52 protein-coding genes and 2 tRNA genes (1 of these 54 running past the window's edge) are annotated in these 49,317 nt (G+C 48.3%); 18 read left to right on the top strand and 36 right to left on the bottom strand.

Annotated features, from left to right (window positions below; all coding sequences use genetic code 11):
• Positions 1 to 92: 92 nt before the first annotated feature.
• Positions 93 to 169: transfer RNA gene (locus tag Q0698_RS09810), tRNA-Asp, on the top strand.
• 235 nt (positions 170 to 404) lie between these two features.
• Here the strand turns inward: Q0698_RS09810 and Q0698_RS09805 are convergent.
• The 9 genes from Q0698_RS09805 to Q0698_RS09765 form a co-directional block, all read right to left on the bottom strand.
• Complete coding sequence (locus tag Q0698_RS09805; protein WP_298636274.1) at positions 405 to 923, bottom strand: DsbE family thiol:disulfide interchange protein; 519 nt, start codon at positions 921 to 923, stop codon at positions 405 to 407.
• Positions 920 to 2,851: a heme lyase CcmF/NrfE family subunit gene (locus tag Q0698_RS09800; RefSeq protein WP_298636273.1), complete on the bottom strand. Its 1,932-nt coding sequence runs from the start codon at positions 2,849 to 2,851 to the stop codon at positions 920 to 922. Before Q0698_RS09800 ends, Q0698_RS09805 begins: the two co-directional genes overlap by 4 nt.
• Entirely contained in the window at positions 2,851 to 3,291 is a 441-nt protein-coding gene (gene ccmE / locus Q0698_RS09795; protein ID WP_298636271.1) for a cytochrome c maturation protein CcmE, read from the bottom strand. Before ccmE ends, Q0698_RS09800 begins: the two co-directional genes overlap by 1 nt.
• The gene (ccmD, locus tag Q0698_RS09790) at positions 3,275 to 3,478 is read right to left on the bottom strand and encodes a heme exporter protein CcmD (RefSeq protein WP_298636269.1); all 204 of its coding nucleotides are present in this window, start codon (positions 3,476 to 3,478) and stop codon (positions 3,275 to 3,277) included. Before ccmD ends, ccmE begins: the two co-directional genes overlap by 17 nt.
• Position 3,479: 1 nt before the next feature.
• Positions 3,480 to 4,229 (bottom strand): heme ABC transporter permease, encoded by a 750-nt coding sequence (locus Q0698_RS09785; RefSeq protein WP_298636267.1) that lies wholly within the window; start codon positions 4,227 to 4,229, stop codon positions 3,480 to 3,482.
• A complete protein-coding gene (gene ccmB / locus Q0698_RS09780) occupies positions 4,222 to 4,890 on the bottom strand; it encodes a heme exporter protein CcmB (protein WP_298636265.1) in 669 nt (222 codons plus the stop codon). Before ccmB ends, Q0698_RS09785 begins: the two co-directional genes overlap by 8 nt.
• Positions 4,881 to 5,519 (bottom strand): cytochrome c biogenesis heme-transporting ATPase CcmA, encoded by a 639-nt coding sequence (ccmA, locus tag Q0698_RS09775; protein WP_298636263.1) that lies wholly within the window; start codon positions 5,517 to 5,519, stop codon positions 4,881 to 4,883. Before ccmA ends, ccmB begins: the two co-directional genes overlap by 10 nt.
• 103 nt (positions 5,520 to 5,622) lie before the next feature.
• On the bottom strand, positions 5,623 to 5,820 hold the full coding sequence (locus tag Q0698_RS09770; RefSeq protein ID WP_298636261.1) for a hypothetical protein: 198 nt from the start codon (positions 5,818 to 5,820) through the stop codon (positions 5,623 to 5,625).
• Between the two features lie 145 nt (positions 5,821 to 5,965).
• Positions 5,966 to 6,133, bottom strand: coding sequence for a PA3496 family putative envelope integrity protein (locus Q0698_RS09765; RefSeq protein ID WP_298636259.1), 168 nt, complete (start codon positions 6,131 to 6,133; stop codon positions 5,966 to 5,968).
• A gap of 216 nt (positions 6,134 to 6,349) precedes the next feature.
• Between Q0698_RS09765 and Q0698_RS09760 the strand changes: the two genes are divergently transcribed.
• Both Q0698_RS09760 and Q0698_RS09755 read left to right on the top strand, forming a co-directional pair.
• Positions 6,350 to 7,489: an MFS transporter gene (locus tag Q0698_RS09760; protein ID WP_298636257.1), complete on the top strand. Its 1,140-nt coding sequence runs from the start codon at positions 6,350 to 6,352 to the stop codon at positions 7,487 to 7,489.
• A 66-nt stretch (positions 7,490 to 7,555) separates the two neighbouring features.
• Positions 7,556 to 7,632 (top strand) — tRNA-Arg (locus Q0698_RS09755).
• Positions 7,633 to 7,693: 61 nt separating this feature from the next.
• On the opposite strand, the gene Q0698_RS09750 is transcribed toward Q0698_RS09755, so the two are convergent.
• Genes Q0698_RS09750 through Q0698_RS09740 form a run of 3 tightly spaced genes read right to left on the bottom strand, consistent with a single transcriptional unit; the run spans position 7,694 to position 9,890 of the window.
• The gene (locus Q0698_RS09750) at positions 7,694 to 8,074 is read right to left on the bottom strand and encodes a hypothetical protein (protein WP_298636255.1); all 381 of its coding nucleotides are present in this window, start codon (positions 8,072 to 8,074) and stop codon (positions 7,694 to 7,696) included.
• A 2-nt stretch (positions 8,075 to 8,076) separates the two neighbouring features.
• The gene (locus tag Q0698_RS09745) at positions 8,077 to 9,729 is read right to left on the bottom strand and encodes a S41 family peptidase (RefSeq protein WP_298636253.1); all 1,653 of its coding nucleotides are present in this window, start codon (positions 9,727 to 9,729) and stop codon (positions 8,077 to 8,079) included.
• Positions 9,730 to 9,764: 35 nt separating this feature from the next.
• Positions 9,765 to 9,890 carry a hypothetical protein gene (locus Q0698_RS09740; RefSeq protein WP_298636251.1) on the bottom strand — a complete coding sequence of 42 codons (126 nt, stop codon included), beginning with the start codon at positions 9,888 to 9,890 and terminating at the stop codon, positions 9,765 to 9,767.
• Between the two features lie 226 nt (positions 9,891 to 10,116).
• On the opposite strand from Q0698_RS09740, the gene rlmF reads away from it, so the two are divergent.
• The 3 genes from rlmF to Q0698_RS09725 all read left to right on the top strand — a co-directional run bounded on the left by rlmF (position 10,117) and on the right by Q0698_RS09725 (position 13,776).
• The gene (gene rlmF / locus Q0698_RS09735) at positions 10,117 to 11,019 is read left to right on the top strand and encodes a 23S rRNA (adenine(1618)-N(6))-methyltransferase RlmF (protein ID WP_298636248.1); all 903 of its coding nucleotides are present in this window, start codon (positions 10,117 to 10,119) and stop codon (positions 11,017 to 11,019) included.
• A 415-nt stretch (positions 11,020 to 11,434) separates the two neighbouring features.
• Entirely contained in the window at positions 11,435 to 13,198 is a 1,764-nt protein-coding gene (locus tag Q0698_RS09730; RefSeq protein WP_298636246.1) for a S8 family peptidase, read from the top strand.
• A gap of 125 nt (positions 13,199 to 13,323) precedes the next feature.
• A complete protein-coding gene (locus tag Q0698_RS09725) occupies positions 13,324 to 13,776 on the top strand; it encodes a group II truncated hemoglobin (protein ID WP_298636244.1) in 453 nt (150 codons plus the stop codon).
• Here the strand turns inward: Q0698_RS09725 and Q0698_RS09720 are convergent.
• Genes Q0698_RS09720 through Q0698_RS09710 form a run of 3 tightly spaced genes read right to left on the bottom strand, consistent with a single transcriptional unit; the run spans position 13,773 to position 15,271 of the window.
• A complete protein-coding gene (locus Q0698_RS09720) occupies positions 13,773 to 14,186 on the bottom strand; it encodes a hypothetical protein (RefSeq protein WP_298636242.1) in 414 nt (137 codons plus the stop codon). The two genes, Q0698_RS09725 and Q0698_RS09720, sit on opposite strands and share 4 nt — an antisense overlap.
• A 43-nt stretch (positions 14,187 to 14,229) precedes the next feature.
• Complete coding sequence (locus Q0698_RS09715) at positions 14,230 to 14,712, bottom strand: carboxypeptidase-like regulatory domain-containing protein (protein WP_298636239.1); 483 nt, start codon at positions 14,710 to 14,712, stop codon at positions 14,230 to 14,232.
• 55 nt (positions 14,713 to 14,767) lie between these two features.
• Positions 14,768 to 15,271, bottom strand: coding sequence for a hypothetical protein (locus tag Q0698_RS09710; RefSeq protein WP_298636237.1), 504 nt, complete (start codon positions 15,269 to 15,271; stop codon positions 14,768 to 14,770).
• A 175-nt stretch (positions 15,272 to 15,446) separates the two neighbouring features.
• On the opposite strand from Q0698_RS09710, the gene Q0698_RS09705 reads away from it, so the two are divergent.
• The 5 genes from Q0698_RS09705 (at position 15,447) to prpF (ending at position 22,012) form a co-directional block, all read left to right on the top strand.
• Positions 15,447 to 16,109 (top strand): GntR family transcriptional regulator, encoded by a 663-nt coding sequence (locus Q0698_RS09705; RefSeq protein ID WP_298636235.1) that lies wholly within the window; start codon positions 15,447 to 15,449, stop codon positions 16,107 to 16,109.
• 49 nt (positions 16,110 to 16,158) lie between these two features.
• Positions 16,159 to 17,037: a methylisocitrate lyase gene (gene prpB, locus Q0698_RS09700; RefSeq protein WP_298636233.1), complete on the top strand. Its 879-nt coding sequence runs from the start codon at positions 16,159 to 16,161 to the stop codon at positions 17,035 to 17,037.
• A 12-nt stretch (positions 17,038 to 17,049) separates the two neighbouring features.
• On the top strand, positions 17,050 to 18,174 hold the full coding sequence (gene prpC, locus Q0698_RS09695) for a 2-methylcitrate synthase (protein WP_298636232.1): 1,125 nt from the start codon (positions 17,050 to 17,052) through the stop codon (positions 18,172 to 18,174).
• A 61-nt stretch (positions 18,175 to 18,235) separates the two neighbouring features.
• Positions 18,236 to 20,827 (top strand): Fe/S-dependent 2-methylisocitrate dehydratase AcnD, encoded by a 2,592-nt coding sequence (acnD, locus tag Q0698_RS09690; RefSeq protein ID WP_298636230.1) that lies wholly within the window; start codon positions 18,236 to 18,238, stop codon positions 20,825 to 20,827.
• Positions 20,828 to 20,836: 9 nt separating this feature from the next.
• Positions 20,837 to 22,012: a 2-methylaconitate cis-trans isomerase PrpF gene (gene prpF, locus Q0698_RS09685; protein WP_298636227.1), complete on the top strand. Its 1,176-nt coding sequence runs from the start codon at positions 20,837 to 20,839 to the stop codon at positions 22,010 to 22,012.
• 133 nt (positions 22,013 to 22,145) lie between these two features.
• Here the strand turns inward: prpF and Q0698_RS09680 are convergent, their stop codons facing one another.
• Complete coding sequence (locus Q0698_RS09680; RefSeq protein ID WP_298636225.1) at positions 22,146 to 22,490, bottom strand: DUF1294 domain-containing protein; 345 nt, start codon at positions 22,488 to 22,490, stop codon at positions 22,146 to 22,148.
• 164 nt (positions 22,491 to 22,654) lie between these two features.
• On the opposite strand from Q0698_RS09680, the gene Q0698_RS09675 reads away from it, so the two are divergent.
• Positions 22,655 to 23,422 (top strand): DUF5020 family protein, encoded by a 768-nt coding sequence (locus tag Q0698_RS09675; protein ID WP_298636221.1) that lies wholly within the window; start codon positions 22,655 to 22,657, stop codon positions 23,420 to 23,422.
• Positions 23,423 to 23,588: 166 nt separating this feature from the next.
• On the opposite strand, the gene Q0698_RS09670 is transcribed toward Q0698_RS09675, so the two are convergent.
• The 14 genes from Q0698_RS09670 to Q0698_RS09605 are packed head-to-tail and all read right to left on the bottom strand — an operon-like array spanning position 23,589 to position 36,519.
• Positions 23,589 to 24,281: a general secretion pathway protein GspB gene (locus Q0698_RS09670; protein ID WP_298636219.1), complete on the bottom strand. Its 693-nt coding sequence runs from the start codon at positions 24,279 to 24,281 to the stop codon at positions 23,589 to 23,591.
• Between the two features lies 1 nt (position 24,282).
• Positions 24,283 to 25,773 carry an AAA family ATPase gene (locus Q0698_RS09665; protein WP_298636217.1) on the bottom strand — a complete coding sequence of 497 codons (1,491 nt, stop codon included), beginning with the start codon at positions 25,771 to 25,773 and terminating at the stop codon, positions 24,283 to 24,285.
• Between the two features lie 2 nt (positions 25,774 to 25,775).
• Entirely contained in the window at positions 25,776 to 26,516 is a 741-nt protein-coding gene (gspN, locus tag Q0698_RS09660) for a type II secretion system protein N (protein ID WP_298636214.1), read from the bottom strand.
• Positions 26,513 to 26,971, bottom strand: coding sequence for a type II secretion system protein GspM (gene gspM, locus Q0698_RS09655; RefSeq protein WP_298636212.1), 459 nt, complete (start codon positions 26,969 to 26,971; stop codon positions 26,513 to 26,515). Before gspM ends, gspN begins: the two co-directional genes overlap by 4 nt.
• A gap of 2 nt (positions 26,972 to 26,973) precedes the next feature.
• Positions 26,974 to 28,101, bottom strand: coding sequence for a type II secretion system protein GspL (gspL, locus tag Q0698_RS09650; protein ID WP_298636210.1), 1,128 nt, complete (start codon positions 28,099 to 28,101; stop codon positions 26,974 to 26,976).
• Positions 28,101 to 29,096 (bottom strand): type II secretion system minor pseudopilin GspK, encoded by a 996-nt coding sequence (gene gspK / locus Q0698_RS09645; protein WP_298636209.1) that lies wholly within the window; start codon positions 29,094 to 29,096, stop codon positions 28,101 to 28,103. The genes gspL and gspK overlap by 1 nt, the downstream gene beginning before the upstream one ends.
• Positions 29,080 to 29,712 carry a type II secretion system minor pseudopilin GspJ gene (gspJ, locus tag Q0698_RS09640; protein WP_298636207.1) on the bottom strand — a complete coding sequence of 211 codons (633 nt, stop codon included), beginning with the start codon at positions 29,710 to 29,712 and terminating at the stop codon, positions 29,080 to 29,082. The genes gspK and gspJ overlap by 17 nt, the downstream gene beginning before the upstream one ends.
• Positions 29,702 to 30,064: a type II secretion system minor pseudopilin GspI gene (gene gspI, locus Q0698_RS09635; protein WP_298636205.1), complete on the bottom strand. Its 363-nt coding sequence runs from the start codon at positions 30,062 to 30,064 to the stop codon at positions 29,702 to 29,704. The genes gspJ and gspI overlap by 11 nt, the downstream gene beginning before the upstream one ends.
• On the bottom strand, positions 30,051 to 30,566 hold the full coding sequence (locus Q0698_RS09630; RefSeq protein ID WP_298636202.1) for a prepilin-type N-terminal cleavage/methylation domain-containing protein: 516 nt from the start codon (positions 30,564 to 30,566) through the stop codon (positions 30,051 to 30,053). The genes gspI and Q0698_RS09630 overlap by 14 nt, the downstream gene beginning before the upstream one ends.
• 9 nt (positions 30,567 to 30,575) lie before the next feature.
• On the bottom strand, positions 30,576 to 31,010 hold the full coding sequence (gene gspG / locus Q0698_RS09625; RefSeq protein ID WP_298636200.1) for a type II secretion system major pseudopilin GspG: 435 nt from the start codon (positions 31,008 to 31,010) through the stop codon (positions 30,576 to 30,578).
• The gene (gene gspF, locus Q0698_RS09620) at positions 31,007 to 32,224 is read right to left on the bottom strand and encodes a type II secretion system inner membrane protein GspF (RefSeq protein WP_298636198.1); all 1,218 of its coding nucleotides are present in this window, start codon (positions 32,222 to 32,224) and stop codon (positions 31,007 to 31,009) included. Before gspF ends, gspG begins: the two co-directional genes overlap by 4 nt.
• Positions 32,221 to 33,726, bottom strand: a complete 1,506-nt coding sequence (gspE, locus tag Q0698_RS09615; RefSeq protein WP_298636196.1) for a type II secretion system ATPase GspE — start codon at positions 33,724 to 33,726, stop codon at positions 32,221 to 32,223. The genes gspF and gspE overlap by 4 nt, the downstream gene beginning before the upstream one ends.
• Positions 33,727 to 33,728: 2 nt before the next feature.
• Positions 33,729 to 35,645 carry a type II secretion system secretin GspD gene (gspD, locus tag Q0698_RS09610; RefSeq protein WP_298636193.1) on the bottom strand — a complete coding sequence of 639 codons (1,917 nt, stop codon included), beginning with the start codon at positions 35,643 to 35,645 and terminating at the stop codon, positions 33,729 to 33,731.
• Between the two features lie 28 nt (positions 35,646 to 35,673).
• Positions 35,674 to 36,519 (bottom strand): type II secretion system protein N, encoded by an 846-nt coding sequence (locus Q0698_RS09605; protein WP_298636191.1) that lies wholly within the window; start codon positions 36,517 to 36,519, stop codon positions 35,674 to 35,676.
• 473 nt (positions 36,520 to 36,992) lie between these two features.
• Here Q0698_RS09605 and Q0698_RS09600 point away from each other — a divergent pair, with 473 nt between their 5' ends.
• Positions 36,993 to 37,586 (top strand): TetR/AcrR family transcriptional regulator, encoded by a 594-nt coding sequence (locus tag Q0698_RS09600; RefSeq protein WP_298636189.1) that lies wholly within the window; start codon positions 36,993 to 36,995, stop codon positions 37,584 to 37,586.
• A gap of 110 nt (positions 37,587 to 37,696) precedes the next feature.
• On the opposite strand, the gene Q0698_RS09595 is transcribed toward Q0698_RS09600, so the two are convergent.
• Positions 37,697 to 38,146: a GNAT family N-acetyltransferase gene (locus Q0698_RS09595; RefSeq protein WP_298636187.1), complete on the bottom strand. Its 450-nt coding sequence runs from the start codon at positions 38,144 to 38,146 to the stop codon at positions 37,697 to 37,699.
• A gap of 120 nt (positions 38,147 to 38,266) precedes the next feature.
• On the opposite strand from Q0698_RS09595, the gene Q0698_RS09590 reads away from it, so the two are divergent.
• The 4 genes from Q0698_RS09590 (at position 38,267) to Q0698_RS09575 (ending at position 44,679) form a co-directional block, all read left to right on the top strand.
• Positions 38,267 to 38,980, top strand: a complete 714-nt coding sequence (locus Q0698_RS09590; RefSeq protein ID WP_298636185.1) for a 16S rRNA (uracil(1498)-N(3))-methyltransferase — start codon at positions 38,267 to 38,269, stop codon at positions 38,978 to 38,980.
• Between the two features lie 341 nt (positions 38,981 to 39,321).
• Positions 39,322 to 40,071: a translesion DNA synthesis-associated protein ImuA gene (gene imuA / locus Q0698_RS09585; RefSeq protein WP_298636183.1), complete on the top strand. Its 750-nt coding sequence runs from the start codon at positions 39,322 to 39,324 to the stop codon at positions 40,069 to 40,071.
• A gap of 3 nt (positions 40,072 to 40,074) precedes the next feature.
• The gene (locus Q0698_RS09580; RefSeq protein ID WP_298636181.1) at positions 40,075 to 41,493 is read left to right on the top strand and encodes a DNA polymerase Y family protein; all 1,419 of its coding nucleotides are present in this window, start codon (positions 40,075 to 40,077) and stop codon (positions 41,491 to 41,493) included.
• 6 nt (positions 41,494 to 41,499) lie between these two features.
• Positions 41,500 to 44,679: an error-prone DNA polymerase gene (locus Q0698_RS09575; protein WP_298636178.1), complete on the top strand. Its 3,180-nt coding sequence runs from the start codon at positions 41,500 to 41,502 to the stop codon at positions 44,677 to 44,679.
• Between the two features lie 101 nt (positions 44,680 to 44,780).
• Here the strand turns inward: Q0698_RS09575 and Q0698_RS09570 are convergent, their stop codons facing one another.
• The 3 genes from Q0698_RS09570 to Q0698_RS09560 all read right to left on the bottom strand — a co-directional run bounded on the left by Q0698_RS09570 (position 44,781) and on the right by Q0698_RS09560 (position 46,926).
• Complete coding sequence (locus Q0698_RS09570) at positions 44,781 to 46,208, bottom strand: aldehyde dehydrogenase family protein (protein ID WP_298636176.1); 1,428 nt, start codon at positions 46,206 to 46,208, stop codon at positions 44,781 to 44,783.
• Between the two features lie 22 nt (positions 46,209 to 46,230).
• Positions 46,231 to 46,641, bottom strand: coding sequence for a DedA family protein (locus tag Q0698_RS09565; protein ID WP_298636174.1), 411 nt, complete (start codon positions 46,639 to 46,641; stop codon positions 46,231 to 46,233).
• A 75-nt stretch (positions 46,642 to 46,716) separates the two neighbouring features.
• Positions 46,717 to 46,926 carry a cold shock domain-containing protein gene (locus tag Q0698_RS09560; protein ID WP_121876486.1) on the bottom strand — a complete coding sequence of 70 codons (210 nt, stop codon included), beginning with the start codon at positions 46,924 to 46,926 and terminating at the stop codon, positions 46,717 to 46,719.
• 286 nt (positions 46,927 to 47,212) lie between these two features.
• Here Q0698_RS09560 and Q0698_RS09555 point away from each other — a divergent pair, with 286 nt between their 5' ends.
• Positions 47,213 to 47,752, top strand: coding sequence for a DUF1415 domain-containing protein (locus Q0698_RS09555; RefSeq protein WP_298636171.1), 540 nt, complete (start codon positions 47,213 to 47,215; stop codon positions 47,750 to 47,752).
• Here Q0698_RS09555 and Q0698_RS09550 read toward each other — a convergent pair.
• Together Q0698_RS09550 and Q0698_RS09545 are read right to left on the bottom strand one after the other, a co-directional pair.
• Positions 47,749 to 48,510, bottom strand: a complete 762-nt coding sequence (locus Q0698_RS09550; protein ID WP_298636169.1) for an SDR family NAD(P)-dependent oxidoreductase — start codon at positions 48,508 to 48,510, stop codon at positions 47,749 to 47,751. The genes Q0698_RS09555 and Q0698_RS09550 overlap by 4 nt on opposite strands.
• On the bottom strand, positions 48,507 to 49,317 hold the 3' portion of the coding sequence (locus Q0698_RS09545) for an acetyl-CoA C-acyltransferase (protein ID WP_298636168.1). Its footprint extends 362 nt past the window's final position; the window shows 811 of its 1,173 coding nt (coding positions 363–1,173); its start codon lies beyond the right edge, outside the window; its stop codon occupies positions 48,507 to 48,509. Before Q0698_RS09545 ends, Q0698_RS09550 begins: the two co-directional genes overlap by 4 nt.

The raw sequence follows: 49,317 nt of genomic DNA, 5'->3' as shown, positions 1-49,317 counted from the left end.
TGATTAGCTCAGCTGGGAGAGCGGCGCCCTTACAAGGCGTAGGTCACAGGTTCGATCCCTGTATCACCCACCAGTTTTAAAAGTTTAAGCGCGGACCGGTAGTTCAGTTGGTTAGAATACCGGCCTGTCACGCCGGGGGTCGCGGGTTCGAGTCCCGTCCGGTCCGCCACTTATTTATAAAAAAACCGCCAATCGGCGGTTTTTTTATCTCTACAATTTGGCCTCTAATCTCGGCGTAGGCCGTCACACAGCAAAGCACTTAGCGCGATGAGTTATGCGCGCGAAGCACTAGGATCACTCGCTCCGTTAAGCTAATTTTGAAAGCTATTAAGCCTGCCTGAATCCCCGTTTAGGAAATGCGGTTTAGAGGCGTTATAGTCAATCAAACCAGCACAGCCGGGGCGCTATTGATTTATGAGCGGGAGGAATTTTTCCTCCCATACAGCTAGGTCGAGTACACCCTGATGGCGGTATAACACCACCCCGTTCGGATCAATTAAGAACGTCTCCGGTGCTCCCGTGACTCCCATATCAAAACCCAAACTACCTCGAGCATCAAAAATAACTCGCTGATAGGGATTGCCGAGTTCACTCAACCAGCGCTTAGCTGGAGCGAGTTGATCTTTGTAGTCCACACCATAAATCACTACACCCTGAGCAGCTAACTCAAGTAAGAATGGATGCTCCACATGGCACGCTTGACACCAAGTACCCCAGAAATTAATCAACGAATAGCTGCCAACCAGTTCATCTTGGTTGATTAGCAACGACTCATCTTCAACATCAATGAGTTGAAACTCGGGCAGCGGCTTACCAACGATAGCCGATGGCAAATGAGTAGGATCATTCGATAAGCCGAAAACTAGGAAGCCGGCAATACCGGCAAAGATCGCAACAGGAATAAAGCGAACTAATCGAGTCATTCCGTTACCTCCATGGACTGACGTCGACGTGCGCGGCGCCCCAAGGCCGATAACAATGCGCCGAAAGCGATAAGACCGCCACCGTACCAGACCCAGCGCATAAAGGGCTTCACTTGCAGACGCATAGCCCAATCACCGTTATCCAGCTGCTCTCCCATTGCCACATACACATCACGAGTAAAACCCGCGTCAACGGCTGCTTCAGTCATAATCTGACCGCTTGCTAAGTAGCGACGTTTCTCTGCGGTTAAACGGGTAACCGAGCTACCCTCATTAACGATAACATCCGCCGCTTCCGCCGCGTAGTTAGGCCCGTCTAGTCGGTAGAATCGCTCTACCGTAAAGGAAACGTCACCAATAGCGATAGGTTCGCCAGCGCCCATTCGCACGTCACGTTCTATGCTTTCGAGCGAGGTCATGCCAACACCGACTACACAGACACCTAGGCCAGCATGCGCGAACGTCATTCCCCAAACGGTAGCGCGTATTGATTTGAAACCACGTTGCTTCGAGCGGCTATACCAAGGTACGGAAGCCGAAGCTAAAATAATCGCCAGCCCGAAGAACCACACCAAATAGCCCTGCCAGTGATAACCACCAGTAAAGCCAATGACTACCGCCAATACTAGCGCTAGAACAATAGGAACGATGATCCGACTCGTTACTCTACTCAACTGGGTCTTCTTCCAATTTAGGAATGGTGCCAAGGGTGCTGTGAGTACCGTCAACGCGAAAATTGGTAGCGCAACCCAATTAAAGTACTGTGCGCCCACCGAAATTTTACCCCAATTTAGGGCATCGGCGATCAATGGCCACAGGGTGCCAATTAGCACAGTAAACGTAATTACCACTAAAAAGAGATTGTTAAGAAGTAGGAAAAACTCTCGGGATAACAGGCCGTATTTTCGACGTACAGTCTGAGTCGGCGCCCGTAATGCAAAAGTGAATAGTGAACCACCTACCACAAGTAATAGAATCCAAAGAATGAACATGCCCCGCTCTGGATCCGTTGCGAACGCATGCACGGACGTAATGACACCTGAGCGAACCAAGAAAGTCCCAAGTAAACTCAGTGAAAAGGCGCTGATGGCTAATAACACCGTCCACGATCGAAATATTCCACGTTGAACATTTACTGACAGTGAATGGACTAGCGCTACGCTAACCAACCATGGCATTAATGAGGCATTCTCTACCGGGTCCCAAAACCACCATCCGCCCCAGCCAAGCTCGGCATAGGCCCACCAACTGCCTATGGTGATGCCTACTGTAAGGAATACCATCCCAACCAAAGCCCATGGCTGAGCCCATTGTGCCCACTTATCATCATCCCGACGCTCAATCAGCGAGGCCATAGCGAACGCAAAAGCGACTGCCGTGCCGACATACCCTACATAAAGAAGAGGCGGATGAATAATCATCCCAAAGTCCTGTAATAATGGGTTGAGATCTGAACCTTCATTCGGGGCAAATGGTAATAGACGTTCGAAGGGAGACGATGTGAATACAATGAAGGCAATGAGCGCTAGCGTAACTAGCCCCAAAACACTGAGCACCTTGGCCTTAAACGCCAATTCAATGGATTTTCCACCGAGACTCAGCGCCAACAACCAGCAACTCAATATCCAAACCTGAAAGAGAATAGAACCTTCGTGAGAACCCCAAACGGCGGTGAGTTTATAGTACCAAGGTAATAGCGTATTGGAGTGATTAGCGACATAGGCGACGCTAAAGTCATCGGCTAAAAACGCGGCGCCGAGGGCTGCCACACTCAACGAAAGCAGCGCGAAGACCAGTGCTGCAAACCAATTGCCCAATAACATCAAACTTGGGTTTTGTAACTTAACACCCAATGCAGGAAACAACGCAAGACTGATGCTTGCGCCAAAAGCTAACCAAAGCGTCAGTAAACCAAATTCCGCTGCCATTACTCGTAGCCACCCTCTTCAGCTTGCTCTTTCATCGCGTCGGCTACCTCAGGAGGCGTATAATTTTCATCGTGCTTTGCAAGAACTTGTGTCGCAACGAAGACACCGCTTTTGAGCTGGCCCGTTGCTACAGCGGCTTCATCTTCGGCAAACAAATCGGGAAGAATACCCTCATAACTGACAGTAACTTCGGCTTCCATATCATAGATAACGAAGTTGACTGCGAGTGATGATTGATCTCTTGAAACGCTACCGGGTTTCACCAAACCACCAACTCGGAAGGTGGTATTCTCCGGAGCCAAGCCAGCGGCAACGTCCCTCGGTGGAAAGAAAAGATTTAAATTTTGCGACATCGCCGTCACGATCGCAGCAGTCGCGACACTAACCCCCACTACCATCAAGACAACTAATAATAAACGTTTTTTACGTGCGGGATGCATTACGTTGGTCCTTCCTACGTTGTTGAATACGCGCTTCGTTAGCCGCCGACCTTTTAAGCGCCTTTGATTGGCGACTCGGCTGTACTACAAGAAACAGCATCGTCAGTAGTGTTACGCCGTAGGCCGCCCATACGAATGGCCCGTGGCCACCCATACTGACAAATGCTTCCCAGGAATTAAAATACATCCTATTCTCCCAAAAGAGTGTCTTTCACCCATTGCTTGTTGCGTTCAGTTTGGAGGGATTGTGCCCTCATGTGCTTGATGAGCACATAAGCATAAAACGCATAAAACCCAGCAATCATAATAAGTAGCGGAACAAACATCGACATATCCATAGACGGAGCTGAAGTTAGCTTGATCGTGGCTGGCTGATGGAGTGAATTCCACCAATCAACCGATTTGTATATGATCGGGATATTAACTGTGCCGACTAAAGCAAGCAGCGCCGACGCTTTGTCACCAGACTCCTTCCGCTCGAACGCATCGGCGAGTGCCAATACACCAAGGTAGAGAAAAAAGAGGATAAGCATCGAGGTGATACGTGCGTCCCAGACCCAATAGGTACCCCAGGTAGGTTTACCCCAAACCGCCCCAGTAAACAGTGAGATAAAGGTCAACGCTGCCCCGATCACTGCTGCCGAGCGCATGGCAATATATGACAACTTCATTTTCCAAATCAAGCCGATAGCACCCGCAATAGCCATCATGTAGTAACCTGCGAGGGCTAGAAAGGCCGCTGGTACATGGATGAAGATGATCCGATAGGAGTTACCCTGTTTTGCATCCTCCGGCGCTATCGCCAAACCCCAAACGGCGCCAACGACAAGTAGCCCCGCAGCCAGGAAGCCGAGCCAACTTACCCATCGAGCGGTCTTTTCATAAAAACTTTTTGGAGAGGCTAGCTGATGAAACCACTCCCAACGTGACTTAGCCATTTTCTAAACTCATTCTTAACGAAGCTGAAATTGCGAGCGGCGCAAGACTAACGGACAAAACCGTCAGGCCGAACACCACCAATAATAATCCATTTGCATCCAATCCATTTGCCGCAAAGGAAACCGACGACGAGCCGAATATTAGAATAGGTGTATAGAGCGGCATCACAATCAATGACATTAGCATGCCACCGCGCTTTAATGACACCGTGAGCGCCGCACCTACAGCCCCAACCGCCGTTAGATATAGGGTACCGAGAGTAATACTCAGTATAAGCGTACTATACGCCTCCGCGGGCATCGATAGCATCAAGCCTAACAGCGGGCTAAACAGACTTAACGGCAACCCTACACAACACCAATATACGAGCAAGCGGACTAAAACGATTAATGCTAAGGGCGTTTCACTTAGCGCAAGTTGTTCCAAGCTACCGTCTTCATAGTCATCGCGAAACAGCGAGTCCAATCCCAGCTGAACGGAAAGTAACGCGACAATCCATATCAAACCAATAGAAATGGGACCAAGAACCGCGGCTTCAGGTGAGACACCTAAAGGAAAGAAGCTCACCGCAACAACGAAAAAGATGAGCGCATTGCTGACATCAGACTTATTACGCCAATAGAGCGTAAAGTCTCGCTTGGCTAGCATACTCAATCGCACGACGCATACTCCAAGTCTACAGTAACCAGTTCGTCTATCTCTAGAGATTGATGAGTAGTGAGAATAATGAGACGCCCCGATGCAGCTTCGCTGCGAAACAACTGAGTTAATGTTTCGACAGCCAACTTATCCAGTGCGGTTAAGGGCTCATCAAGAAGCCAAACGGGGTGGTTACTCACGTAAAGTCGTGCCAGCGCTACACGCCGCTTCTGGCCTGCCGATAGTCTCGCAGCGGGAACAAATTCATAACCAAATAGACCTACTCGATCTAACGCATCCATTAACGGCTTGTCTGCAATCTCATACTCAGTGAGCCAACGCAGGTTTTCGAGTGGCGTTAATCCAAGCTTGATACCACCTTTGTGGCCAATATACAGAAGATTTGAACGCTGTTCTGATACATGAAGACGAGTTGAGGAATCGTCAGCGCCCTGACTAAGCCATTGAATAGAACCAAATATGCCGTGAAAAAGCCCAGCTAACGTTCGCAGCAGCGTAGTTTTCCCAGCGCCATTATCCCCGGCGATGCGGTAAACACTGCGCGGCAGGAAGTGATGATCAAGCGGCTTAAACAGCGCGACGTCATCGTGGGAACAACTGAGCTCTTGTAAACGAATACTGATAGACATTGCTGCGCTTCAATGAGGATTCACCCACTAGTATACGGCAATGTACGTGATGATTTGAACTAATTAGTGACGCGATGAAGCGAGTTACACTTGTTTAAACCGATTAGTCCGAAGTCTTGGGTAGGTTTCGTAGCGAAGTCGTCGCGCTGAGGCCCGGCTTGGAGAATATGAGCAGACGCTTTACTAAGTCTAATTCGGGTTGAGAAATGGCACAAATTTCACAGATTCGAGAGTCATCGAAATTTTCACTTAGCAGCTCAACTGCTCGTGTATAGGGGCGATCGTTGGATTGAATTGACATAATTACCTCAAAATACCTCGTCGGCTGCCAAGCAGCCAAAATCACATGGTGTTAATGCAATTATAGCTAGGAATATTGAGGCGCAACTTTTTATTCAATCAAAATCAAATAATCCTCGCCAAGGCGAGGATTATTCTGAGGTTACTTAGTCATCAAAGCAATATTGTGCGACGTTTCGCTGGAGGCGCATCTCGTCGAGTTTATCTTCGATCATGCGGCGCATATTACGCTCACGTTCCGTTTTTTTGCGACGACCGCGTTTCTTAGGTTGTTTAACTGCGACTTCTTCAGTTTGCGTAGCAACTGTGTCCATAAGAGAACCCCGCTTTTTTAGATGCCGATACTTGGCGAATTTTTGTTTTTATTGTGTATCTGAACGCCTAATTTATAGCTATTAGATCGCCCACTAACAACTTACCGACTTCGCCACATAAGGTCAAGTACTTATTCATATCCGTAATGACGACTAAGGAATTAAATGTGGTAGCATTATCATCTTCTTAATCGGGTATCTCCACTGGAAGTATTTATGCGTCAAATTAGTTATCTCGTCGTTGCTCAGTTACTCAGTTTCTCGGTTGTTACGATGATGGTGGTAGCGAGTAGCCTCGTTGGCTTAGCGCTTTCTCCACTTCCAGAACTCGCCACACTACCCCTTAGCCTGCAAGTTGCGGCGTTTGCCGCGGCGCTCATACCCGCCACGCGATTTATGCAGCGCTTTGGGCGGCGGAGGGTTATGCTAGTAATGAATATGGCTGCTAGCCTGAGTTTAGTGCTCTGTATCGTGGCAGTACTAAGCCAATCCTTTATATTATTTTGCTTGGGTTCTGGGCTTTTAGGCGGTTCACTCGCGTACATTCAACAACTTCGATTTGTAGCCATTGAGGCCGTCACTGACCCTCAGCAAAGTGTGGCCTTGAGTTGGATCATGATGGCTGGAATTGGGGCCGCATTCCTAGGGCCGGAGCTGACAACATTAGGCCAGCTGATCACTCAAACTAACTGGATTGGATCCTATAGTCTGGGAGTGGTTTGTCTTGTGCTAACTTTCCTACTTCTTCACCGTTATTTACCGACGACAGTTCCTTGCAGTAGTGACAGCAAGGAAGCGGCAAAGTCGAAGGTACGACCAGCCCTAATTGTGGTACTTTGCGCCGGCGCGTTAGGAGGAGCGCTCATGACACTGATCATGACCGCAACGCCGATCACCATGCACCATCACAACGGCTTTGATCTTGAGTCAACAACACGCGTCATTCAGTGGCATATTGTAGCAATGTTTGCTCCTTCATTACTCACTTCCCGCCTACTTAAGATTATCTCTATTCGTCAGATGATGGGGCTCGGCGCCTTAATCATTGCAGTTTGCGCGTATATTGGCTTCTACGCTGCAGACTACAGCCAGTTTGTGTTATCACTGGTGCTGTTGGGAGTCGGCTGGAACTTCCTCTTTATGGGATCGACTCTGTTACTGCCCACACTAAGCCCAGGTAATGAAAAACTCCGCTTTCAGGGATATCTAGATGGCTCTGCAGCCACCCTTCAAGCGATCGGCACGTTAACCGCAGGCGCACTCCTGCACTTCGCCGGTTGGACGTCAATATTGGCATTCAGCGGGTTGGTAGCAATAGGCGTAGCGTTGTCGCTTACTATTAAGCGTTTTCATTAAAACCGGGGATTGCTATCGAGGTGGTAAGTCCATTATCATTCGCGACGCGTTGTTCTTCAACACTACCCGCCCTTAGCTCAGCTGGATAGAGCGACCCCCTCCTAAGGGGTAGGCCGCAGGTTCGACTCCTGCAGGGCGGGCCATATCTGCTTAGCGAACTGATTAAAATCGAAAGCAGATACTAGGTGCCAGCATCAACGTTAGCTACATCGCTTTACATTCTGCTTGATAGAGTCGAAGCGCCTCACCGGAACTCTTATTCTTTAAATAACAGCCCCCCTCCCTAATGAATAGCTCAAGGATAAATGGGGGCTCATCAACCCGAGTATCGATCATCATGCCATCCGGTGAGCGGATGGCTACCCGTTGAATCAGCAACTGGTTGCTGCTGGAAAAGGCATTGGCTCCAACGGTAATCTCACGACCACCAAAAAGCTGTTGGGCTGTCTGTCTTAATTCAGTCAAGGACTCATCAGAATGAACAGGGATCCGGGCCGCTGACTCCTGACCCGTTGCAGCGAGCTCACAACCGGTCAGTATTTGCGACATCAACAGCACGGTTAAATTGCTAACCAATTTTTGCATGATTATTGCCCCTGCTTGAATGGATCAGTGTAGTTGGTCATTAAACGTATCATATTCTGCTTTGACCCAAAGCCTCCATTATCAAATGGCTGGAAGCCAGAACTGTTAACTTTAAAGGCCCGAACGGCGGGCTCTCGGCCCTTGGAGACCGCCGTAAGAACCGGACAGGAACTATCGATACGATAGTTAAGCGCCGCGGCAATCATAGGATCATTAACATCACCCAACGCACTGGAAAGGTCATCTTCTACATAACAACCATTCTGAAGTATTCCCGGCGCAATAGGTTCATTCATCGGGGTAAAGCCATCAGAGTACTCACCCTGCCCCTTATCATTGGCACCGTCAAACTGAATAGTGAAGTAAGTCGTACCGCAGTTATCCGTGGGATAGAAGCCATAAGGTTTACCGCAAGTGGTACTGCCAACCAAGACAACCTCAACATCGATACCCCGCAAGCCATTAATGATGGCCTCGCTAGCAGAGCAAGTGCCACCCGTAGTCAAAATGAATACTCTATTTAAGTTTAGTACAGGTAACTGCACGCCCCCACCATACTTGTCTGAATACTGACTTGTCGTACTATAAAAAGGCGTTGGTGATAGCGTTTCACCTGTAATCGGATTCGTACTAGGGTATTTATCATTGAATCGTAGTTCGTCAAAGATTCTGCCATTTGTTGCCGTCGGTCCGGCGATCATGTAGGACAGTTGACTCGCGATGTATAATAAACCTCCGCCGTTATAACGCAGATCTAAAACTAGATCAGTCACGTTGTTATTACTCAACGACGTCATGGCATCAACTAATTTGTCTTCCGAGACAAAGTTGTGATCATTAAAGAACACATAACCCACGTTACCACTAGCCGTATTGAAGACATCCACAATTGGCACTGGATCCGCTTCAACCTCAACCGCTTCAAGCGTAACATCGCGAGTTTCGGCACTACCCAAGTCCTGTATCGTAAAGGTATGACTTTCGCCGATAGAAGACGGAAACAGGCCCGCATTTAGCGTGTCAACATCATTACCATTTTCAACATCAACACCGTCAATAGCTAATACCTTGACGCCACGTGTAAGACTTACTACCGACGCATCAGCCGGCGAACCGGGCTCAATATAGCGGATATACAGTTCTCTTGGAGGAGTCGATTTTACGAGCGCCCATTCAATACCATAGCTTACCGATATGCCTGCTTGAGTTAACTGTTCGTACTCGCTGGTCTCGTAAGTAAAGTGAAACCGATCTTTTGGATTTCCAGAGGGCGTGGTGGCATCAGTTCTTAATAATTCAAAGTATTCGAGCGGGTCATTATAGTCACCTGGGTCAAGATCAGGGAGTTCGTTGTACCAAAGGTAGGTATCATTGCTCCATGAGCGTAAGAAATGGTTCTCATAGAGAATCGAACCTGCCTGATCATTATAGGGATTGCCATTAATATCATTAAACGTTCGTGGATTTTCACAACGCGCCACGAAGTTATCAGGATCATCAAAGACACCGGGCGTATAGGATGGTCCAGTTGCTCCCCCACCAGAACTAGGCGGCGCATCCGAGCCACTATCACTGCCAGAGCCACCACAACCCACTAATGCAAAGCTCGTAAGAAACGCGATGACTAAGGACTTTCTAAATCGATAACTACTCATACTTCTATCCATTTTATTTTTCTCTTATTTTTATGTTAAATCTTACTCAGTCCTGCGTTAGTTGTTTGATGTACGTCAAACATCCAACTTATCTCTACGATTTGGGAGATACGAGTAACGAAACTGACAATCGTCACATTACCGTTAGTTGCTTCATCCATCAACCTCTCAAAATGATTTTCTACGACTAACCCCCTAGCGCACTCCGTTCGTCTTTACGATCTCTAGGTAACGTGTAGAGGGCGTTATGAAAGATGAACAGTAGACATCAAAACAAGAAGAGCTTCTAAGTTTAGGTGAGGGGTGAGAAGCCTATGGAGGTATTTTTGCGCGCCAACCTACGCCTATAATATATGGTTTATGGCTCGAAGCTGCTACTATTCTACGATGACGAATCAATCACCACTTCACCCAAGAAACCCCCATCGTGGTCGTTACGACCTTTTCGCCTTGGGTAAGACTCATAAACCGCTAAACGGTTTTATCCAGCGCAATCCAATGGGTGGAAAAACTATTAATTTTGCTAACCCTTCTGCGGTGGTTGCGCTAAACACAGCGCTACTAAAACATTTCTATGGGCTCAACGACTGGCACATCCCCAAGGGATTTCTTTGCCCGCCTATCCCTGGCAGGGCTGACTACATACACCACCTTGCTGATCTAATGGGTGAGAGTAGTTTTAACCCGGATATCCGAGTATTAGATATTGGTACCGGCGCAAACCTGATTTATCCTATCATTGCTCAATACAGTTACGGCTGGCAGCTAGTTGGTACTGATATCAACCCCAAAGCGTTAGCCAACGCACAATCTCTCATTGATACTAACGGTCTCTCATCACAAATTTCACTGCGTCACCAGAGTAATCCAAAAGCCATTTTAAATGGCATCATTAAACCCGGTGAATGGTTTGACGCGGTTGTATGTAATCCGCCATTTCATCGTTCTGCTGAAGAAGCTAACGCAGGGAGCGAGCGAAAAACACGACAGTTAAGTCGTCATAAGCGCAAAAAAATGCCGGTAGGGCTAAATTTTGGCGGCGATAATGCAGAACTTTGGTGCGAAGGTGGCGAGGTCTGGTTCGTCAGCCAAATGATTAGTCAGAGCCTCCAGTTTGCGAAGCAGGTAAATTGGTTTACCTCACTCGTCGCTAAACAGGAGGATATGCCTCCAATCATCAAGACCTTAAAGCGAATAGCTAACTGTGAGTATAAGGTTGTTGATATGGCACAAGGTAATAAGGTATCCCGTTTTGTGGCTTGGCGCTTCAAGGAGCTAGTAACTAAATAAGTTTTTTATCGCACTTCGCTAATGATCGAATTAGACCTTTTTCTTCATTGCCTCAAGCCTTCAACAGAGTAATTAGCCCGAATTAGGCTATTTTTTATACTATTTTGATATATCTCAAGATCATTTTGATCTGCATTTAGAGTCAGAGGTATTCAGATAAGTTCTAGATCTGTCATAAAAAAACCGTTATATATCAATGGTAGCCCAAACAACTATGTGAGTGACTCCGCAATTTTTTTCGCACAAGCAAGTTTAGAAGAATAACGTTGACTGTGATTTTTAGTCGTAAAAGTATCTATAGTAGAAATTTATATGCTGGTTAAAATTTGGACATAATTGTGAATCTGACTAATTATTAAACAGCTTTACGTAGAAACCGAAAACACAAAAAATCAATTATAAATGGAGTCCAACCATGAAGAAACTGCTTGCTGTAGGTGTCACTAGTCTGACGCTTGCGATTGCTTCCTCGGCGGCTATAGCAGCCCCAGGCGGTAATGGCAATGGAAATTCAAATGGCCCAAAAGGTGTCGCTAACGGCCATGCCAAGTTTGATACCGATCGACTTATCATTACTTTCTCTGAGAGCGCATTAACAACCTTCGACCAAGGAAACGGAAGAGCTAATGGCGTGGCTAGCCGTGTTCGCGGTGCAACAGGCCGTGGAGCAAATTTCGTTCGCGAGACCTTTAACGGGAAAGCTGTGGTCAAGTTTGATCGTAAACTCGACCACGGCTCTATGCGAGAGCTAGCCCTCTTACTGGAAGCTGAAGCCGACATCGTGTCGGTAGAAGTTGACGAGATGATGTACCCGATGGCAACCCCTAACGATCCACTTTACAGTGATCAGTGGCACTACTTTGAGCAAACTGGCGGATTAAATGTTCCGACTGCTTGGGATACAGCTACCGGTGCGGGTGTTGTCGTTTCGGTGATCGATACTGGCTACCGTCCCCATGCTGACCTTAACGCTAATCTGGTCGCTGGCTACGATATGATCTCCGATTCAGCAGTAGGTAACGATGGTAATGGCCGCGATGCGGACCCCTCTGATCCCGGTGACTGGGTAAGTGCAGGTCAATGTTATAACGGCTCTCCAGCGTCGGGTAGCTCATGGCATGGAACTCACGTAGCCGGTACCATTGCTGCCGTGACCAACAACAACCAAGGTGTTGCGGGTGTGGCTTACGATGCGAAGGTTATGCCAGTTAGAGCACTAGGTACCTGTGGTGGTTACACCTCAGATATTGCCGACGCAATCGTTTGGTCTGCTGGCGGCAATGTTTCAGGAGTGCCGTCAACCTCTACCCCCGCGCAGGTTATCAACCTAAGCCTCGGTGGTGGCGGGTCATGTAACTCGCTTACGCAAACAGCGATCAATACCGCAAGAGGACTGGGCGCAACGATTTTAGTTGCTGCAGGTAACTCTAATGCCAGTACTGCTAACTACTCGCCTGCGAGTTGTAACGGTGTTGTAACGGTTGCAGCAACTAACCGTCAGGGAGGAAGAGCTTATTACTCAAACTACGGTACAGCGGTAGATGTAGCAGCTCCTGGTGGCGCACAAAGCTTCGCCAATGATCCAGAAGGCGTACTTTCAACGCTCAACTCTGGTTCAACTACACCGGGTACCGATACCTACGAATACTATCAAGGTACGAGTATGGCTACCCCGCATGTTGCAGGCGTTGTTGCGCTCATGTACGAAGTAAACCCAAGCATCACTCCTGATGAAGTTGAAGTTGCGCTTGAAAACACCGCTCGTAGCTTCCCTGCTACGTGTTCTCAGTGTGGTTCGGGCATCGTTGACGCAACGGCAGCAGTTGCCGCGGCAGACGGTGGCGATACGGGTGGTCCAGGTCCTGATCCAGGTACCGGTGGCGAAACCATTACCTACAACAACCTTTCAGGGGCACGAAGATCTTGGCAGGGAGCGTCGATTGAGATTCCTGCTGGCACTTCAAGCTTTAGTGTTGTGATGTCTAGTGGTACGGGTGATGCAGATCTCTACGTTCGTGAAGGCGCTGCGCCGGCTAGACGTTCTTATGATTGTCGTCCCTACAACTCTGGAAATGATGAGGTTTGTACCTTCTCTAACCCAGCAGCAGGAACTTGGTATTACAGCATCTACGGTTACCGCGATTACAGCGGCGTGACGCTTGTGGTTAGCTACGACTAGCACGTAATCATCTAGCTAAACTCATAACGGCGTCCTAGGGCGCCGTTTTTTGTGCAACCATAGTAAGCGAAGGCGGATGGATGTCATGCCGCCAAGGCTAACCGTTCATGGCTGTAGAATAAGGAATGTATTACACTAAACTTTGGATTCAGCGAGAAATGATGATGAAAGAGAGATTGAGCTACGGGACTGATGACGCATCGTTTAAAGCTGCCGGTGAGCTAGCGGGACTAACTAAGCTAAGTCAATCCTTCTACGGCTATATGGATACCCTCGCCAGCGCACGAACTATCCGAGCGATGCACCCTGATGACCTAAGTGAATCGGTGAAGAAACTTGCCTACTTCCTATCGGGGTGGTTAGGTGGGCCTAAGCACTACCCGGCGAACTATGGTCCCATTAGGATACCCGCTGCACATCAACATCTTGCTATCGGCCATGAAGAGTCGGACGCTTGGATTGAGTGTATGCAACATGCAGTGAATGATCAGCGATACGACGCCGACTTTAAAGAGTATCTCGTTACCCAATTAAGAGTGCCCGCCGAAAGAATTCGTCAGGCATGTCAAAGCACTTAACCTTGGTTCTTAGTCTTAGAGTACAAACTCCCAATACACTGGGTACAGCCTGTCCTGTCACCGCGAGGTTGGCCGTTACAACTTATATACTTCAACACATCGGCATCCGCTCTACCCGCTTTAACGCGTAAATCACGACGCGCTTCATAGTCACTCTGGTTGATGAGCGTTTCGATAGACATGCTCGCGACTTCGTCACGATCGGTCTCGCAAGCCAACGAAGTGATGGTTTTCATAAAACGTAAATTTGGATCAACCGACTGCTCTTCGTACACAAGCTCCACACCGGCCTGTTCCTTGAAATCTGGATCTATTGAAATAATAGGCCCCTTCCCATCGCTGTAATACGATGCTTTACAGCCACTCATAGTAATCAAAGCCACACTTAGAACGATAACTAAACGTTTCATGTTTAACACTTCCCTGGTTAATAATGTTGTAACCGCTTCGCGATCAAAGTGATCGCTCGATAGCATCAAAACTTCGTATGCCCTTTTCATCAATCAGCACGGTCTCGTTAGGAGCAAGATAACCTCTGGCCGAATAGAATAGCACTAGCGAATGACTATACTTTTTTGAGCCGACTTGAACGGTTAATAACATGCTTCGAGTTGAGGAAGCCGACGTCAACCTAACACTTCGGGTCTCTTCGATAGCCTCAAGACTAAATTCACCCTGCTCGTCGGTGTAGCCGTACTGCAAAGCATCCTCTCCTCTTAAGGTAATTCTTGCCCCCGAAATAGGGTTACCCACCTCGTCAATCACTCGACCATGAACTACTGGGCTTTGTGTATAGGTCACCATGGTGGGCATGCACCCACTGAGCATCACCAGCGCACAAATTGTCAGAATGAATGAGAAAGTGTTGAGATGGTTCAACGGTTTTTTATTGTCTTCGGGGCATTCGCAGAAAGTATACTGTTCGCTAAGTTTCATCAATTATTGCATCCCTTCGTCCACTATTATCCTTTCTAATGTGTCACTCTCCCGATTATGCCAGCCTTACAATTCCCGAAGTTCCCTGCCAATCACCTACCATCCAAATCTGTTCAAACGGGGTAGCCGTCGGCACTTCAATAACGTCCTTCGCTGCTTTGATATCAGCGGCATCCCAAGCGGGATTTGCGTTGCGGATCACTAGCCATACGCGTTCTGAGTCGTAGTGCTTTTGGGCCTTACCGGTTAGAATTCGGTTAAGGGCGGTTACCAACTTTTGTTCGGTTTCATCCAATAAATCGATAACGACTAACTCGGCCCGAGTGGCAGCCGTCAACTCCCTGCCCAATATTTCCATGGCTTGTGCTTCAGATCCGTATAAGTGTGCTATTTCGAGATCTAGCTTCTCCTTACCAAGATAACAACTTACATCCGGGCGCCTAGGTTCGTTGTGCCATATATGTCGGACCTCGATACCAAACCTAAGTTCGTAGGCACGCATAAACAACTTGGCTGCGTCGTGCTCTAAAGCCAGTTTTTCAACCTTCGATGGGCGCATTGATGACTCCCCAAGACTCATTAGCAAATAATAGCCTACTCAATCAGATTCGAAAAGCAGTGCCAGTCTCACTTAGCGTACAACCTCTAGGATTGTCGACAATAAAGACCAAAGATGTTGTAAAAATACGAATTTGACTATATATTGTCGACAATTAAACAAAGAAGATAGTTTCATGACTTTCGAAGCAATCACTAACGCCGATAAAACATTCGTGCAGATTCGCAGTGACATCATCGCGGGTAGGATTGAATCTGGGGCGAAGCTAAGTGAACCCGAGTTGTCGACAAAGTACGGCGTCAGTAGAGCTGTTATTCGTGAAGCGATTAACCGGTTAGCTGCGTGTCATATTGTTGAACGCAAAGCTAATGTCGGAGCCCGAGTGGTGGCGCTGAGTCCCGAAGGTCTGATCCAGCTCTATCAAGTTCGTGAAGCCTTAGAGGGCATGGCAGCTAGATTAGCCGCGGAGAATATGAGCGCTGACGAAGTGGCCCAACTGCAGGATTTGTTGGTGAGCCATAAGTCATCGATTATTGGGAGCGAGTCCTACTATCAGGAAGCTGGCGACGTTGATTTTCACTACCGAATCATCATGGGTTCCAAAAACGAGCAACTCATCAACGTGCTGTTTAACGGACTCTATCATTTGGTCCGTATGTACAGAGTTCAGCTTGGTATGGCTGGACCCAGAGTCACTAAGGCCTTTGATGAGCACCTGCATATCGCTACGGCAATCGCCAACCGTGACGGTGAGCTAGCTGAACTATTAATGCGCCGACATATTCATTATTCAAAGAACACCATTGAATCACTATTAAACAACGAACTAAAAGGCTGAGCATACTGCTGCTCCGTCGAACTTATGTTCCCCTTTATAAGAGGTTGCTATGACTCCAGGAAAGAAATTTCGCAATGCCCTTGCTGCGAATAATCCGCTCCAAATTGTGGGCACCATCAATGCCTACAGTGCAATGATGGCTCAGCAGATTGGTCATCAAGCCATCTACCTATCTGGCGGAGGTGTCGCGAACGCCTCCTATGGACTACCTGACCTCGGCATGACTTCACTCAACGATGTCATCGTTGATGTACAGCGTATAACCGCAGCCTGTCAGCTACCGCTGATGGTTGATATCGATACCGGATGGGGTGGCGCATTTAATATTGCGAAGACTATTCGCGATATGGAAAAAGCGGGTGCCGCGGCAGTTCACATGGAAGACCAGGTTGCTCAGAAGCGCTGTGGGCACCGTCCGAATAAGGAAATTGTAAGCACTGAAGAAATGGTCGATCGTCTTAAGGCGGCGGTAGACGCCCGTACCGACCCTGAGTTTTTCATCATGGCGCGGACCGACTCGTTCGCCCAAGAAGGACTGGACGCTGCTATCGAACGAGCCAAAGCGTACGTAGCTGCTGGTGCCGACGGCATCTTTGCCGAGGCAGTTAAAACTGAGGAGCACTATCGTGCATTTGCTGAGGCGCTTGATGTCCCTATCCTTGCAAATATCACCGAATTTGGCCAAACCGAGCTTTGGAATACCGAACAGCTTGGAGAATGGGGAGCCGCAATGGTGCTCTACCCGTTGAGCGCCTTCCGAGCCATGAATAAAGCTGCCGAGAATGTCTACCGACAGATTCTGGCAGACGGTGACCAAAAGGCCGTAGTGGATACTATGCAAACGCGCATGGAGCTCTACGACTACCTGGGCTATCACGATTACGAAACCAAACTCGATCAACTTTTCGCCGAAGGCAAGAATAAATAATAGGAGCTCATCATGGTGGACAAAAAATTAGGCGGCGCAGGCCTTCGCGGTCAAAGTGCTGGGGAAACGTCACTCTGTACGGTTGGGAAGTCAGGTTCAGGGCTCACCTATCGAGGTTATGACGTCTCAGATCTGGCGGAGAATGCCAGCTTTGAGGAGGTTGCCTACCTACTTTTCTATGGCGAGCTTCCGAATCAAGAGCAGCTGGACGAATATCGGACGCTACTCAAGACAATGCAAGATCTACCTGCCGAATTAAAAAGTGTCTTAAAGTTGGTTCCGGCTAGCGCCCACCCAATGGATGTTATGCGCACGGGTGCGTCGTTTTTAGGTAATGTAGAACCCGAAACAAGCTTTGATGATCAGTTTACCGCAGCGAATCGTCTGCTAGCGGCCTTCCCTGCGATTATGTGCTATTGGTACCGCTATAGTCATGATGGCGTAGAGATTGACTGCACCTCAGATGAAAACGGTTTAGGCGGTCACTTCCTTGCCTTGCTCACTGGTAAAACGCCATCGGATCTTCATCGCCGCGTAATGGATGTTTCGCTTATTCTCTATGCAGAGCATGAGTTTAATGCCTCGACATTCACCGCCCGAGTTTGTGCCTCAACACTCTCCGATATGTACTCCTGTATTACCGGAGCAATTGGTTCCCTGCGTGGCCCACTTCACGGTGGAGCGAACGAAGCAGCGATGGAAATGATTCAAGGATTTAGCTCTCCCGAGGATGCAAAGACTCAGATGGCTGGCATGCTAGCGCGCAAAGAAAAGATTATGGGCTTCGGACACGCGGTATATCGTACTTCGGACCCACGCAACGGTATTATTAAGCAATGGTCTGAAAAGCTTGCTGACGAGTTCGGCGATTCCTCGCTCTACGACATTTCGGTTGCCTGTGAAGAGTACATGTGGGACACCAAGAAACTCTTTTGTAACGCTGACTTCTTCCATGCGTCGGCCTATCATTTTATGGCTATCCCCACGAAGCTGTTTACTCCGATTTTCGTGTGTTCGCGTATCACAGGATGGGCAGCTCATGTAATGGAGCAACGGTCGAATAATCGCATTATTCGCCCCAGTGCCGACTATGTTGGTCCTGAGCCGCGCACCGTCGCGCCGATCGCCACTCGCTAACTATTTGCGTTGAACGGGAAGCGCCCGCTTTGCGTTCAACACTTACATGGATTGATTGCCTATGAATACCAATTATCGCAAAACGCTAGCCGGCAGCAACGTTGACTATTTCGATGTTCGTGCCGCCGTAGATGAGATAAAGCCAGGAGCCTACGATACCCTCCCCTATACCTCGCGCGTGCTCGCTGAGAACTTAGTGCGTCGATGTGCGCCGGAGACACTCACCGCAAGCCTTGAACAGCTGATCTACCGAAAACGTGACCTAGACTTTCCCTGGTACCCTGCTCGCGTGGTTTGCCATGACATACTCGGGCAAACCGCATTAGTTGATTTAGCCGGTTTGCGTGACGCTATTGCCGCTGAAGGTGGTGATCCAGCAAAGGTGAACCCAGTGGTCCCTACTCAGCTGGTGGTCGATCATTCCCTAGCAGTAGAGTTTGGCGGCGATGATCCAGACGCCTTTGCCAAGAACCGAGCCATTGAGGATCGTCGCAACGAAGACCGTTTTCATTTCATCAATTGGACTAAGACAGCATTCGAGAATATCGACGTGATCCCTCAGGGTAACGGCATCCTTCACCAGATTAACCTTGAACGTATGTCGCCAGTCATCCAAAACCGAGATGGGGTCGCTTTTCCGGACACGCTGGTGGGTACCGACAGCCATACGCCAATGGTTGATGCGCTAGGCGTCATCGCGATTGGCGTAGGTGGTTTAGAAGCCGAAAGTGTCATGCTTGGCCGAGCCTCCTACATGCGCCTTCCGGAGATTGTGGGTGTCGAGTTAGTAGGACAGCGTGCTCCAGGAATCACCGCAACCGATATTGTATTGGCCTTGACCGAGTTCCTGCGCGAATCAAAGGTCGTCTCTACCTACCTTGAATTTTATGGCGATGCCGTCGACCAATTAAATCTTGGCGACCGAGCCACTATCTCAAATATGACGCCAGAATTTGGCGCTACGGCGGCAATGTTCTCCATTGACGACAAAACCATCGACTATCTCAAACTCACTGGGCGCGAGGATGATCAAGTTGAGCTGGTTGAGCGCTACGCAAAAGCTGCGGGCTTATGGCGCAGTCAGCTAGAGAACGCTGAGTATGAGCGAGTACTTCAATTTGACCTTTCGAGTGTAGTACGAAACCTTGCTGGCCCTTCAAATCCGCATAAACGCCTGCCAACCTCCGCGCTAGGCGAGCGTGGCATACTTGGCGATTACCGCTCCAACTATGGCGAGATGCCGGATGGCGCTGTCATTATTGCCGCTATTACTAGCTGCACCAACACCAGCAACCCTCGAAATATGATCGCGGCGGGCCTGATTGCCCGAAATGCCAATCGCGCGGGGTTAACGCGCAAACCTTGGGTTAAGAGCTCTCTAGCACCGGGTTCAAAGGCCGTTCAGCTCTATCTTCAAGAAGCCGGCTTAATGGGTGACTTAGAATCGCTAGGATTCGGTGTTGTTGCCTTTGCCTGTACTTCCTGTAATGGCATGAGTGGTGCGCTTCGTCCCGAGATTGCGAACGAAATCAAAGATCGCGACCTCTACACTACGGCGGTGCTGTCTGGTAACCGTAACTTCGATGGTCGAATTCACCCCCACGCTGATCAAGCGTTCTTAGCGTCACCGCCATTGGTGGTTGCCTATGCCATTGCGGGCTCTATTCGCTTTGATATCGAATCCGATCCACTGGGTTTCGATGATGCTGGTAACGCAATAACGTTAAAGGATATCTGGCCTAGCGATGAGGAAATCGATGCGGTGGTCGCTCAGAGTGTTAAACCTCAGCAGTTCCGCGATGTCTACATACCCATGTTCAATCTGGACACTAACGAGGAGCGAGCCCCTAGTCCACTTTATGATTGGCGCGAAATGAGCACCTATATTCGCCGACCTCCCTACTGGGAAGGCGCGTTTGCAAATGCCTGTGCTCTGAAGAACATGCGCCCGCTAGCAGTGCTTGGCGATAACATCACTACTGATCACCTATCACCTTCAAACGCCATTATGGCAGCCAGTGCCGCCGGCGAGTACCTAGCTAAAATGGGGCTTCCTGAAGAGGACTTCAACTCCTATGCAACGCACCGAGGCGATCACCTTACTGCCCAACGGGCAACCTTCGCTAATCCAAAGTTGCTAAATGAGATGGTTATAGAGGACGGAACAATTGTTCAAGGCTCGCTCGCTCGCGTTGAGCCTGAGGGTAAAGTCACTCGCATGTGGGAAGCGATTGAAACCTATATGGAACGTCAGCAACCATTGATCATCATTGCTGGTGCCGACTATGGTCAGGGTTCATCTCGCGACTGGGCCGCTAAGGGCGTTCGTCTGGCAGGCGTTGAAGCAATTGTCGCTGAAGGCTTCGAGCGTATTCATCGAACTAATCTTATTGGTATGGGCGTACTGCCGCTTGAATTTAGCGCCGGTGATACCCGACACACCTATGGTATTGATGGTACCGAGTGCTTCGATGTTGAAGGCGAACTCGCGCCGGGTGCAGCGCTTAAGCTTATTATCACGCGTAGTGACGGTAGCCGTATAGCGGTCCCGGTAAATTGCCGTTTGGATACGGCTGAGGAAGTTTCTATTTATCAAGCCGGCGGTGTACTGCAGCGCTTTGCCAAAGACTTTTTAGCCGGCAGCGCTAACTAGGAGACTGAATTGACTTACTTACCCCAACAACGCGTTGCCGCAACCTACATGCGAGGCGGCACGAGCAAAGGAGTATTCTTCAAGCGGTGTGATTTGCCGCTTGAAGCGCAGCAACCCGGTCCCGAAAGAGATGCGCTACTTCTCCGTGCTATCGGGAGTCCAGATCCCTATGGCAAACAAACCGACGGTATGGGCGGTGCTACGTCGAGCACCAGTAAGACCGTTATCGTTGATGTGAGCCAGCAGCCCGATCACGACGTAGATTATCTCTTTGGTCAAGTGGCCATTGATCGGGCCTTTGTGGACTGGAGTGGTAACTGCGGTAATCTCAGTGCTGCAGTGGGCGCCTTCGCCATCGCTCAGGGTCTTGTCTCGCCTGAGCGCGTGCCTCAAAACGGTGTTGCAGAAGTTCGAATTTGGCAGAAGAATATTAGTAAGACCATTATTACCAAGGTTCACATCCATAATGGTGAGGTAAAGGAACTCGGGGAATTTGAGCTGGACGGCGTGACCTTCCCTGCCGAGGAAATCGAAGTTGCTTTCTTAGATCCCGTCGATGGTGGCGGCCAGATATTTCCTACTGGCAATGCGGTAGATCAGCTAACTGTCCCAGGACATGATTCGTTGAGCGTAACCATGATCAATGCCGGAATTCCCACGGTCTTCTTTAACGCTTCTGATTTGGGTTTTAGCGGTACCGAATTACAGGACGATATCAATAACGACGTGGCACTACTCGAAAAGCTGGAATTGTTTCGCGCTCACGCAGCAATGCGTATGGGGCTCATTAAAACTTTAGATGAAGCTAAGCAGCGTCAACACACACCTAAAATAGCCTGGGTAGCGTCACCAGAAGCCTATACAGCTTCGAGTGGTAAGCGAGTTAACGCTGACGCGATTGATGTCTTAATTCGCGCCATGTCCATGGGTAAATTACACCACGCTATGATGGGCACTGCGGCGGTAGCGATTGCTGCAGCAGCTGCCATTGAAGGCACTTTGGTTAATATCGCAGCGGGAGGAATAGCGCGAGAAGCTATCTGCTTTGGGCATCCATCCGGTACGCTGACCGTAGGTGCGCGCGCTGAGTTATGTGATGGGGCATGGCATATCGAACGAGCGGTCATGGGTCGCAGTGCACGAGTACTAATGGAAGGTTATATTCGCATTCCGAAGGTCTGGTAGAATGCTCGATGAGTACCTAGGTAGGCTCTACTTGCGTTTGCCTGCCTAGGCTTTGCTTGCTAGACAAGCCATGAGCTTAGGCTCTGCCATCTGCCCACCCAATCTCGCCAACTAACAACTTGGTTGTGGTCGTTTAGAACAGCCAAACTACGAAGTACAGCAATATAAGATTTAATAATACTGCGCAATAGTAAGCTAGCTGAAAAGACCACTTTGAGGTTTTGTGACGCAATTGCACCTTAGCAAGAGATGCTCCAATCCAGCCCCCTGCCGCTGCTACTAGCAGTAAAAAATGTTCGGGAATACGTTGCTCACTTTGCTCAGCTAAACGTTTATCTATGTAGAAAACGACATAACCAATTAAGGCCATCACTAAGATATACGCGATAACCATTGGTGAAATCAAATTAATCAAATGCGCTGCTAGAAGCACCCCTAAGAAAGCTGTACTAATTATTAGTAGAAGCCATTTGTTCATCGCTTACCCCTCTTCCCTATCTATCGTTAGTATTCCTGAAGCTCGAAGACGTTGACGCTTAGATAGTTTAGTTGATGTACCAGCAATCCCTGTAACTTTTTACTTAGTCTTGCTAATTTAGCCCGATTTGCTAAAGTGCCCGCATCAAAAACAAGGGTGATATTATGAAACTGATTACAACTTTAGCGGCGTCTACCGTAGCTTCAATCGCACTTTCTTCGACTGCGAAGGCCGATATGATTCTCTGGAGTGACATGAGTGTCACTGGGCTAACAGGCAGCGGTTATGAAGTTGACGCTGAACGTCAGCATACCGGAACTTTTGAATATGTAGCCGGCACCACGTGGGGTGATGTGTTCGTATTCTACGATGCGACGTCCTATGATTCTGACACTCAGGACAACATCGGTTTCTACGGTGAAATTTCTTCGCGTATTAGTATGAATAAAGCATTTGGCGCCGAACTTGGTGGCGACGTGCTTGCAGATGTGTTGCTCGCATTTACCCTAGAGAACGGCCGTGGTGATGTTGAAACATTCCTCTCGGGTGTTGGTTTTGACTGGAATGTACCGGGCTTCAACTTCGTTCAAACTAACGTTTACTACCGTTCTGGTATCAATACCGATTCAGATGGTTTCCAGTTAACGCCTGTTTGGAATATGGACTTTAAGGTTGGTAACTCCAAAATTGTCTTTGATGGCTTTGCTGATTGGGTTTTCAACACGAGTGATGATCAGTATGCAACCAATCTACACATCAACCCACAGTTAAAGTATGACCTGGGTATGGCGCTTAATGGTGAGAGCGGTGCGAACAAGCTTTACGTTGGTGTTGAGTTAGACTACTGGAAAAATAAGTACGGTATTGAAGATTCTCAGTTCTTCACGACTAACCAAACTGCGGCAAGCCTATTGGTTAAGTACCACTTCTAACCCCCTTTGTGGAGAAGTGAAAAGAGAATGGGAAGCTGTTAGTGCTTCCCATTTTTTTTGCGAAGCTTAAAGCCACTACCTGCTTTCAAAGCAAACGTTTGCAAAACTCACGCTACTACCGGCGGCTCATTGCTTTTTAAGTACGCTCGCCATAACTAGCCACTAATTACTGCTTAAGCTGCAGCTCCCAGTCCTGAAGTGCTTCAATTCGAAACAGGGTTCCACGTGCTTTAAATATCACACCCTGCTCCACTAGCGCTTGAACCTGAGCAATTCCTAGGAAGCGACCAGCCTCTAGACGTTCACCGTTAATAAAAGCGAAGCCTTCGCCCGATTCGGGATTGTAAACGTGGGCACTGTAATTTATTTCTTCCAGTTCTAGCATCAAGTCTAGCGGCAAGTCAGCGATAGATGTAGCCTCCTGCCAAAGCGCCTCAGCAGCCCTAGTAGTCTCAGCAGACATATTCACTGCATCAACGTCCTCAGCTTGCCCCACCTCTGCGTAAAGCGCCTCGGTTTCTGAGCTAACAGGCGTTACAGGTAGAGATTCTCCGTCCTGTGAAGGCTGCGGACTCTCTTCAGGCCATATTGCCGAATCACTTATCGGTTGATTACCACTAACAGGTGCCGGCGCGACCCCGCCAGCTAGATTATCCTCAGAGAGGTTCAAGCTTATATACACAGCGACACCAACGATAACACTGACACTCGCTAACACTATACTACTCAAAAGCCACGCGGATCGGCCCGTCGAGCCTCTAGTATCACTTAAGGCTTCTGAGGCATAATCTGATAACTCAACATTTCGCTCAGGACTTTCTCCCTGCGCCTTCTCAATAGCTTTGAGTAAAGAAGACATATTATTCTCCTAAAGCCCGTTGGAGATAGAAGAAACTCAAGGCATCCATATCGCCCGTTTCCTCTAATTCATGCTGTTGTTGAAAGAACCTAATACGCTGGCTAAGTGCGGAGTTGAATTCACCGTCACTCAACCCACTATCTTGCTGATCGAGTTCGGCGAACATCGTGGCTAACTGTCTAATGTCGTTCGACGAACTAACGTTAGAGATCGGCAGAGGCCCTACCTCTAACGGCTCCCAAATTAATATATATTTACCACTTAGCTTGGCGACTAAGGAAACTCTATCCACAGTTTTACTACCGCTACTTGTGTGTAATTCACGCTGGGTGTCGTTTCCATTACCTAGCACAAAATAGCCACCATCGGTCGTTTCGGCGGCAATAGGTACTTGGAAGAAGGCTAACTTCGTCGGCGGAAGAAATCCCTCGTCACAGCGTTGCGGCAAGACGATGAAGCCACAGCGGTTTTCACCTCGATAAACACCCATTGAGCTCTGCAGGAGCCGAACAGCTTCGTTCTTCGGGACACTATCACTTGTCGTTAACTGCAATCCCAGCCAGCCCACTGCTATTGCAAGTACAACGAAGGTAAGCGAGACCATTAAGCCAACACGCGATGAGGTCGATTTTTCTGCAGAGACCGTCCAGTCAGCAACTTCGGCCGCCGCATCGAGGAGGTTCGATTTTTTAACACTACGTTGGTGTTCACCGTAGGTAATGAGTAATGAACGCTCTAACAGGCTGTTAATCGCTCTTGGAACACCCCCGCTTAAACGGTGGATATGAGCAATAAGTCGACCGGGAATCAGATCACCCGGGTTCGCGACACCCACCGTCTGTAAGCGGCAATATACATACTCCTTGCACTGTTTTTTATCTAACGCGCGGAGGTGAGGTCGATAGGTTATTCGTTGTGCAAGCTGGCGAAGTTTCGGCTGTTGTATCAACTGACGGAGCTCAGGTTGGCCCACAAAAATGATGAGTAATAGTTTTTGCGAGTCCGTTTCAATATTAGTCAGGAGGCGAAGTTGTTCTAAGGCGTTAAAACTCAAATGTTGAGCTTCATCAATAATTAACACCGTCTTCTTGTCCTGGCTAAAGTTTTCGATGAGTTGGTCACGAAGCGCATTAAAGCAGCGGCTCTTTAATGATGAACCGTCGCTGTCTGGAACCTTCACCGCGAACTCACGGCAAATTTCGACCATCAACTCTTCATCATTGAGGAGAGGGTTAAGGATGATTCCATATTCAACGGCATGATTTGCATCGCTAACCAAGCGCCTAATGATGGTAGTCTTGCCGGTGCCGACCTCACCACTAAACAGCACTAGGCCACTGCCGCTGGCAATACTCAGCTCAAGATTCGCCAACGCATCGCGGTGAAAGTGGCTCCAGTAGAGTAATGATGGGTCGGGTGCTATAGAAAACGGCGTCTTCGAAAATCCGAAGTACTGGCAGATAACATCTTGCATTAGCCGTTGCTCGTTCATGACTAGATTGCCCCCGATAGGCTTAACGCGTAGATACCTGGGCCGGTTCTACGACCAATTAGCGCGAGACCATCATGGATACGTTCATCATTAACCTGCTGAGCGCCGACAATTAAATTACAACGATAGCGGTTACCCCTAAGCTCACATTCACCGTCAATTTCGTACAGTGATTCGACACTTGTAGGAGCAATAACAAGCGCTCCATCGTTAGCGCTTAGTTCGCCAGCGAAATCACCTAAATCAAGGGAGAACTCTCCGGCGTTGACAGTAAGGTCTGTGATTAGAACTCTGCCGACTAGTGCTTCAATCCGCATATCTAAGTCCCATACCGCAGACTCTACTAATAGCGTAGTATCGAAAGAGTAATTGGGCTGTGAAACACGGTAATCACCCTGCAATTGATGAACGCCAAGCTGTTCTCCGGCTTGATAGACCTGAGCAGTCGCGAATCCAGCGGAATCTTCCACTCGGAGACTGACGTGAGGGCCAATTCCCGAGCCCAGACCGCTAGATATACTCCATGTTAACGAATCAATAGCCAGCCCGTAGCCAGAACTCGAAACCAATCCGTTGCTAGCCGCTCCCGACCATAAAGACCCATCGACACGCTGGAAGGTACAATCTACTCGAGCGAATTGACAGCCAGCTAAAACTAAGCTGGCCGGTGTTTGCAGGATGATGAACGCAGCGGTAAGAAAAATAATCCCCGAGCTTAGCAGCGTAAGTTTTAGTTTTGTCATTGGGTACTCAGCTGCATGCTAATCGCCAACTGCCCCTCTTGATCCACGGTAAGTGACATCGCTGTAACGTCTAAACTATGCACCTTTAACTTGCTAAGCCAAGCACCAAAATCCTCCTCGGTTATATTGCTAATCGTCAGCTGAAGACCGCTGGAATTCGGTCGAATAGAGTCATACTCAACGTCTGCATCTCGGCCGATTCGATTTACCAAAGTCGCTAGATTTCCGCTAACCCTAGCGCCACCCACATTGCCTTTGATGACGGGTAGTAGCTGCTGCATCTGCGTTAACTGCGAACGGAGTTGTTGAATTTGGCGTTCTGTATTGGCATTAGTCTTAAGCAACGAATTCACACCGCTAATTACTATCCAAGCAGCGATTGCGATGGACATTATGGCCAAGGCTCTGCGGTCACGCGTACTAATCGAATTCCAGTATTGCTGTAAATTTCTCATGTTTATTGCTCCACCTGAATACGGGCTGAAGTCACCCCATTTCGTGACTGTGAAGATTGAATCTGCACTTGCAAACCGCGGGACTGCAAAGCAGTACTAAAGCGATCGAGCGCCGCAAAATCGTCCGCTTCCAAGACGATATTAAGCGCTCGGGAACCCGCTCGAAGGTCAACACGTTGGAAACGAATATCACTATGATTCGCCAGGATGTCAGAAAGCTGCGCCAACGAAATATACACATCGTTGACGGATAGGGATGAAGATTGCGACGCTAACGCTTGAAGTTGGCTATAGGCATTCACAATACGCCCTTGAGGCACTACCTCTCGGAAGAGCGCAACCTGCGCATTCTGAAGCGCAGTCTTCTCCTCGCTAAGTTTCCACGCACTCATACCAAACAGGAGAATTTCTGCGCTGACTAATACCGCCGCCAAGATCGCAATTCGCTTGTACCTGTGCCAATATTTTTTAAGATTGATTGCCGGCCCGTAACCGCGTACCGCAAGATTGGTGCGTAATCGAGATAACAATAACCAATAACTGGTTTCGCTAACGTCAACGATCTCGGCAAAATCCTCATGCATATACTCAGTCTTGATTAGGGTGCTTGCGGCAGGTAAGGCGCTCGCTGCGACCAGCGCTTGATAGCTAGAGGCTTCGAGTGAGACAGTGACGCCATTTCGTCTCAATAACAGCTCGATACCAGCAATCATTACGCCGTCCTGAACCGCTAATTCAGACTCACTATATAGGGCTACAACCGATGCATTCTTAGAACTCAACTCATCGATCCAGCTATTAAGGTAATTAAACTTAACGCCGAAAAGTTGCTGTCGATCGTCTTCCTTTTCGCCTAATACGAGATGCAACTCACTAAGGTTGGTCGCTAACTGATCTTCGGCAAGATAGCCAATGCCATGGATATCGAGCTTGACGCCCTGAGGGAGCGTCACCCAGCATTCGACAGTTTGTGCACTCGGCACCAACAAACGCAGCTCAACTTGCTGCCCTTCCCATTCCACCGGCCAATCATCGCGATGACAGTGCCCACTGAGCCCTAACGCGCCATCGTGCCAGTAAAAGAAATCTCCATGTGGACGGAGCCATTTCTCCGTTCCTACTAATGTCATCACAACACTCCGTAGCTGCGTTGAATTACGTTAAGTTCAGACTCGCGCCGTTCTAGCAACGCGGTATATAAATAGGTTCTGGCACCAAACTGCATATCTGTTTCCAATTGGATATATTGGCTGCCAACTACCAAGCCTTCGGTACTGATAGTTTGCTCGCCCACCTTAATGGCTTCGCTAGTCGGCGACGCCACAAACTCGTTAACATCGTTAAACGGGATGGACGTTCGCTCCAACACCCAACCCTCTGCCAGAGACGCATCAAGCGGTGATAGCTGATCCGCAGTATTTAACGTCCGTAGTATTCTCGAACTGGTCAAATTCACATTCAATATTGGCTCAGCTGACGGTAGTGCCACCAACCAAGGGCGCAAACGCTGATAAAGTTCCGGGGTCACATGCCTCACCAGCTGGAGCTCACTGACACTCTCGAAGAACTGATTTGCAGTTCGATACGGTAACGGCGTCAAAGTCGTGTAATAGTTATTTTCTGCGCCATCTAACCCCGAAGTAAACGAATCTGGATCAAGCCAATCCTTTACCGCTACACAGATTGCCTCAGCTTCCGCCTGACTTAATGGCAGATCATCAAAGGTCTGTAACAATCGGATGAATCTTCGTTGAGCCACGGTATAGCTCTGTTGCTCACCAATATCACCACCCAGGGAGTTAATATTAAATCTCGCCGTCGCGTCATAAAGTGTGGCTTGAAGCGAACCACCATCAAGTAACATTGGCCCTGTTGGTTGTAGCCAAATATCCTCGGCGGAATCAACTTCGGTGTCATCATCATACGCTATCAACATCTCAGCCAGTGGCACAGTAGAATCTAACAATATTCGTGCCTGTTGCCGACTCAAACTGGTTTCGACACTACTCATAGTCCGAAAGAAGTCACTCTGAATTCGGCTTGCAATGACGGTTACCAAAACCACCACAACCAGAGCCGAAATGAGCGCTGCTCCGCGTTGAAACTTTCTAGTTGAGGTTAACAAGTAACTTAACCTCCCCGAGTGCAGCGGTCAAAATGGTGACTTCAATAGCTTCCGGGCGATCAATGTTTAGGCGCCCTGCTACGTTACTATCCCAGGCGTCGTAGGGAACAATTCGACCATTCTGATTGACTAAAAAGTTGAACTCAATCTCTTCAATACCCGTTAATAATTCTCGCTCGGTACTCGGCTCAGCTAATACACGGTCAAGTTGATACCAACTATCCCGCCATAGTGTGCCGTCTGCAATACGATAACGAACGCGCTCTAAACTCGTCGCCAGCTGTCGTGGAGATCGATAGCGACCACCGCGGCTCAGCTCTAAGAGCACTTCTCGGTCAATACCGCCCTCAATCGCCGCTCGTTGCTCGCCGTAGTTATCAGTAATCCCCCGTGCACGAAACTCGCTAATATCATCCTCTAGCGCGCTCATGGTCAGCTGATAGGCAACTAGTTGGTCTGCCGCCTCACCAACGCTTTCACTGCTATTCGCTGCAGCGACGAGGCTCTGGTAGCCGATCATTGCCATGAGTGAAGTGATCACCAAAGCCACTAACACCTCTACCAGTGTTAATCCATGCTGGTTAAAGGGAATTAACCCTCTAGAGCTACTCGCCATAGCGCTGAACCTCTAATAGCGGAGTAGATTCTTCGCCACGATAGACACTCAGAGTTAGTCGATCAAAACCATCGAGTTCAGTCGATTCACGGACAACTTCCCAACGCCACTCCTGACGCATCATCTCTAATTGACCTTCGTCGCTAGACCACTGGCGCTCGGTCTCGCCCCGTAATCGTTGATTCGCAATAATATAGTTGGCCACCCACTGCGCTTGAACTTTCGCGCGCGCAGCGACTACACCATCTACCTGAACACTAATCAGTCTTAACAACGCAGGTACGGCGACCGCCAAAACTAATAGCGCGACTAATACCTCTATGAGCGAGAAACCCGAGCTATTCCGCTTCATCGTACCAAGCCAAGGTTTGTCCGGTCTCGGAACTTATTTGGTAATCCTGCGAGCCCGACACCGTTACCATAAACGGCGTAAACTCGCCCGATGGCTGTACTATGACATCCGCGACTATACTAGCTAAGCGTTCCTCACTGGCAAGCTGAATTCCGATACCAGCAACCTCAAGTAACACACTGTTTTTACTGCCAAATGACTGAGTTCGTAACTGAGCACACTCACTCACCGACCACTGCTGCATCCGCTGATTTAACGCTAGGGCTTCAACTATTACGTTATCTTCCTTCTCTAACCATCGAAGTCCAAGTACCTGCCCGGATAGTCTCGCCTCGTCTGAGCAACTTAATAGCCAGTCGAAAATAGCTTTACGTTGGTCGGCTTCATTGTTGGTATTTGGAATTGCCAATGATGCAGCCGATACCATCACCGCAATGATAACTAAGACGACTAGTACCTCTACGAGGCTAAAGCCCTGTCCACGACGACCAGATCTGAGCATTTGAATACGTTACTCGTCGGTCCAATTACCGATGTCAGCATCAACGTCTTCACCGCCTTGCACGCCATCAGCACCGTAGCTAAAGATGTCGAATTTACGCCCATCCTGTCCAGGGCGAAGGTAGAGGTACTCATTCCCCCAGGGATCAACAGGCGTTTCCTCTAAATAACCTTCCTCGCGCCAATTTGCTGGCTCCGGAGCCATAGTTGGCTTTTCTACCAGTGCCATTAGCCCCTGTTCCGAGGTGGGGTAGTTATAGTTATCTAGGCGATACAGAGCGAGTGCACTCTCAATGGCGGCGAAATCAGCTTTAGCTTTACTCACCCGGGCTTCGTCCGCTCTGCCTAATAAATTGGGTGCCACTACTGACGCTAGGAGTGTCAGGATCACTAACACCACCATGATCTCAATTAAGCTAAAACCTGAGGATTTTGAATACTTCATAACTTCACCATATTATTCATTTCTAACATTGGCATGAGTACTGACATCACAATTGCCAGTACTACGCCTCCCATAATTAAAATCATCGCCGGTTCAATGAGCGTCATTGCTGCGGCTAATTTACCACTTAGTTCCCGCTCTTGATGCGTAGCAGCTCTATCTAACATTGGAGCTAAGTCACCACTGCGCTCGCCACTGCCGACCATATGAACCAACAGTAACGGATATGATTTACTATCGTTAAGCGCCTTGAATAAACTACTCCCCGCAATAACCTGTTCGGTCACTCGCTGGTTGGCGCGCTGCATCTCTAAATTTCCCATCACCTCGCCGGCAATTCTCAGCCCATCCACCAAATTGACACCTGAACCTACAAGAATACTCATAGTGGAGGCGAATCGAGTACCTTCGATACTACGAATGAGTGGGCCGACTACGGGCATATGCAGTAGCTTGGCATGATATACGGGCTTGATAGTCGAACGATTTAACCAGCGCTTAATTGCAATACCTAAGCCTACAAGCACGATTAAGGTAAGTAGCCCGTAGCTCACCAGGTAATCACTCATCGCAATGACAATTTCCGTTAAGGCTGGGAGTGCTTGGTTGGACTTCTGAAACACTGAAACAATTTCTGGTACTACCGACGTCATGAGGAACACCACGATACCGAGCGAAACCACCATCAAGACAATTGGGTAGGCCATTGCAGACTTCAACTTCTGCTGAGTATCCATCCGATTCTCTAAATAATCGGCAAGCTGCTCTAGCACCTGTCCGAGCAACCCCGAAGACTCGCCAGCTCTGATTAGCGCTCGGTACAAGGTATTAAAGCTCTTTGGGGCAACCGCTAAGGCTGCGGCTAAACTATGCCCCTCTAAAAGTTTGGCGCGAATAGACAATACTAAAGACTTAGTTGTCGCCTTCTCTGACTGTGCCGCGACGGTAGCTAAAGCTTCATCTAGCGGCATTCCAGCATCCACTAGTGTCGAAAGTTGACGGGTAAAGAGAGAAAGCTCTGAGCCCTTCATTGGGTTTCGCCAGAAACGCGCCTGACTAGTTCGTTCTTGTGCGGCTTGGCTCTCCACCAATTTCTCGACGAAAATACCCTGCTCACGAAGTTTGATACGAGCGCCTCGGGCCGTATCGGCCTCGATCACACCCTTTACGCGGCTTCCCTGAGGAGACCTGCCAACATAGCGATACGCGCTCACTGCTTCGAATCCTCAACCACACGCGCTACTTCGGCAGGCGTTGACCGTCCTGCGAGGACCAATTCACGACCACGTTGTGAAATAGAAACGGAGTTTAATCGTGCTGCTTTCTGTAGCTCGATATCACCTACGCCATCATGAATGAGCTGTTTCATTGTTTCACTTACTTCAACAAGCTCGTAGATAGCTTGGCGACCACGATAGCCAGTATGACTGCAACGTTGGCATCCTTCGCCCTTCTGCAAGCGAAGCGCTTCATCGGGTGCTATCCCAAGCCATTGTTTATCGGTTTCACTTGCTTGGTACTCGTGTAGACAATCTTGACAGTTTAATCGTACCAGCCGCTGTGCCATCACTGCGATCAGACTGGATGATAATAAAAAGGGCTCAACACCCATATCAGCAAGTCGACTAATAGCGCCAACCGCTGAGTTGGTGTGTAATGTTGAAAGTACTAAATGCCCTGTCAAACTCGCTTGCACGGCGATCTCTGCCGTCTCCACATCGCGAATCTCACCTACCATTACCACGTCCGGATCCTGTCGTAGAATGGCTCGAAGGCCCGCTGCGAAAGTCATCCCTACTTTAGTATTGACTTGAGTTTGGCCGATCCCATGGAGCATGTACTCAACGGGATCTTCAATGGTCATAATATTACGACCTGGCGCATTAATATGGCTTAGCCCAGCATAAAGTGAGGTTGTTTTACCAGATCCCGTTGGGCCGGTTACCAAAATAATTCCATGAGGCTGAGCCAGGAGATGCTTAAAGCGAGCTTCGTCATCGGATGGCATACGCAACTGATCAAGATCTAACTGACTACTTTGCTTATCGAGAATTCGTAATACAACACGCTCACCATATGCCGAAGGTAGCGTCGATACCCGAAGATCAATGGCATGCCCTGCAATTTTGACGGAAATTCGACCATCCTGAGGCACTCGTTTTTCGGCGATATCCAGCTTTGCCATCACCTTCAAACGCGACACCAATAATGGTGCGAGTACGCGTTTTGGAGAGAGTACCTCGGTTAACACACCATCAATACGGAAACGGATCACTAAACGTTGTTCAAAGGTTTCCACATGAATATCGGACGCTTGAGAATTAATGGCTTGCGCCAAGACGGCGTTAATTAAACGGATAACTGGCGCATCATCTTCCGAGGACATCAACTCTTCGGCATCGGGCATTGCATCAACCAAAGCACTGAGATCTTCATCTTCGCCCATCACGCCGGCGACTTCCTCAGCGCTATTCTCACCCGCCTGATAGATCTTGGTTAAACAAGTCTGAAACTCAGCTTTATCAATCCGCTCGACCGAGAACTTCCCGGCGGTCAGACGACTCGCTTCTCGAAGTACTATTTCACTAACCTGACCATGAAAAATCAAGGTAGGTATATCAGCTGTCCAGTCTAATACACACTGATATTGCTCGGCGAAATGATAGGGAAATAACCTTGCCCTAGGCTTGTCGACCAATACACCCTCTTCGGACATGGCTACTGCCCCTCTTGCTCATATTCAGGAAGAACGGGTTGAGCCATATCATCTAGAAACGTTGGATCTGCATTCGGCATTTCGTGCTGACGCTCACGAATATACTCGTATTTTCCTTCGGTAGTTTGCTGAAGCTGGCTACTATTTTCAATAACGGTAGCGCGGATAAACACGAGCAGATTGGTCTTAACTAGGCGATTACCGTTAGATCGGAAGAGGCGCCCTAGCAGAGGAATATCGCCAAGGAATGGTACCTTTTGCTCATATTGCTGCAGGTCATCCTGTATTAATCCGCCAAGTACCACGACTCCGCCATTATCGGCAATCACTTGAGTAGTGATATCACGCGTATTGGTAATCAGGTCGGAGGCATCTACGCCCGTATTTCCAGACAGACTTGAAACTTCCTGGAGGATATCCAAGACAATACGGTTATCACCGTTAACTCTAGGCGTGACAGTAAGCTTAATACCTACATCTTCGCGCTCAATGGTTTGGAACGGCGAGTCTGGATTGCTACTACTACCCTGCGAGGTATAAGAACCGGTCACGAACGGGACGTTTTGACCAACATTGATAATTGCTTCACGGTTATCCATGGTTAGAACACTGGGCGTAGAGAGAATATTTGCGCCATTCTCTTCCTGAAGCGCATTGATCAACACATTGAAATTAAAGGTGCCATTAATGCCGGAAAAGCCCAAGGTTTGGCCTTCAATTGCTGATAGCGCCGCGCCTAACGCGGGAATATCAGGCGTACCACTATCTCCGATGGCAGCAGCCGTCACATTGCCAATACTGGCATCACTTCCCGGCGTAGCGGAACTACCGTAGACGCCATTATCGGTATCAGCAAACAGCCACTGAACACCGAGCTCTTTACCCGCTGTATCCTGAAGTTCAACAATAATTGCTTCAACTAAAACCTGTGAACGTTCTACATCAAGGCGTTTAATAATATCTTCAAGTGTGGCTAGCTCGGTGGGTTCGCCAGTTAGAATTAATGCATTGGTTTGCTCGTCGGGTTCAATCTTAATCGCTCTACCGTTAGATTCACCAGCACCGCCCACTACCCCGCGAACCGAGGTAGCGACATCTGCTGCAAGTGCGTACTCCAAGTAAATAACACGACTATTGCTTTCGGCCATCACCGCAGTATCAAGTTGAGCAACGAGTTCACGAACTCGTTGGCGGGCCATGGGGTCCCCGGTAACTAGCAGTCGGTTCGCACGAGCATCCGCAGTGACGTTTGCAATCTTCACCCCGGCATTACTTTCATCTCCCAATAGCGCTGATTGCACTAGATCGGCCATCGTTTGGGCGTTGGCATGAGTCAGGTTAATGACCTCGGAGCTATCTAGGACGCTTCGATCAAAGGCTTCAATAAGATCTCGAATTCGCGCTGCATTGGCAGCCGAATCGGTAATTACAATGGAGTTACTCGGGTCATAGGCTGCGAGGTGAGCCTCCGGGGGCACCATTGGCCGCAGGACGGGTAACAATTGAGTGGCAGACACGTTATTCACTTTGATGACCTGCGTGACTAATCTCGCTGACTGAGCATCGCTGCTTTGACTGTTGGAAAGTGGCACGCTCGACATCCGAGTTTCTGCTTTCGGCAGGACTCGCACTACCCCATTGTTCTCAATGGCCACGAAATTGTGGACTTCGAGAACGGAAAGAAATAGCTCATAGAGATCATCGGCATCTAACGGCTGTTCCGAGACGACCATGACACGTCCATTTACTAACGGATCAACAATAATCGTTTTGCCGGTAACGTCAGCGACAAAGCTGATAACTTCCTTTAGATCAGTATCTCGAAAGTTGACCGTTAATTCTTGCTCTTGAGCAATAGTGAAGTTCGGCGCCAGCAGCAACCCTGCTAAGCAACCTTGAAAATGGCGTTTGAAACGCATGTATCCTCTCCTAGTGGAGCTCTAGTTATTATTGTGCAAGCAAAGAGCTCAGTAATTCTTGTGTAAACGCTACCTGCCGTTGATCACCCTCACGTGAGATGGTCAGTTCTAATCGCTCAGAGGTTTTTAGCGCAGACTCAATGGATGTCATCGATGTCATACCACTTAGTGGTTCTCCATTAATAGCCACCACCATATCGCCAGCTTGGAGCTCAAATAGCTCAAATAAGCGTGTATTCCGTCCCGGAGTTATCACTAAACCTGATAATGTGCGGCCATCGAAGCTTGGCGTTACTTGTACAAATTCATCAAGCTTAGCCATCACTTCGCTTTCATCAATACTACCACTGTCATTTGGCAAGTTAACTAGACTGGGCGAGCTCAGCCTGACATCTATACCGCTGAATTCTTCATCATCGAGGCTAATCTTTTCACGTATCCCATTGTTACTTACGACAACGGTTTTATCATAGATTTCATCAATCAACACCGTTCCCGAGACGGGTAACGTGTCATCAATCTTATAAACTCGTTGAGTACCGTTTATGTTTAGGATTGCCCCGCTAAGCTCGGGATCACTACTGGCAATCACAGCACTCAAAGTAAGCTGTAAATTTGACTCTCTTAGCGCATCCAGATTGGTCATAGCCGAAGATTGAGAAAGTGCTTCATCTATAAGCTTGGCATTACTGGCAGCCTCATCAGCAAAAATGTCAATCTTTGTTCCGCTACTTCGCTGAGAGGGCTCGTCAGGTGTATTCACAATAACAACAGATTGGGTGTTAAATTCACTTGCTGGTGTTATGAACAGCCAAAATACATGAGCTAGGCGCCAACAGAGCCATACTATCGCCGCCACTGTTAACAAAATCATGATGTATCGTTTATTTATAATTTTGGCTGTATTCACCGGATCCCTTTATCAGCAAAGCTTCATCTCGCTGTAACATACACATCAATTGTTACAATTTTGTGAGCTAATAATTGCTGTTTCCGTTTGCGTAATGCTTAGTTCTAACGAGGCTCGTTAATTTTTGTTAGCGGTAGTGCTTTATGTGTTAATGCAACCTGCTGAGCTCAATTATTTTAGTGCTTATAGTGTAATCAATAGAACTTAGATCATTGCCTTTGCAACTTAATTCTAATTTATAGGGCTGCCCCCTTTCATGCAAGTAATTCAATGCTTTTGAGCTAACAAGAACTAAAGGATCCCAAGACTTTCATGTATAGGTAGTAGTACTTGCAGTGACCCGCTAGACCCGCTAGACTAAACCCGAAAAATGAAAAGCATTCAGAGTTTAAATTTACTGCTTTGCTAATAAATATAATAAAACAATGAGAGCCCATATGACCGATAACCAAGGTATCGATACCCCTAAGCGTCCGCGAGGGCCTAATCTGCGAAAACGAGAACGCACTCGAAATAAGCTGATCGAAGCAGCGGAAATGCTACTATTAACGAAGCCTGCTGATGAAATTACCATCCAAGAAATTACGGTTACCGCCGAAGTGGCTCTCGGGACGTTCTATAACTACTTTATTAGTAAGACCTCAATGATGAGTGCCGTTGCCGATAAACTAATTGATGGTGCAGTATCGCGAGTCATTGTGGATATTGATGAAGTGAAAGTGAGCGATGCAAGTGCTCGATTACGCATTGGTTTTGATCTCTTACGTGACAATATCACTAATGATCCAAACTTAGGCTTCTTGATACTTGAAGCCGGCCTACCACTGCACAACTTCATTGCTGGAATTGAAGTCCTAATAGATCGCACCATAGGCGACCTTCACTTAGACACGGCACAATCCAGCCTCGTCAGTGGCGCTGCAGCCAACCTGTTAATCAAACACTACACGGGGCATTTGAAAGCTTCATCTGCTGACATGCTTATCAGCATGGTAGATGCCCTAAGCAATCGTGAAGCGGCATTAGCCTAACTAGCTTGCAGGTCTAGCGTTTCTTACCCAGCGCTAGGCTTATTCAGCTTCGCAGTTCGCGCCTCACGTCTCTCATCTCTCGCTTCACGCCTTCCCGGCCACCGATGAAATTACTCCCCCTTGAGGGTCATCGTAATATGCGGGATGCCATCTTCCAGATATTCATCAGAACTTTGGATGAAGCCCAGCTTCCCATACATGCCCGCAAGGTGCGACTGAGCGCCAATCTTAATGTCATGATTACCAAATAGCTTTCGTACTTCAATAATTGAGCGCTCCATTAACTCATAACTCAAACCGGTCCCTCGAGCTTCCGGGACAATCACTACACGCCCTATCGACAGTGCCGCAGAATAACTAATACCGGCATCAATTAGACGGGTATACGCAACCACTTCATCGTTATCGACACCGTAAAAATGCCACACCTCTGGATCAATCCCATCTATATCCGGAAAAGCACAATCCTGTTCAACGACGAAGACATCCTGACGCAACTTAAGAATTTGATACATATGCTTTGCGCTGAGCTCCGCAAATGACTGGCAATACCACTCCACTGGCCTCTCCTTTCGCTAACTGAGTACCCACCTGGCTATATTGCCTTGGCGAGAAATTAAATTGGCGACTATTTAATTGAAAAACTATCGCCTATGGTTCCCTAGCGCTAGAATAGCGCTATGAATCTACTTTTACTATTCCCAAGCGATCTCCGCGACAACAACGTTGTTCGTATTTCAGATCACCGCCTGCAACACATTCTATTGGTTCACCGAGCGAGCGTGGGCGATTCAATACGAGTCGGGATGGTCGATGGGCTCATTGGTAGCGGCATCATTGAACAATTGAATGAGCAGTCTGCAGAAATTCGTTTTACGCTGGACACTCCCCCGCCACCCAAGAAGCCGCTGCGTATCATTTTGGCTCTGCCACGCCCAAAGATGCTCAAACGGATTCTACAAACGATTACCTCAATGGGGGTTGAAGAACTCTATCTCATCAACAGCTATCGTGTTGAAAAGAGTTTTTGGCAAACTCCAATTCTCTCGGAGCAGGGTCTACTAGAGCAATTGACTCTTGGGCTTGAACAGTCCAGAGATACCCAACTACCAAAAATTGAACTTCGTAAGCGCTTTAAACCATTCGTTGAAGATGAGTTACCTGACCTAATTGAGAACAGCTATCCCTTAGTGGCACATCCAGGTGTAGAAGCACCAATACCTCATTCGCTGAACAAACCCTGCACACTAGCTGTTGGCCCAGAAGGCGGCTTTATTCCCTATGAAATAAGCAAATTTAAAGAAGTTGGTTTTAACTGTGGCCATATGGGGCCAAATATTCTACGCGTTGAGACGGCTATCCCAGCGCTCATTGCCTCACTCTATAACTGGTAGCAATTCTTCAGTAGCACTCTAAGACTCACAGCGCCATTACCACTTTCCAGCAAAGCAACTCAAGCACTACCTATTAGCTAGTTATCTGCCAGTCCCAATCGCCACTCGTAGCTGGCGGCTGAGACGCCAAGCCTCAATCTTACAACTTTTAGCTAACTTCCTATTGCCATCCCTGCGGCGTGCCTGTTATGAGGGGTAGTGACGAGATAGTGACGAGAGAGCCTTAAGCGCTTTGCACTAAAAGTCCTGAATCCTTGTCCACGAAGAAAAAAGTTTGCAATCTCCACTTTATACTGTATAAATAAACATACTGTATATAAAAACAGTTAACGGAGATAAGCATGAAAGCAGAACTTAAAGACATTATCGACTCTAGGCATGATATTTGGTGCGTAAAGAACCAAAGCACCCGATTGACACTCAAGGCTGTTGATACCCACTACCGCCCGCTTAACGATCAGCTAGAACAAGGTGGTTGGCCAATGTCTGTTGCTACGGAACTATTATGCTCTCAGCATGGTGGCGGCGAATTAAGTTTTTTGCTTCCTGCTATTGCCAAACTTAGTCAGACTGAAAAATGGGTGGCTTTTATTGCCCCACCCTTCACACCCTACGGCCCTGCCCTAGAGGCAGCTGGCGTAAATAGTAGTCGAGTCCTCATGATTCACCCACGTAACAGTAAGGAGCTACTTTGGGCTACTGAACAAGCTTTGAAAGCGGGTACATGTAGCGCAGTGATCTCATGGTTTGGTAATCATGACATCGCAACTAAGGACCTCCGCCGTATCCAACATGCTGCTAAAAGCAGTGACTGCCTGCATATTCAGTATCGTGACAGCCGCTTTGCAGAACAGCCATCTCCAGCAAAACTACGCCTTAGCTTAACGCCTAATGATGGGCAATTAGCACTTCAAGTCTTGAAGCAAACTGGCACCTGGGCAGGACAGCAGATAGAGCTACCTATAGACGAAGAAATTAGAGATAAGCAATGCAATGTCATTCAGCTTGAGGTGCCTAAGAGCAATCGTAGAAATGCTCTTCCTATGCCGTCACACAGTGACCCTGCTCAGCGTCAGATTGTATGGCAGTGACTGATGCTTTGGCTGTGCATTTATCTTCCATTACTGCCTGTAGAGGCTTATTCGCATAGCGCCAAGGCACCACTCGCAGTATCTGAAAATCATCGTATCAAGTTCTGTAATGCCCTGGCTTCAAGTCAGGGTATTCGTGCTGGACAATCTTTAGTCACAGCTTGGGCGCTATATTCCGAATTAGAAATTAAAGATCGAGATCACCAGAGCGAGTCTCTACGACTGCAACAACTCGCCGACTTTTGTCGAGCGTTTACCCCACATGTCAGCATCCCATCCGGTGACCGCTTATTACTAGATTTAACAGGCTGCCTTAACGTCCATGGTGGCTGGCTTAAACTAAAGGAAAAAATCCAAACTAGTCATCTGCTGACTACCCATCACCTGCAATTTGGCTTAGGTAATACGCCCGAAGCCGCCATCTTACTTAGTCACAACCTTAACTTTGATAGCGAAACAGTTATTCGAAATAACAGCATTGATCTCAGTAAAATACAGCATCTTATCAATGAGCAAACTATCGCAAACCTCAACTGTGATTCGAAAACCATTCAACGACTCGCTAATTTAGGGTTAAAAACCGTTGGCCAAGTTAAACAACTTCCCTCACACGCGCTCGGGCACCGACAAAGTCATTTTTTTATGGATTACCTAAGCCGCCTGTATGGCTTAAAGGGAGATGTGCGAAAACCTCATATCACCCCACCTCAGTTCCACGAGGAAAGCTACAGCCTACAATCCGTTAGTAACCTCAGTGAGATTCAACCGGCATTCGAGCTTCAGCTGGAAAAATTGCAGCGCTTTTTACGCCAACACCAGCAGCATTGTATCGAGCTACGCTGGCAGTTACGTAATGAGCAACGCTACCTACATCGCCTTCATATAGGGGTAGAAGCCTGTAAGAATAACGTGGCTTCTATGTTGAAGCTAACCCAGTTACAAAGTGAGAAACAACCTATCAAACGGGCGATCAATCAAGTGGCACTAGAGTCTGTCCATAGACCGTTAAGCCTTGAGATTGCCGACGATTTATTTCCAGAGTCTCTATCAAGGCCATTAGACCAACAGCTTGTGGAGACCCTTGAGGCAAGACTTGGTAGAGACCGAATCAGTTACCTTAAAACCCCAACAAGTCATCGCCCGGATGAGCTAGGAGCCGTTGATCAGGGCAGCTTAAATCATGCTAAGCGCCCTACTTGGTTGTTTAAGTCTCCCAAACTCATTCTTCAACGTGGCAAGCAAATGATCTTTGAAGGGCAGGTGTTAAATTTGCTTCAGGGCCCTGAACGCATCGACACTCAATGGTGGGATTCACGCTGCCAAAGAGACTATTACATAGCTAAGAGTGATCGAGGGCTGCGCTACTGGGTCTACAAAGACCTTATTAACCGCAGATGGTTTGTTCAGGGTATCTTCGCGTAGTTAGCCATGCAATATGCCGAGTTATTTTGCCGTAGTAACTTCAGTTTTCTACAAAGTGCATCACACCCCGAGGAGCTGGTCGATCAAGCTGATGACATGGGCTATGACGCCATCGCCATAACGGACGAGTGCTCGCTAGCTGGTGTGGTAAAAGCCCATGTTGCCGCAAGTCAGCGTGACATTGACTTAGTGATTGGTAGTTATTTTAAGATTGGCGACCATAACACCCCAATTGCCGAACTCATCCTACTTGCTCCTAACAGAGATGCTTACGGTCAGATTTCTGCATTGATCACCAAGGCTAGAAGGCGTTCCGAAAAAGGTCGTTATCAGCTAGAGCTAGAGGATTTACAGCATGGTTTAAAGTCTTGCTTAGCAATATGGTTTGTCAGCTCGGTTAGTCAGCATTGCTACCAACTAGCTCCTGCACTAGCGAAAGCATTCCCCAAAGGGCTCTGGGTGGGTGTGCAATATCACCTTGAAGCGCAGTTCATTGCCCATTACCAACAGTGCTTACACCTTGCTAATGAATATAGTCTCATGATGACCTGTGTCGGCAATGTCCGCATGCACCATGCTGACAGGCAGCCATTACTTGATGTCTTAACTGCTATCCACTACAACACCACGTTGGCTGAACTAGGATTCCAAGCGAGTAAGAACAGAGAATCCGCCCTACAGAGTCTCCAGCAAGTCCATCGGCGTTTTCCTGAAGCGCTTATCAAGGAATCTATTTATATTGCCCAGCAATGTTACTTTTCCTTGGATGAACTACGTTATAACTACCCCGCCGAGTTAGTGCCCCATAGCAAAACACCCAGTGAGTGGCTAAGCGAACTGGTTCACCACGGATGTCAAAAACGGTGGCCTACCGGCACCAATGATAAAGTTATGAAACAAATCAGCTATGAACTCAAAGTCATTCGTGAGCTCAGCTACGAACACTACTTTCTTACTGTTCATGACATCGTCCAATTCGCCAGAAACCAAGGTATTCTGTGCCAAGGACGAGGTTCGGCAGCTAACTCTGCTGTTTGCTATGCGCTCTTCATTACCGAAGTTGACCCAGCGCAGTCAGACTTGCTGTTCGAACGATTTATCTCAAAGGAGCGAAATGAACCGCCCGACATTGATGTGGATTTCGAACACCAACGTCGTGAAGAAGTCATTCAATATATCTACAAAAAATACGGCCGTGACAGAGCTGCGTTAGCAGCCACAGTGATCACCTATCGGCCTCGCAGTGCGATCAGAGATGTAGGTAAAGCCATTGGTCTAGATGCCGTAGTAGTTAATAAACTGGCAAAGAGTCTGGCTTGGTGGGATAGATCTGGCGACTTAGAAAGCCGGCTAAGCGAAGCGAATTTATCAATTCGCTCCCCGATCACTAAGCACTACGCCTTTTTGATTAAGGAAATCCTAGGAATGCCGCGACATTTATCCCAACATGTAGGCGGTTTTATTGTGACCGACGCGCCCGTTTATTCCTTGGTTCCCATTGAGAATGCAGCCATGGAGGGCCGGACGATTATTCAATGGGACAAGGATGACATTGAAGCCCTAGGGCTTCTAAAAATCGACGTGCTGGCCCTAGGTATGTTGAGTGCCATCCAGAAATCTCTCACCGCCATTAATGCTTACAGCCCAAATCCCATCAGCTTGGCAAGTATCCCAGATGACTGTGCTAAAACCTATGCCATGCTCAGCAGAGGCGATAGTATCGGAGTCTTCCAGGTTGAATCGCGAGCTCAGATGAATATGCTGCCGCGCCTTCAGCCGAGTTGCTTTTATGATCTAGTCATTGAAGTGGCCCTAGTAAGGCCCGGTCCAATTCAGGGCGATATGGTGCACCCCTATTTACGAAGACGTCAGGGGTTGGAGCAAATTGATTATGCTAATAAAGCGGTGAAATCAGTTCTAGACAGAACACTAGGTGTGCCCATATTTCAAGAACAGGTTATCAAACTCGCTATGGTTGCAGCGGGTTTTAGCGGCGGCCAAGCCGATCAACTCAGACGTGCAATGGCTAATTGGCGACGCAATGGTGAGCTGGCTAAATTCAAGGAGCCCGTGATTACAGGAATGCTAGAACGAGGGCATAGTCTCGATTTTGCCGAACGCTTATTCCGCCAAATGGAGGGCTTTGGTGACTATGGCTTCCCAGAATCTCACGCGGCTAGCTTTGCGCTTCTCGTGTATATTTCTGCATGGTTAAAGAGCCACTACCCCGCGGCGTTCTACCTCGGCTTACTAAATAGTCAACCGATGGGTTTCTATAGTCCATCGCAACTCTTGCAGGATGCAAAGCGCCACGGCGTAGTCATCCTTCCTATTGATATCAACTGTAGTGACTGGGATTATCAGTTAGAAATTCAAGCTGGGCTCCTACAACAACCAACCTCAACAGAAACTTCACCAGCTAACCCTGGAGATGCAGATCAAGATAGCCCCCAGCCTCCATTACTAAGGGTTGGTTTTCGGCAAATTAAAGGCTTTTCTCAGTCCTCTGCAGAGGAGATTATTAGCCAACGAACTAAGCGGAGTTTCACTGGAGCTAATGACACAAAGAAGCGCTGCCAACTGGCGATTGATCAGCTTGAGAAATTAATCGCTGCCGGTGCTTTCAGTAGGCTTGATGGTAATAAGTATTTGAGTCACTGGTTAGTACAGGGCGTATCTGAAGCGGTACTCAAGCATGACAATATTGAGCGAACTCAGGTTAGCTTTGCGGAGCCATCACAGTGGGAACAACTCGCAGATGATTATCAATATACCGGTATCACGCTAAAGGAACACCCATTAGCCTTGTTACAGCAAACTAGTCCTGTGAGTTGCTGCACGAGCGCTCTGGACAGCTATTCCCTCCACCAGGGTAGATGGGTACAAATTGCCGGCATTGTCAGTTGCCGACAACGCCCAAGCACTGCATCGGGCCTAGTGTTTCTGACATTGGAAGATCACACGGGTAATCACAATGTCATTGTAGAGAAAGCGGTTCAAGAGCGATGCAGAAAGGCTCTTCTTGCCGGTCAGCTACTGCACATCAAAGGGGTAATTGAGCGAGTTGACCCACCGCAATTAAAGCCCGAGGGCGATACCAATACCTTAATTCATATTAAAGCGGGGCATATTAGCGATATCAGCCACTTACTGAATTCAGAGCATCGCTCTCGTGACTTCCACTGAGCAATAGGAGAAATGATATTCAGAATAAATAATTAATTTTTGCAAACTAACTAGGCCGTTTGCCGCCATTCTCAACATGGCAGCAAACCCAAGTAATCTACTTAGAGCTGAATGGCTTTTACCTCAATGAACTCGTGCATCGCTTCACGACCCCACTCTCGCCCGTTACCCGATTGCTTATAGCCACCGAACGGTGCGAGGAAGTTGTACTCTCCACCATTAACATAAACCTGACCGGCACGGAGCTTACGCGCAATGGCTAATCCCGCTTCTTTAGAGCTAGCCCAAACCGCCGAGCTTAAACCGTAGGGCGTGTCGTTAGCCACGGTGATAGCCTCGGCTAGATTTTCATAGGGCAAAATACACGTTACTGGTCCAAAAATCTCTTCGCGCGCGATACGCATCTGATTATTAACCTGGGAGAATACTGTTGGCGCAACATAGAAGCCCCTGGAAAACCCAGCAGGCCGATCAACACCACCTGTCAGTAACTCCGCACCTTCATCAATTCCGAACTGAATATAGTTCAACACGGTATTACGCTGCTGAGCCGAACTCATTGGTCCTAAAAATGCCTCTTCGTCGGTCGGTTCGCCAACCTTCAGGCCATCAACATAGGCTTTTGCAACCGCATTAGCTTCCGCCAATCGAGAGGCCGGTACCAGCAGGCGAGTCAATGCGGTACAAGTTTGGCCGCTATTAAACATTACGTCTCCCATGGCATATTCCACTGCCCCAGCAAAATCCTCAGCGCTGAGGTCTTCGGTAATGATCATCGGTGACTTTCCGCCAAGCTCTTGGCATACACGCTTTACCGAAGGCGCCGCTAACTCTGCAATGCGAACACCCGCACGGGTAGAGCCGGTGAAAGACACCATATCAACCTCAGGATGGACACACATCGCCTCACCCACCACAGGACCAAGCCCAGATACAAGATTGAAAACACCAGCCGGCACACCAGCTTCGTCCATAATTTCAGCAAGAAGGAACGCATTAAGCGGCGTGACCTCGGACGGTTTGACGACCATGGTGCAACCCGCAGCCAGTGCGGGTGCTACCTTACCAACGATCTGTAACAGCGGATAATTCCAAGGATTAATGAATGAACAAACGCCAATAGCCTCTCTCACAATCAGGCTATTTCCCTGCTCCTGATCTTCATCCATCATCGAACAAAAATCGGCGTACATGCGCATACCAACGATGGGCTCTTCACTCTGAACCTCTTTCGCGTGAGCGATGGGTGAACCTAATTCCGATGAAATAACGGCCGCAATTTCGTCGACTCGTTGATCAAGAAGGTCTGCAACGCGACGGATAATAGCTGCCCGTTCCGTTGAAGGCGTATTGGACCAACTCTCGAAGGCACCGCGTGCTGCCATGACCGCATCATGAACATCCTGTGCATTTCCCTCTGGGACCGTCGCGATCTCAGCTTCGGTGGCCGGGTTAATCACCGACGTCAAAGCTTTTGAATGGGAACCTACCCAAGCACCATTGATATAAAACTGACTATAACTCTTCATAAAACTCTACCTACAACGATTTCTACCAGGCAAAATATACCGCCATGAGTGCCAAATAACGCCCAAGCTTTGCTACGGCAACTAACGATATTGTCTGCCAGAACGAGAGCTTAAACCAGCCCGCTAAACCAGGAAAGGCATCACCTATTATCGGTAACCATGACAATAAAAGTGTCCATTTACCGAAGCGGTTATAAAACTCCGAGGCCCTAGGGGAACTGGGTTTTAGCTTAAATCCTAACTTGCCATCACGCGCGAGCCCTGCCAACAACCAGGTTAACATTGCACCAAGAGTGTTACCCGAGGTAGCGACGATGAGAACAACAACGGGACTAAGCTCATCATCCAGCGCAGCAATAAAGACCACCTCTGAAGCAAACGGGAATATACTCGCAGAGATTAGCGCACTGAAGAAAAGACTTAGTAACAGCATAAAAAAACGGCCGCATTAGCGACCGTTCCGTGATTCCACAACGACCGATAGGTCGCGTATCGCTCGAATTTAGAATTAAGCAGGAACAACGCTCTCTGCTTGAGGGCCCTTTGCGCCATTGGTAACGGTCATAGTTACTGGCTGCCCTTCGGTAAGTGTACGACGGCCCGTACCCTCAATGGAACTGTAGTGAACGAAAACATCCTTTTCGCCTTCACGCTCGATGAAACCAAAACCTTTTTCGTCATTAAACCACTTAACGGTGCCTGTTAGCTGCTCGGCCATACTCTCTATATCCTTATTTCTGCCCTAAAACGGGTAATCTTGAATCCATGGGCGCCTACCCAAAGCTCTGTAAGTAATTGATACTTACATTAGTAAAAAGACTATCTAAAAATCAATGCTTAAACAACAATTCGAAACGAAATTATCTCGTAAATTCGAAAAATAACGTAAACTGGCTAGTTATCGTACAGTTAAAAGTCCAATTGTCAGGCCAAAGCCTGTTGGTAGCAGCGCAAGGCAATGAATTCCCGTTATAATGACGGCATTAACTGAAAGGAATAATTCTGTGAAGTCAGCGCTTGAAGCTACTAAAGATTGGTTAGAGGGTGCCGTCATTGGCCACAATTTCTGTCCATTCGCTCGCCGTGAATTTGTGAACAATCGGATCAAGTTCTCTATCGTGGAAACGGAGGTTGGTCTTGAAGAGGCGCTTGAGCGCTTGGTTGATGAATTACGTGCGCTAGACGAAAGTGACATTGAGACGACGCTGCTGGTCTTTACGGCTGACTTTAAACGCTTTGATGTTTTTATAGATCTGATGGAGCTGGGCGATCAACTTATCGATGCACTGGAATATCGCGGCATCTACCAATTGGCACACTTCCACCCAATGTATCTCTTTGACGGCGAAGCGCCCGACGCCGCAAGCCACTTCACCAACCGTTCGCCCTATCCAACCCTACACCTGCTTCGCGAAGCCAGCTTAGAAAACGTATTGAAGGACAAAACCGAAAGTGACGATATTGTTGCTGCTAATATCGCCACCTGCGAACAATTGGGGAACGCAGCGCTACAGAATGCGCTGCACCACTACAAAGAAGGCTAAGGCAGCCTCATGGCACCATCAATACGAAGTGTTGACCCATTCATTAGTCGGTTAGCAATGAGAAACACAACCGCATCGGCAAACTCAGCAGGCGCTCCCAGGCGTTTCGGAAACTGAGTCACCGCTAATAATGGAGCAAGGACTTTTTCATCGGCCTCCATAAGCATTGGCGTTGCCATTACCCCCGGCGCTACCGTGTTGACACGAATACCAACACTGGCGAGATCTCGAGCTGCGGGAAGCGCTAGCGAAACGATAGCACCCTTACTAGCCGAATAAGCCGTCTGCCCTTTCTGACCATCAAAGGCGGCTACACTTGCGGTGTTAATCACCACCCCACGTTCATCATCATCTAGGGCGTCGTAACTTGCCATACGCGCAGCAACAAGACGCATCACGTTGACAGTACCGATTAAATTAATATCGATCACCCGTTGAAACGCCTCAAGATCATAGGGGCCTTTTCTACCCACTAGCTTTGCTGCACCAATTATTCCAGCGCAATTTATGACCCCGCGAACTGGGCCGCCGAAGTGCTCCGCCGCGTCTAGCGCAGTATTTACCGATGCCTCGTCACAGACATCACAACAAATACCTTTTACCGCACCAGAGAATTGCGCCTCAAGCGCCGCCAAAGCCTGTTCGTTGATATCTAGCCCGGTGACCTTCGCGCCCTCTGCAACGAGACGTTCGACCGTTGCGAGTCCAAGCCCACTTCCGGCACCCGTCACCAAAAAATGACTATGTTTGATAATCATCCGTCCAACCTCTCAATCAATGTCGCGTTGGCCGTGCCGCCGCTCTCACAAATAGCAACCAAGCCGAAGCGTGCCTTACGTCGCTCTAATTCGCAAAGCAAGGTGGCTATAAGTTTAGTGCCGGTAGCGCCTAATGGATGGCCTAGGGCAACACCGCCGCCGTTTACGTTTAGCTTGTCCATTGATGCGTTCAATTCTCGAAGCCAAACCAGTGGTACCGGAGCAAATGCTTCGTTAACCTCATATAGATCAATATCATCAATTGAAATCCCCGCCTTCTCCAGTAGTTTTTTGGTAGCAGGGATCGGGCCGGTAAGCATCTTAATTGGGTCGTCTCCAGCAATAGCCATAGTATGCACCACCGCACGAGGAGTTAAGCCATAACGTTTAACAGCAGCTTCCGACATCACTAACACCGCCGAGGCGCCGTCAGTAATCTGCGACGCATTGCCTGCAGTGATGGCACCATTGCTAATTGGTTTAAGGCCCGCTAACCCCTCTAGGCTGCAGGTATCACGAATACCTTCATCGCGCTGAAGGTCTATCCCTAGTGACGGATCAATATAAGGAACGATTTCACGGTCGAAATGACCGGCGTCGCGAGCTTTAACTGCACGTTGATGAGACAGCACGGCAAAGGAGTCAATCTCTGCCCGACTCAACCCCCACTCTTCCACGATGAGCTCGGCGCCAATGGTTTGATGAAACCAATCAACTCCGTAATTAGCGTTAATACCCTGAGCACTATAAGGCTGTCCGTGTCCTGCCGCTTTGCCGTCAGCAACGTTTGCTCCAATTGAGACAAGC

It is taken from the genome of uncultured Umboniibacter sp., from assembly GCF_947497555.1.
GTDB lineage: Bacteria > Pseudomonadota > Gammaproteobacteria > Pseudomonadales > DSM-25080 > Umboniibacter.
The sequence above is the reverse complement of the archived record's forward strand: the minus strand, read 5'-3'. Positions and strand labels throughout refer to the sequence as shown.

Excerpts from the sequence above, each read along its gene's own strand:
- Q0698_RS09730 (WP_298636246.1), top strand. The coding sequence starts at position 11,435 with ATGAAGAAACTGCTTGCTGTAGGTGTCACTAGTCTGACGCTTGCGATT.
- Q0698_RS09760 (WP_298636257.1), top strand. The coding sequence starts at position 6,350 with ATGCGTCAAATTAGTTATCTCGTCGTTGCTCAGTTACTCAGTTTCTCG.
- Q0698_RS09580 (WP_298636181.1), top strand. The coding sequence starts at position 40,075 with ATGCTTTGGCTGTGCATTTATCTTCCATTACTGCCTGTAGAGGCTTAT.
- Q0698_RS09765 (WP_298636259.1), bottom strand. The coding sequence starts at position 6,133 with ATGGACACAGTTGCTACGCAAACTGAAGAAGTCGCAGTTAAACAACCT.
- gspI (WP_298636205.1), bottom strand. The coding sequence starts at position 30,064 with ATGAAGCGGAATAGCTCGGGTTTCTCGCTCATAGAGGTATTAGTCGCG.
- Q0698_RS09670 (WP_298636219.1), bottom strand. The coding sequence starts at position 24,281 with ATGTCTTCTTTACTCAAAGCTATTGAGAAGGCGCAGGGAGAAAGTCCT.
- gspE (WP_298636196.1), bottom strand. The coding sequence starts at position 33,726 with ATGTCCGAAGAGGGTGTATTGGTCGACAAGCCTAGGGCAAGGTTATTT.
- rlmF (WP_298636248.1), top strand. The coding sequence starts at position 10,117 with ATGACGAATCAATCACCACTTCACCCAAGAAACCCCCATCGTGGTCGT.
- Q0698_RS09665 (WP_298636217.1), bottom strand. The coding sequence starts at position 25,773 with ATGAACGAGCAACGGCTAATGCAAGATGTTATCTGCCAGTACTTCGGA.
- Q0698_RS09565 (WP_298636174.1), bottom strand. The coding sequence starts at position 46,641 with ATGCTGTTACTAAGTCTTTTCTTCAGTGCGCTAATCTCTGCGAGTATA.
- Q0698_RS09710 (WP_298636237.1), bottom strand. The coding sequence starts at position 15,271 with ATGCGCCCATCGAAGGTTGAAAAACTGGCTTTAGAGCACGACGCAGCC.
- Q0698_RS09770 (WP_298636261.1), bottom strand. The coding sequence starts at position 5,820 with ATGTCAATTCAATCCAACGATCGCCCCTATACACGAGCAGTTGAGCTG.
- gspD (WP_298636193.1), bottom strand. The coding sequence starts at position 35,645 with ATGCGTTTCAAACGCCATTTTCAAGGTTGCTTAGCAGGGTTGCTGCTG.
- gspL (WP_298636210.1), bottom strand. The coding sequence starts at position 28,101 with ATGACATTAGTAGGAACGGAGAAATGGCTCCGTCCACATGGAGATTTC.
- prpB (WP_298636233.1), top strand. The coding sequence starts at position 16,159 with ATGACTCCAGGAAAGAAATTTCGCAATGCCCTTGCTGCGAATAATCCG.
- Q0698_RS09605 (WP_298636191.1), bottom strand. The coding sequence starts at position 36,519 with ATGATTTTGTTAACAGTGGCGGCGATAGTATGGCTCTGTTGGCGCCTA.
- Q0698_RS09550 (WP_298636169.1), bottom strand. The coding sequence starts at position 48,510 with ATGATTATCAAACATAGTCATTTTTTGGTGACGGGTGCCGGAAGTGGG.
- Q0698_RS09805 (WP_298636274.1), bottom strand. The coding sequence starts at position 923 with ATGACTCGATTAGTTCGCTTTATTCCTGTTGCGATCTTTGCCGGTATT.
- prpC (WP_298636232.1), top strand. The coding sequence starts at position 17,050 with ATGGTGGACAAAAAATTAGGCGGCGCAGGCCTTCGCGGTCAAAGTGCT.
- gspJ (WP_298636207.1), bottom strand. The coding sequence starts at position 29,712 with ATGGCGAGTAGCTCTAGAGGGTTAATTCCCTTTAACCAGCATGGATTA.
- ccmA (WP_298636263.1), bottom strand. The coding sequence starts at position 5,519 with ATGTCTATCAGTATTCGTTTACAAGAGCTCAGTTGTTCCCACGATGAC.
- Q0698_RS09745 (WP_298636253.1), bottom strand. The coding sequence starts at position 9,729 with ATGAGTAGTTATCGATTTAGAAAGTCCTTAGTCATCGCGTTTCTTACG.
- gspN (WP_298636214.1), bottom strand. The coding sequence starts at position 26,516 with ATGACAAAACTAAAACTTACGCTGCTAAGCTCGGGGATTATTTTTCTT.
- ccmD (WP_298636269.1), bottom strand. The coding sequence starts at position 3,478 with ATGTATTTTAATTCCTGGGAAGCATTTGTCAGTATGGGTGGCCACGGG.
- Q0698_RS09680 (WP_298636225.1), bottom strand. The coding sequence starts at position 22,490 with ATGAACAAATGGCTTCTACTAATAATTAGTACAGCTTTCTTAGGGGTG.
- Q0698_RS09725 (WP_298636244.1), top strand. The coding sequence starts at position 13,324 with ATGTATTACACTAAACTTTGGATTCAGCGAGAAATGATGATGAAAGAG.
- Q0698_RS09590 (WP_298636185.1), top strand. The coding sequence starts at position 38,267 with ATGAATCTACTTTTACTATTCCCAAGCGATCTCCGCGACAACAACGTT.
- Q0698_RS09785 (WP_298636267.1), bottom strand. The coding sequence starts at position 4,229 with ATGGCTAAGTCACGTTGGGAGTGGTTTCATCAGCTAGCCTCTCCAAAA.
- ccmE (WP_298636271.1), bottom strand. The coding sequence starts at position 3,291 with ATGCATCCCGCACGTAAAAAACGTTTATTATTAGTTGTCTTGATGGTA.
- imuA (WP_298636183.1), top strand. The coding sequence starts at position 39,322 with ATGAAAGCAGAACTTAAAGACATTATCGACTCTAGGCATGATATTTGG.
- Q0698_RS09800 (WP_298636273.1), bottom strand. The coding sequence starts at position 2,851 with ATGGCAGCGGAATTTGGTTTACTGACGCTTTGGTTAGCTTTTGGCGCA.
- Q0698_RS09600 (WP_298636189.1), top strand. The coding sequence starts at position 36,993 with ATGACCGATAACCAAGGTATCGATACCCCTAAGCGTCCGCGAGGGCCT.
- Q0698_RS09740 (WP_298636251.1), bottom strand. The coding sequence starts at position 9,890 with ATGGATGAAGCAACTAACGGTAATGTGACGATTGTCAGTTTCGTTACT.
- Q0698_RS09720 (WP_298636242.1), bottom strand. The coding sequence starts at position 14,186 with ATGAAACGTTTAGTTATCGTTCTAAGTGTGGCTTTGATTACTATGAGT.
- Q0698_RS09630 (WP_298636202.1), bottom strand. The coding sequence starts at position 30,566 with ATGCTCAGATCTGGTCGTCGTGGACAGGGCTTTAGCCTCGTAGAGGTA.
- Q0698_RS09715 (WP_298636239.1), bottom strand. The coding sequence starts at position 14,712 with ATGAAACTTAGCGAACAGTATACTTTCTGCGAATGCCCCGAAGACAAT.
- Q0698_RS09570 (WP_298636176.1), bottom strand. The coding sequence starts at position 46,208 with ATGAAGAGTTATAGTCAGTTTTATATCAATGGTGCTTGGGTAGGTTCC.
- Q0698_RS09705 (WP_298636235.1), top strand. The coding sequence starts at position 15,447 with ATGACTTTCGAAGCAATCACTAACGCCGATAAAACATTCGTGCAGATT.
- gspM (WP_298636212.1), bottom strand. The coding sequence starts at position 26,971 with ATGAGAAATTTACAGCAATACTGGAATTCGATTAGTACGCGTGACCGC.
- Q0698_RS09575 (WP_298636178.1), top strand. The coding sequence starts at position 41,500 with ATGCAATATGCCGAGTTATTTTGCCGTAGTAACTTCAGTTTTCTACAA.
- gspG (WP_298636200.1), bottom strand. The coding sequence starts at position 31,010 with ATGAAGTATTCAAAATCCTCAGGTTTTAGCTTAATTGAGATCATGGTG.
- Q0698_RS09750 (WP_298636255.1), bottom strand. The coding sequence starts at position 8,074 with ATGCAAAAATTGGTTAGCAATTTAACCGTGCTGTTGATGTCGCAAATA.
- Q0698_RS09675 (WP_298636221.1), top strand. The coding sequence starts at position 22,655 with ATGAAACTGATTACAACTTTAGCGGCGTCTACCGTAGCTTCAATCGCA.
- acnD (WP_298636230.1), top strand. The coding sequence starts at position 18,236 with ATGAATACCAATTATCGCAAAACGCTAGCCGGCAGCAACGTTGACTAT.
- Q0698_RS09560 (WP_121876486.1), bottom strand. The coding sequence starts at position 46,926 with ATGGCCGAGCAGCTAACAGGCACCGTTAAGTGGTTTAATGACGAAAAA.